The 56,657-nt window shown below is 46.1% G+C and carries 57 protein-coding genes and 2 pseudogenes (1 of these 59 running past the window's edge); 19 read left to right on the forward strand and 40 right to left on the reverse strand.

Going from position 1 to position 56,657, the window contains the following annotated elements; genetic code table 11:
- Positions 1–456 precede the first annotated feature (456 nt).
- Entirely contained in the window at positions 457–936 is a 480-nt protein-coding gene (locus GKZ89_RS15930; protein ID WP_155113405.1) for a hypothetical protein, read from the reverse strand.
- A 129-nt stretch (positions 937–1,065) separates the two neighbouring features.
- Between GKZ89_RS15930 and GKZ89_RS15935 the strand changes: the two genes are divergently transcribed.
- Positions 1,066–1,389 carry a nucleoside triphosphate pyrophosphohydrolase gene (locus GKZ89_RS15935; RefSeq protein ID WP_155113406.1) on the forward strand — a complete coding sequence of 108 codons (324 nt, stop codon included), beginning with the start codon at positions 1,066–1,068 and terminating at the stop codon, positions 1,387–1,389.
- Positions 1,390–3,801, forward strand: coding sequence for a DEAD/DEAH box helicase family protein (locus GKZ89_RS15940; RefSeq protein WP_155113407.1), 2,412 nt, complete (start codon positions 1,390–1,392; stop codon positions 3,799–3,801). It begins immediately after the preceding gene.
- Here GKZ89_RS15940 and GKZ89_RS21630 read toward each other — a convergent pair.
- A pseudogene (locus tag GKZ89_RS21630) lies at positions 3,793–3,930 on the reverse strand (DUF5412 family protein); the annotation flags it as partial. The gene GKZ89_RS15940 and the pseudogene GKZ89_RS21630 overlap by 9 nt on opposite strands.
- Positions 3,931–4,286: 356 nt before the next feature.
- Here GKZ89_RS21630 and GKZ89_RS15945 point away from each other — a divergent pair.
- Genes GKZ89_RS15945 through GKZ89_RS15955 form a run of 3 tightly spaced genes read left to right on the forward strand, consistent with a single transcriptional unit; the run spans position 4,287 to position 6,208 of the window.
- A complete protein-coding gene (locus GKZ89_RS15945; protein WP_155113408.1) occupies positions 4,287–4,871 on the forward strand; it encodes a TetR/AcrR family transcriptional regulator in 585 nt (194 codons plus the stop codon).
- Between the two features lie 58 nt (positions 4,872–4,929).
- Positions 4,930–5,370, forward strand: a complete 441-nt coding sequence (locus GKZ89_RS15950) for a nuclear transport factor 2 family protein (RefSeq protein WP_155113409.1) — start codon at positions 4,930–4,932, stop codon at positions 5,368–5,370.
- 1 nt (position 5,371) lies between these two features.
- Complete coding sequence (locus GKZ89_RS15955) at positions 5,372–6,208, forward strand: NmrA family NAD(P)-binding protein (protein ID WP_155113410.1); 837 nt, start codon at positions 5,372–5,374, stop codon at positions 6,206–6,208.
- 345 nt (positions 6,209–6,553) lie between these two features.
- Here the strand turns inward: GKZ89_RS15955 and GKZ89_RS15960 are convergent, their stop codons facing one another.
- From GKZ89_RS15960 to GKZ89_RS15970, 3 genes are all read right to left on the reverse strand, one after another.
- The gene (locus tag GKZ89_RS15960; protein ID WP_155113411.1) at positions 6,554–7,726 is read right to left on the reverse strand and encodes a sugar ABC transporter permease; all 1,173 of its coding nucleotides are present in this window, start codon (positions 7,724–7,726) and stop codon (positions 6,554–6,556) included.
- A gap of 12 nt (positions 7,727–7,738) precedes the next feature.
- Complete coding sequence (locus GKZ89_RS15965) at positions 7,739–9,259, reverse strand: sugar ABC transporter ATP-binding protein (protein WP_155113412.1); 1,521 nt, start codon at positions 9,257–9,259, stop codon at positions 7,739–7,741.
- Positions 9,260–9,344: 85 nt separating this feature from the next.
- Positions 9,345–10,460 (reverse strand): sugar ABC transporter substrate-binding protein, encoded by a 1,116-nt coding sequence (locus GKZ89_RS15970; protein ID WP_155113413.1) that lies wholly within the window; start codon positions 10,458–10,460, stop codon positions 9,345–9,347.
- 647 nt (positions 10,461–11,107) lie between these two features.
- Here GKZ89_RS15970 and GKZ89_RS15975 point away from each other — a divergent pair.
- Positions 11,108–11,356, forward strand: a complete 249-nt coding sequence (locus tag GKZ89_RS15975) for a hypothetical protein (RefSeq protein ID WP_155113414.1) — start codon at positions 11,108–11,110, stop codon at positions 11,354–11,356.
- A gap of 39 nt (positions 11,357–11,395) precedes the next feature.
- Here the strand turns inward: GKZ89_RS15975 and GKZ89_RS15980 are convergent, their stop codons facing one another.
- Together GKZ89_RS15980 and GKZ89_RS15985 are read right to left on the reverse strand one after the other, a co-directional pair.
- Positions 11,396–12,190 carry a hypothetical protein gene (locus tag GKZ89_RS15980; protein ID WP_155113415.1) on the reverse strand — a complete coding sequence of 265 codons (795 nt, stop codon included), beginning with the start codon at positions 12,188–12,190 and terminating at the stop codon, positions 11,396–11,398.
- A 109-nt stretch (positions 12,191–12,299) separates the two neighbouring features.
- Complete coding sequence (locus GKZ89_RS15985) at positions 12,300–12,863, reverse strand: maltose acetyltransferase domain-containing protein (RefSeq protein WP_162356967.1); 564 nt, start codon at positions 12,861–12,863, stop codon at positions 12,300–12,302.
- Between the two features lie 211 nt (positions 12,864–13,074).
- On the opposite strand from GKZ89_RS15985, the gene GKZ89_RS15990 reads away from it, so the two are divergent.
- The gene (locus tag GKZ89_RS15990) at positions 13,075–13,926 is read left to right on the forward strand and encodes an STAS domain-containing protein (RefSeq protein WP_155113416.1); all 852 of its coding nucleotides are present in this window, start codon (positions 13,075–13,077) and stop codon (positions 13,924–13,926) included.
- A gap of 151 nt (positions 13,927–14,077) precedes the next feature.
- Here the strand turns inward: GKZ89_RS15990 and GKZ89_RS15995 are convergent, their stop codons facing one another.
- Positions 14,078–14,872, reverse strand: coding sequence for an SDR family NAD(P)-dependent oxidoreductase (locus tag GKZ89_RS15995; protein ID WP_155113417.1), 795 nt, complete (start codon positions 14,870–14,872; stop codon positions 14,078–14,080).
- 167 nt (positions 14,873–15,039) lie between these two features.
- Here GKZ89_RS15995 and GKZ89_RS16000 point away from each other — a divergent pair, with 167 nt between their 5' ends.
- Positions 15,040–15,396, forward strand: coding sequence for a winged helix-turn-helix transcriptional regulator (locus GKZ89_RS16000; RefSeq protein ID WP_155113418.1), 357 nt, complete (start codon positions 15,040–15,042; stop codon positions 15,394–15,396).
- A gap of 46 nt (positions 15,397–15,442) precedes the next feature.
- Here GKZ89_RS16000 and GKZ89_RS16005 read toward each other — a convergent pair whose 3' ends face one another.
- The 8 genes from GKZ89_RS16005 to GKZ89_RS16040 form a co-directional block, all read right to left on the reverse strand.
- A complete protein-coding gene (locus GKZ89_RS16005) occupies positions 15,443–15,829 on the reverse strand; it encodes a VOC family protein (protein WP_155113419.1) in 387 nt (128 codons plus the stop codon).
- A 70-nt stretch (positions 15,830–15,899) separates the two neighbouring features.
- Positions 15,900–16,991 carry a D-alanyl-D-alanine carboxypeptidase family protein gene (locus GKZ89_RS16010; protein WP_155113420.1) on the reverse strand — a complete coding sequence of 364 codons (1,092 nt, stop codon included), beginning with the start codon at positions 16,989–16,991 and terminating at the stop codon, positions 15,900–15,902.
- A 722-nt stretch (positions 16,992–17,713) separates the two neighbouring features.
- Positions 17,714–19,405 (reverse strand): methyl-accepting chemotaxis protein, encoded by a 1,692-nt coding sequence (locus tag GKZ89_RS16015; RefSeq protein WP_155113421.1) that lies wholly within the window; start codon positions 19,403–19,405, stop codon positions 17,714–17,716.
- 381 nt (positions 19,406–19,786) lie between these two features.
- Positions 19,787–20,188 carry a hypothetical protein gene (locus tag GKZ89_RS16020; RefSeq protein ID WP_155113422.1) on the reverse strand — a complete coding sequence of 134 codons (402 nt, stop codon included), beginning with the start codon at positions 20,186–20,188 and terminating at the stop codon, positions 19,787–19,789.
- Positions 20,189–20,262: 74 nt separating this feature from the next.
- Positions 20,263–20,820: a PilZ domain-containing protein gene (locus GKZ89_RS16025; protein WP_155113423.1), complete on the reverse strand. Its 558-nt coding sequence runs from the start codon at positions 20,818–20,820 to the stop codon at positions 20,263–20,265.
- On the reverse strand, positions 20,808–22,361 hold the full coding sequence (locus GKZ89_RS16030) for a hypothetical protein (RefSeq protein ID WP_155113424.1): 1,554 nt from the start codon (positions 22,359–22,361) through the stop codon (positions 20,808–20,810). Before GKZ89_RS16030 ends, GKZ89_RS16025 begins: the two co-directional genes overlap by 13 nt.
- An 11-nt stretch (positions 22,362–22,372) precedes the next feature.
- On the reverse strand, positions 22,373–23,944 hold the full coding sequence (locus GKZ89_RS16035; protein WP_155113425.1) for a flagellar assembly protein A: 1,572 nt from the start codon (positions 23,942–23,944) through the stop codon (positions 22,373–22,375).
- A 183-nt stretch (positions 23,945–24,127) separates the two neighbouring features.
- A complete protein-coding gene (locus GKZ89_RS16040) occupies positions 24,128–24,979 on the reverse strand; it encodes an aldo/keto reductase (protein WP_155113426.1) in 852 nt (283 codons plus the stop codon).
- Positions 24,980–25,323: 344 nt separating this feature from the next.
- On the opposite strand from GKZ89_RS16040, the gene GKZ89_RS16045 reads away from it, so the two are divergent.
- Positions 25,324–25,791, forward strand: a complete 468-nt coding sequence (locus GKZ89_RS16045; RefSeq protein ID WP_241680295.1) for a GNAT family N-acetyltransferase — start codon at positions 25,324–25,326, stop codon at positions 25,789–25,791.
- Positions 25,792–26,264: 473 nt separating this feature from the next.
- Here GKZ89_RS16045 and GKZ89_RS16050 read toward each other — a convergent pair whose 3' ends face one another.
- From GKZ89_RS16050 to GKZ89_RS16060, 3 genes are all read right to left on the reverse strand, one after another.
- Positions 26,265–27,716, reverse strand: a complete 1,452-nt coding sequence (locus tag GKZ89_RS16050) for a protein adenylyltransferase SelO (RefSeq protein ID WP_155113427.1) — start codon at positions 27,714–27,716, stop codon at positions 26,265–26,267.
- A 97-nt stretch (positions 27,717–27,813) separates the two neighbouring features.
- Positions 27,814–27,969, reverse strand: a complete 156-nt coding sequence (locus tag GKZ89_RS16055) for a hypothetical protein (protein ID WP_155113428.1) — start codon at positions 27,967–27,969, stop codon at positions 27,814–27,816.
- A 141-nt stretch (positions 27,970–28,110) separates the two neighbouring features.
- A complete protein-coding gene (locus GKZ89_RS16060) occupies positions 28,111–28,830 on the reverse strand; it encodes a Na-translocating system protein MpsC family protein (protein ID WP_241680296.1) in 720 nt (239 codons plus the stop codon).
- Between the two features lie 245 nt (positions 28,831–29,075).
- Here GKZ89_RS16060 and GKZ89_RS16065 point away from each other — a divergent pair, with 245 nt between their 5' ends.
- The 4 genes from GKZ89_RS16065 to GKZ89_RS16080 all read left to right on the forward strand — a co-directional run bounded on the left by GKZ89_RS16065 (position 29,076) and on the right by GKZ89_RS16080 (position 31,488).
- Positions 29,076–29,765 carry a Na-translocating system protein MpsC family protein gene (locus GKZ89_RS16065; protein WP_241680297.1) on the forward strand — a complete coding sequence of 230 codons (690 nt, stop codon included), beginning with the start codon at positions 29,076–29,078 and terminating at the stop codon, positions 29,763–29,765.
- Between the two features lie 116 nt (positions 29,766–29,881).
- Complete coding sequence (locus GKZ89_RS16070; RefSeq protein ID WP_277753244.1) at positions 29,882–30,301, forward strand: anti-sigma regulatory factor; 420 nt, start codon at positions 29,882–29,884, stop codon at positions 30,299–30,301.
- 76 nt (positions 30,302–30,377) lie between these two features.
- A complete protein-coding gene (locus GKZ89_RS16075; protein ID WP_155113429.1) occupies positions 30,378–30,776 on the forward strand; it encodes a DUF3224 domain-containing protein in 399 nt (132 codons plus the stop codon).
- 109 nt (positions 30,777–30,885) lie between these two features.
- Positions 30,886–31,488 carry an esterase/lipase family protein gene (locus GKZ89_RS16080; protein WP_155113430.1) on the forward strand — a complete coding sequence of 201 codons (603 nt, stop codon included), beginning with the start codon at positions 30,886–30,888 and terminating at the stop codon, positions 31,486–31,488.
- Positions 31,489–32,351: 863 nt separating this feature from the next.
- Here GKZ89_RS16080 and GKZ89_RS16085 read toward each other — a convergent pair.
- The 8 genes and pseudogenes from GKZ89_RS16085 to GKZ89_RS16120 form a co-directional block, all read right to left on the reverse strand.
- The gene (locus GKZ89_RS16085; RefSeq protein WP_155113431.1) at positions 32,352–33,308 is read right to left on the reverse strand and encodes a sensor domain-containing diguanylate cyclase; all 957 of its coding nucleotides are present in this window, start codon (positions 33,306–33,308) and stop codon (positions 32,352–32,354) included.
- A gap of 67 nt (positions 33,309–33,375) precedes the next feature.
- Positions 33,376–34,095 (reverse strand): VCBS repeat-containing protein, encoded by a 720-nt coding sequence (locus tag GKZ89_RS16090; RefSeq protein ID WP_155113432.1) that lies wholly within the window; start codon positions 34,093–34,095, stop codon positions 33,376–33,378.
- A gap of 72 nt (positions 34,096–34,167) precedes the next feature.
- Positions 34,168–34,704 carry a Uma2 family endonuclease gene (locus GKZ89_RS16095; RefSeq protein WP_155113433.1) on the reverse strand — a complete coding sequence of 179 codons (537 nt, stop codon included), beginning with the start codon at positions 34,702–34,704 and terminating at the stop codon, positions 34,168–34,170.
- A gap of 14 nt (positions 34,705–34,718) precedes the next feature.
- Positions 34,719–35,267 (reverse strand): annotated as a pseudogene (locus GKZ89_RS16100) (class I SAM-dependent methyltransferase).
- Between the two features lie 434 nt (positions 35,268–35,701).
- Positions 35,702–36,031 (reverse strand): hypothetical protein, encoded by a 330-nt coding sequence (locus GKZ89_RS16105; protein ID WP_162356969.1) that lies wholly within the window; start codon positions 36,029–36,031, stop codon positions 35,702–35,704.
- A gap of 271 nt (positions 36,032–36,302) precedes the next feature.
- The gene (locus GKZ89_RS16110; RefSeq protein WP_155113435.1) at positions 36,303–36,506 is read right to left on the reverse strand and encodes a hypothetical protein; all 204 of its coding nucleotides are present in this window, start codon (positions 36,504–36,506) and stop codon (positions 36,303–36,305) included.
- 191 nt (positions 36,507–36,697) lie between these two features.
- Positions 36,698–37,030: a hypothetical protein gene (locus GKZ89_RS16115; RefSeq protein ID WP_155113436.1), complete on the reverse strand. Its 333-nt coding sequence runs from the start codon at positions 37,028–37,030 to the stop codon at positions 36,698–36,700.
- A gap of 171 nt (positions 37,031–37,201) precedes the next feature.
- Positions 37,202–37,531 carry a hypothetical protein gene (locus GKZ89_RS16120; RefSeq protein WP_155113437.1) on the reverse strand — a complete coding sequence of 110 codons (330 nt, stop codon included), beginning with the start codon at positions 37,529–37,531 and terminating at the stop codon, positions 37,202–37,204.
- 146 nt (positions 37,532–37,677) lie between these two features.
- Between GKZ89_RS16120 and GKZ89_RS16125 the strand changes: the two genes are divergently transcribed.
- On the forward strand, positions 37,678–38,247 hold the full coding sequence (locus GKZ89_RS16125) for a DUF6434 domain-containing protein (protein ID WP_155113438.1): 570 nt from the start codon (positions 37,678–37,680) through the stop codon (positions 38,245–38,247).
- Complete coding sequence (locus tag GKZ89_RS16130) at positions 38,244–38,867, forward strand: hypothetical protein (protein WP_155113439.1); 624 nt, start codon at positions 38,244–38,246, stop codon at positions 38,865–38,867. The genes GKZ89_RS16125 and GKZ89_RS16130 overlap by 4 nt, the downstream gene beginning before the upstream one ends.
- Here the strand turns inward: GKZ89_RS16130 and GKZ89_RS16135 are convergent.
- Both GKZ89_RS16135 and GKZ89_RS16140 read right to left on the reverse strand, forming a co-directional pair.
- Positions 38,812–39,237, reverse strand: coding sequence for a YhfM domain-containing protein (locus GKZ89_RS16135; RefSeq protein ID WP_241680298.1), 426 nt, complete (start codon positions 39,235–39,237; stop codon positions 38,812–38,814). The genes GKZ89_RS16130 and GKZ89_RS16135 overlap by 56 nt on opposite strands.
- Before the next feature lie 12 nt (positions 39,238–39,249).
- Positions 39,250–39,918, reverse strand: coding sequence for a hypothetical protein (locus tag GKZ89_RS16140; RefSeq protein ID WP_155113440.1), 669 nt, complete (start codon positions 39,916–39,918; stop codon positions 39,250–39,252).
- A 38-nt stretch (positions 39,919–39,956) separates the two neighbouring features.
- Between GKZ89_RS16140 and GKZ89_RS16145 the strand changes: the two genes are divergently transcribed.
- The 3 genes from GKZ89_RS16145 to GKZ89_RS16155 all read left to right on the forward strand — a co-directional run bounded on the left by GKZ89_RS16145 (position 39,957) and on the right by GKZ89_RS16155 (position 42,050).
- Entirely contained in the window at positions 39,957–40,598 is a 642-nt protein-coding gene (locus GKZ89_RS16145) for a DUF3885 domain-containing protein (protein ID WP_155113441.1), read from the forward strand.
- 77 nt (positions 40,599–40,675) lie between these two features.
- Positions 40,676–41,497: an alpha/beta fold hydrolase gene (locus GKZ89_RS16150; protein WP_155113442.1), complete on the forward strand. Its 822-nt coding sequence runs from the start codon at positions 40,676–40,678 to the stop codon at positions 41,495–41,497.
- 46 nt (positions 41,498–41,543) lie between these two features.
- Complete coding sequence (locus tag GKZ89_RS16155) at positions 41,544–42,050, forward strand: GrpB family protein (protein WP_338324940.1); 507 nt, start codon at positions 41,544–41,546, stop codon at positions 42,048–42,050.
- A gap of 92 nt (positions 42,051–42,142) precedes the next feature.
- Here GKZ89_RS16155 and GKZ89_RS16160 read toward each other — a convergent pair whose 3' ends face one another.
- The 10 genes from GKZ89_RS16160 to GKZ89_RS16205 form a co-directional block, all read right to left on the reverse strand.
- Positions 42,143–43,210: a tartrate dehydrogenase gene (locus GKZ89_RS16160; protein WP_155113443.1), complete on the reverse strand. Its 1,068-nt coding sequence runs from the start codon at positions 43,208–43,210 to the stop codon at positions 42,143–42,145.
- Positions 43,211–43,228: 18 nt separating this feature from the next.
- On the reverse strand, positions 43,229–44,854 hold the full coding sequence (locus GKZ89_RS16165) for an SLC13 family permease (RefSeq protein ID WP_155113444.1): 1,626 nt from the start codon (positions 44,852–44,854) through the stop codon (positions 43,229–43,231).
- A gap of 231 nt (positions 44,855–45,085) precedes the next feature.
- Positions 45,086–45,691, reverse strand: a complete 606-nt coding sequence (locus GKZ89_RS16170; RefSeq protein ID WP_155113445.1) for a DUF1643 domain-containing protein — start codon at positions 45,689–45,691, stop codon at positions 45,086–45,088.
- 196 nt (positions 45,692–45,887) lie between these two features.
- Complete coding sequence (locus tag GKZ89_RS16175; RefSeq protein ID WP_155113446.1) at positions 45,888–47,351, reverse strand: glycoside hydrolase family 32 protein; 1,464 nt, start codon at positions 47,349–47,351, stop codon at positions 45,888–45,890.
- Between the two features lie 17 nt (positions 47,352–47,368).
- Positions 47,369–48,391, reverse strand: a complete 1,023-nt coding sequence (locus tag GKZ89_RS16180; RefSeq protein ID WP_155113447.1) for a LacI family DNA-binding transcriptional regulator — start codon at positions 48,389–48,391, stop codon at positions 47,369–47,371.
- 21 nt (positions 48,392–48,412) lie between these two features.
- A complete protein-coding gene (locus tag GKZ89_RS16185) occupies positions 48,413–49,021 on the reverse strand; it encodes a YesL family protein (RefSeq protein WP_155113448.1) in 609 nt (202 codons plus the stop codon).
- A 28-nt stretch (positions 49,022–49,049) separates the two neighbouring features.
- Positions 49,050–51,206, reverse strand: coding sequence for a LamG-like jellyroll fold domain-containing protein (locus tag GKZ89_RS16190; RefSeq protein WP_162356971.1), 2,157 nt, complete (start codon positions 51,204–51,206; stop codon positions 49,050–49,052).
- 71 nt (positions 51,207–51,277) lie between these two features.
- Complete coding sequence (locus GKZ89_RS16195; protein ID WP_155113450.1) at positions 51,278–52,870, reverse strand: ABC transporter substrate-binding protein; 1,593 nt, start codon at positions 52,868–52,870, stop codon at positions 51,278–51,280.
- Positions 52,871–52,911: 41 nt separating this feature from the next.
- The gene (locus GKZ89_RS16200; RefSeq protein WP_430697475.1) at positions 52,912–53,829 is read right to left on the reverse strand and encodes a carbohydrate ABC transporter permease; all 918 of its coding nucleotides are present in this window, start codon (positions 53,827–53,829) and stop codon (positions 52,912–52,914) included.
- A gap of 11 nt (positions 53,830–53,840) precedes the next feature.
- Entirely contained in the window at positions 53,841–54,776 is a 936-nt protein-coding gene (locus GKZ89_RS16205; protein WP_430697482.1) for an ABC transporter permease, read from the reverse strand.
- Positions 54,777–55,051: 275 nt separating this feature from the next.
- Between GKZ89_RS16205 and GKZ89_RS16210 the strand changes: the two genes are divergently transcribed.
- A complete protein-coding gene (locus tag GKZ89_RS16210) occupies positions 55,052–56,050 on the forward strand; it encodes a linear amide C-N hydrolase (protein WP_155113451.1) in 999 nt (332 codons plus the stop codon).
- Positions 56,051–56,408: 358 nt separating this feature from the next.
- On the opposite strand, the gene GKZ89_RS16215 is transcribed toward GKZ89_RS16210, so the two are convergent.
- On the reverse strand, positions 56,409–56,657 hold the final stretch of the coding sequence (locus GKZ89_RS16215) for an MFS transporter (RefSeq protein WP_155113452.1). It continues 927 nt past the right edge of the window; the window shows 249 of its 1,176 coding nt (coding positions 928–1,176); the start codon falls outside the window, past its right edge; it ends in the stop codon at positions 56,409–56,411.

Genomic DNA, 56,657 nt, shown 5'->3' on the forward strand with positions numbered 1-56,657 from the left:
AAATTAGGAGGATTTGGGTTAGCGAAAGAAGAAATCGCCCAGATGTTTGATGAACGTTATGGAAAAGAAAGATGACAAGAGTAATGGAATGAGATTTTTCCCCTCCGGAGGCCTCGGCCTCCGGAGGGGAAAGTCCCCATAACCGAGTATATATATCCCGGGAGTACTGCCTTACACATAATTATTGACACTACCTTGGTCGCTGAGTCCTTTTTAATTAGCTGCTGGCTTTTTCTACTTATTGCTGACTTTCTCCGGTTAATTGCTGACTTTTTCTATTATTTGCTGACTTTTTCTATTAATTGCTGACTTTCTCCGGTTAATTGCTGACTTTTTCTATTAATTGCTGACTTTACCCGGTTAATTGCTGACTTTTTCTATTAATTGCTGACTTTCTCCGTTTAATTGCTGACTTCCAAAGATTCCGGTATCACGGCCTTATCGGCAATTCCCGTATTACTTGCCAGGTACTGCGGAAAGATAATAATAGATTGTAGATTCCTCATGAACATGGGGCTTCACACCATAATCGATCTTTGTTTCAACCGTAACATTCTGATTTTCAGCCACACCTGAGTACAATTCAAATTTCAAGCCTGAAGGCGTTTCAAACGTATGACTGGCTCCTACGTTTCCTTCGGGCTGCTGAACCACAACTCCGGGTCCGTTTATTACCCATTTCACTTTGTCTTTGTTCTGCACAAGTGTAGCCGTACCTGTGCCGGTTCCCGTCTCATTTTTGAAAAGGTAAACTAAAACCTTCTCATCCCCTACATACTTGGACTCCCCTATGATTTCTTTAATTTCCGGAGACTCTTTCATGCCATACTCGATTGCTTCACTTTCAAAATTGAACTCTTTTACACTCTCATCATTCGAACACCCGGCAGCAGCTGCAATCACCATACATGCAAGTAAACTTATAAATGGTTTCATCGGATTCTCCATTATTGGTTTTAATCCATTTTATCACTTAAATTCAATTTATATCCATAATTATTCTTTATAAAAAATGAGATCTGATAATGGTAAAATAGAGGAAATCAATCATACGGAGGAATCCACATGCCCATCTATAACAAACTCGTACGGGACAAGATCCCAGCTATCATCGAAGCAACCGGAAAAACTTTTGAAACGCGCATTTTGGATAACGAAGAGTACATAAATGAACTGAAGAAAAAGAGCTTTGAGGAACTGGACGAATACATGACAGCTGAAACCAACGGGGCAGCGATCGAAGAGCTTGCTGATCTGCTGGAAATTGTCAAAGCCTTTGCCGAACTGCACGGGTCGAATCTGGAGGAAATTGAAAACATCCGAAAGGAAAAAGCGGAGAAGCGCGGGGGGTTTGAGGAGAAGATCTTTTTGGTTCAGGTAGAGGATTAAATGAAAGAAATCACGTTAACGACAGACCGCCTGGTGGATACGCTTTTAGACTGTATCCGGAAGTCCAGCACGATTTACATCGTCACGGCATTTGCAATGAAATCGGGGGCGGCTTTGCTGAAGCCTGCCTTGCGGGAGGCGGCTGAACGCGGAGCTGATATCAAATTTCTGGCTGGGGATTATCTGTATGTCACCCAGCCGGAAGCGCTTAGAGAACTGGCATCCATCCATGAAAACATGGAAGTCCGCCTTTGGAGAAGCAGCGGCATCAGCTTTCACCCGAAGGCGTACCTCTTTGAGTATCCAAACGGAAGCCATTCGATCATCGGCTCTTCTAATCTATCAAAATCTGCTCTGACTCATGGGGTGGAGTGGAATGTCGGAGTCAGGGAAGATGAGGAAAAGCAGCTGTTTGATGAAGCAAGCCGGAAGTTCATCGGGCTTTTTTATGCAGACCATTCGATAACCCTCAACCTGGAGACAGTAAAACGGTATGAGAACGATTATATGCAGTTTCATAAAGAGCACCCTAATCTGGCTAAAAAATGGTCCATTCAGGAAGAAGAGGAATTGATGCTCCCCGATGATGGACCGGATGAACCGGGGACGGTTGTTCACGAGGAACAGGAAAGCTATACTCTGCTTGCTCCCCGCTTCGCTCAGATTGAAGCGCTGAAGCAGCTCCACACAACAGTAGAAGAAGGCTACAGAAAAGCGATGGTCGTCATGGCCACCGGGCTCGGTAAAACCTATCTTGCTGGCTTTTTCGCAAAGAATTTTAAACGGGTACTGTTCATTGCCCATCTGGAGGAGATCCTGCATCAGTCTGCCGCCTCCTTTCTAAAGGTTCTTCCCGGGCGGACAGCGGGAATCTATAACGGGCGCGAGAAAAACCCGGATGCGGAGCTGCTGTTTGCTTCCATTCAGACGCTCAGCATGAAACGCCATCTGGAAGTGTTCGACCCAAAACAATTTGATTTGATCGTAGTCGATGAGTTTCATCATGCAGCGGCGGCTTCCTATCAAAAGGTTCTCGACTATTTTACGCCTGCTTTTCTGCTTGGCATTACCGCTACTCCGGACCGGTCCGACAACCGGGATGTTTACGCAATCTGTGAAGGAAATGTTGCGTACCATATCGATTTCCTGGAAGCCATTCAAAAAACATGGCTCTCGCCTTTTCAGTATTACGGCATTTTTGACGAGACGGATTACTCAAAAATCACCTGGCGCGGGACCCAGTATGATCAGGATGAACTCACTGCTGCCCAGCTCAGAACGGAGCAGGCAGAGCATATTTTCAAAGCATGGCAAACGCATCGAAAAACGAGAACTCTTGTATTCTGTTCATCCATCCGCCAAGCGGATTTTCTGTCTGCTTCTTTTAAGGAAAAAGGTTTCCGTACCGTGTCCCTGCACTCCAAACAAAAGCAGGTGAACCGGAAAGCGGCTGCCCGGGATTTGGCTGACGGCAACCTGGATGCTATTTTCATCGTCGACCTTTTTAATGAAGGGGTTGATATACCATCCGTCGACACGCTGCTGTTCGTCCGCCCGACCGAATCACTCACTATCTTCACCCAGCAGATCGGCCGGGGCCTGAGACTTCATCCGGACAAAGAGCATTGCGTCATCATCGACCTGATCGGGAACTACCGGAACGCCGATGTGAAGCTGAGCCTCTTTGATACTACGGTTCCTGCAGGAGCAAAAGAACGCATCATCCAGCCAGTGCTTCCGGAAACATGCTCGATCGATTTGGATATCCAGGTAATCAACCTGTTAAAAGAACTGACGAAAAAGAGACAGCCGCGCAGAGAACGTCTGCTGGCAAACTATGAAATGGTGAAGGAAGAGATTGGACGCAGACCGACTTATCTGGAGCTGCATCTGCATGGCGAGATCACGGCTAATGAGTATCGGGCAGAATCATATTTTAACTTTCTGAATTGGGCCGGGGAACTGACCGAAGAGGAACAACAGGTTTTATTACATCATGAAAACTGGCTTAAAGAATTGGAACGGACTGGGATGAACAAAAGCTATAAAATGATTGTGCTCGCTGCGATGCTGGAAAGAGGACCTGATAATTGGTATAAACCTGTTACTGCAAGAGAGATTGCGCCTTTCTTTCATCGTTACCTAACTTCGCAAGATTACCGGAAGCGGATTGATTTTTCGGATGGGCAGAGTAAAAAGCTGTGGGAGTATAATGAAGGAAAAACAGCTGCTTTGATTGAACGGATGCCGATGAGGAAGTGGAGCGGGAGCAGTACCCATGAGCTTGTTTGCTTTAAGGATGGAAAGTTTTCGTTTCAGGCAGATGGCAGCAATCCTGTTCTTTTTCAATGGACGAAGGAGATTTGTGAGTATAGGCTGCATCAGTATTTTGAAAGGAAAAGTTCAGAATAATACTTTAGAAAATAATACCGCATAACTAACCGAAGTCCAGCCAGTGTCTAGATAAGTTTTAACGGTATATGTTCCATCTGGTAGGGTCTTATCAGAAATAAATTCTTCTGGCTGAAACCGGTCTATATTAAAGAATGCCCAATTAAATTAATAACTGGCTATGAAGTCTAATAACATCATGGAGATAGAATTGGGTGATTTTTAAAGATGAACGAATTTTTAGTAGAAGTATCTGATTTGGTATTTCACCTGCAGAAGACCCAGCAGAACCCCGAGCAACAAGAACACTACTGGATATTTGATCAGCAATGAGAAAAACTCCATTGAATCATCTCCTTTTGATCTTATAATAACTCGTTTTCTAATTAATGGAAATTGATTCTTGAGATTTTAGATGCTTTAAAACCGATTCGTTTAAGTAAAGTTTAAATATTTGACTAATCAGTCCAAAAAAGATAATCTATTTTTGAAAGGGAGGAATGCAATTGGCAAGAAGCAAAGAATTTGATACGGTAGCTGTTTTGCGCAAAGCGGCTGAAGTGTTTGGACAGCTGGGCTATCAAGGTGCCTCGCTTCCAGAGCTGCTCAAGCATTTGGAGATTGGCCGGCAAAGTTTATACGACACGTTTGGCACTAAAAAGGACCTTTTTCTTTCCGCCGTCAAAGCGTATTTGGAGGCAAAGAATCAGCTGGTTGTTCAAAGACTGAGCGAAGCGGGTTCAGTTAAAGAAGCTGTCCAAGATATTTTTGCTGAAGGTATCAGGGCTTTGAAGGACCCGGAAAGTTCTGCTGCATGCTATATTATCAATAGTGCAGTCGAGCAGCTTCCCTTTCAGGAAGAGCTTGCCGAATACTTCAGCAGGCAGTCGCTGCTGCTTGAAGATGCCTTTTATGATGCTCTTTTGCGCGGAAAGCAAGAGGGGGAGTTCACAGATCGGCACGGTGATTTAAGAAACCTTGCCCGCTACCTGAATCAATCAAGACTGTCCCTTACCTTTATCGCGAAAACGAACAAAAGCTTTGATGCACTGGAAAGCTATGCGAAAGTCAGCCTGTCTGTTCTGGATTGAATAGGAGGCTTTTCTTTCACTTGTTTTGGACTAATCAGTCAAAAAAGGAGCTGCAATGATGATGAATGAATACGTAAAGATCATGGATCAATTTTTTCAAGGTATGCTGGAAAATAATATCGAACAGTGGATGACGATCTGGCATAAAGACGCTGTATTTGAAATTCCCTATGCCCCTTCTGGTGTTTTAACAAAACTGGAAGGAATTGATGCCATCTACAATCATGTTAAGGATTTTCCCGAAAAATTGAACTTCACCCGTTTTTCTGAGCCGAACTACTACCCTGTCGAAGGCCAAAATACGGTAATCGCAGAGTTTGAATGTGAAGCAGTGATTCTTGAAACAGGACTGCCTTACAACCAAAAATATATTAGTGTCATTGAGTATGAGGAAGGAAAAATCCTTCGTTACAAAGATTATTGGAATCCGCTTATCTTTATTGGCGCTTACAATGATGAACCTCAGGCATTTCTAAAATTTCTAAAAAGGAGTCAATAGCATGACTATTTTACTTACTGGCGGAACCGGCACAACAGGAAGCCGGATTGCTTCCAAGCTTCTGGAACGGGGCTATTCTATTCGCATTGCCAGCAGATCGGTTCCCAGGCTTGCTGGTGCAGAGCATGTGTCTTTCGACTGGCACAGCGGGCAATTTCCTGCTGAACTATTTAACGGGATCGAAAAATTGTACCTGGTTGCACCGGTCGGTGTGCTTGATCCGCTGCCTGCCGTTCTGCCTTTTTTGGAAAAAGCTTTGAATTCCGGAGTGAAACGGGTGGTCATGCTCGGTGCGGCCATTGTTCCGGATGACGGCCAAGTGTTTGGGAAGCTGCAGCTCGCTGTCAAGCAGCTGGCACCTGAATATGCCATTCTCCGTCCTTCTTATTTTATGGAGAATTTCCTGGCCCCTCACCACCTTCGCACCATTAAATCAGAAAACAAGATTTGGTCGGCAGCCGGTGATGGAAAAATCGGTTTTGTCAGTGCAGATGACATTGCGGAAGTTGGCGTTCGTGCAATGATTGATCAAGAGCCGCATAACACGAGCCACATCATTACCGGTCCGGAGGCTTTGAGCTATTCAGAAGCGGTTTCGATCATCGGCCATGAAGCCGGCACTCCCATTCAATACGGAAACATGCCTCTTAGCCAGTATGAGCAGGCTATGGTTCAAGGAGGCTTAACACCAGAGTATGCCGCTTTTATGGCAGGACTGGAAGAAGAGATTTCAAACGGTGCAGAAGACCGTGTTACCAATACAGTTGAAACGGTCATTGGGAAGAAGCCGGTTAGTTTAAGTGAATTTGCTGGGGCCCATAGAGAGGGCTGGGGGTAATACTGGAGGAGAAGCGGGTTGTACTGCTTCTCTTTTTTTATTTTTCTCTATTAAATCCAAAGTTAAAATATGGTGAATTGTTGTGACCTGTGTGACATTTTGCAGCATGCCTTCTCATAACTGGATTTTCGAAAAGTAAAAAAGCAGAGTGAAACCGCGTCTCACTCTGCTATTCTTATTTAGTTCGCAGGACCGCTGTCGACGCTCACCCAGTTCGGAATATGCTTGCTGTTGTTATAAGAAAGATCATATTGTGACTTTGTCCTTAAGTAGAATTAGAAGTGCTTGCCGTTGCTGGATTTACAATCCCCTTTTTTCTTGTAAAAGGGCTCATTCTCTTGGCATTTACCTCTTCTTCCTCGTCATCACATCAAAAATCACCGCTCCAGCAAGTACTCCCCCGCGAATCATATATTGATAGGAGATTCCCACTCCGAGCAGGTTCATCCCGCTTGTGAGGGAGGCCATAACGATCGCACCGATGATGGCGCCGGTTACTTTTCCAACTCCTCCTGCAGAGGATACGCCGCCGACGTAGGCTGCCGCGATGGCGTCGAGCTCGAATAGTGTTCCGGCTGTAGTAGTTGCGGATTGGAGGCGGGATGTGAAAAGGATTCCGGACAGGGCGGCGAGCATGCCCATGGATCCGAAGACGATGTAGGTGATCTTTTTAACGTTCATTCCGCTTAAGTGTGCCGCTTCCGGGTTGCTTCCGACGGCGTAAATGTGGCGGCCGAGGACGGTTTTGGTCGTCAGGAAATGATACGCGATGACGACGAGAAGCATGATGATGACCGTCCAGGAGAAGCCGTTGTAGCCGGCGAGAATCCAGGTGATGTAGGCGATAATCGCGGCGATGAAGGCGAGCTTCAGGGCGAAGATGCCGATGGACGTGACTTCGAATCCGTATTTTACTTTGTTGCGGCGTGTTTTGATCTCACTGTAAATCAAGTACAGGATACCGGCGAGTCCGACGAGCAGCGACAGCAGGTGCAGGCCGTTGACTTCGACCAGTGACGGGATGAAGCCGTTCCCGATGGCATTGAAGGTGTCGTCCTGGATGATGATCGTTCCGGATTTTTCCGTTACCTGCAGGAGCGCGCCCCTGAAGATGAGCATCCCGGCAAGGGTCGCAACAAAAGATGGAATGCCGATTTGTGCGACGAGCAGCCCGTTGAACAAGCCGACAGCAATCCCGATGATCAGGATGATCGGAATGACGGCTAGCATCGGCATGCCTGCGTTTGTGAGCAGGATGGCGGCAATCGCACCGAGGAACCCGGCGACGAATCCGACGGACAGGTCGATGTGGCGGATGACGATGACGAGTGTCATGCCGACCGCGAGTACGGCGATGTAGCCGGCGGAATCAATCAGGTTGCTGATGTTCCGGGACGACATGAACAGTCCGTCCGTCATGATGGAAAAGATAAGGATGATAACGAATAATGCGATGTACATCCCGTAATCACGGATGTTTTCGCTGATTAAGGTTCTGGCTTCCCGTAAAAAACTCATAACAATTCCCTCCTATTGCGTCGCAAGCTGCATAATGTTTTCCTGGCTCGCTTCCTCGATGGCAAGCTCGCCTTTGATGGAACCTTGGGCCATAACGTAGACCCGGTCGCTCATGCCGAGCACTTCCCCGAGCTCGGATGAAATCATGATGATGCTCATCCCTTCCCTGATCAGCTCGTTCATGACCGTATAGATCTCGAATTTTGCTCCGACATCGATGCCGCGGGTCGGCTCATCGAGAATGAGAAGCTTCGGTCCGACGAACAGCCATTTGCCGATTGAGACCTTTTGCTGGTTCCCTCCGCTCAGGTTCCCGGCAAGCTGCTCGAGCGAAGAGGTTTTAATATGAAGCGATTGCTTATAATGGCCGGCAATTTTAATTTCTTCATTGTTGTTCAGCACCCCGTTGGAGGAAATCCCTTTCAGGTTCGCAGCCGAAATGTTGCTTTTGATATCCTGGAGCAGGAACAGTCCGTCCCCTTTCCGGTCTTCTGTCACATAGGCGATGCCCGCTTTGATGGCGTCACTCGGGTGCTTCAGCTTCGCCCGCTTGCCGTTGATTTTCATTTCTCCCTGCAGCTTGTAGTTCTTCGCGTTGCCGAAGATGCTTAACGCAAGCTCGGTCCGCCCTGAGCCCATCAGCCCGGCGATGCCGACGATTTCTCCTTTTCTCACATGAAAATCAGCACCTTTGATGACCTTCCTGCCAAGCCGCGGATCATAGGCGGACCAGTTGGTCAGCTCGAGGATCGTTTCGCCCGGTGCTTTGTCGGGCCGCTTCGGATAAATGTCATCGATTGCACGGCCGACCATGTTGCGGATGATCGTTGATTCATTGACTTCCCCTGTCTCCCCGTCAAGCGTCGTTATCGTCTGCCCATCACGGAGGACCGTCGCCTGATCAGCGATCGCGATGACTTCCTTCAGTTTGTGGGAAATCATGATGCAGGTGATGCCTTGCTTTTTCAGTTCACCAAGAAGCTGAAGCAGGTTTTCACTGTCGTCTTCATTCAGTGCTGCCGTCGGTTCATCAAGAATGAGCAGCTTCACGTCCTTGCTCAAGGCCTTTGCGATCTCAACAAGCTGTCTTTTCCCGACGCTCAAATCTTTGATGAGGGTATCGGGATTCACCTTCAGGTTTACTTTTTCAAGCAGCTTCGTCGCTTCCGTGATCGTTTCGTTCCAGTCCACGACACCGCCGCGCTTCATCTCGTTCCCGGCAAAGATGTTTTCATAGACCGTCAGATCCGGGAACAGAGCGAGCTCCTGATAGATGATCGCGATGCCCGTGTGGACACTGTCGGTGATTTTGTTGAACTGCTGGACCTTTCCTTCAAAAACGATGTCCCCTTCATAGGTTCCGTAAGGATAGACCCCGCTCAGCACCTTCATCAGCGTCGATTTTCCCGCACCGTTTTCACCGATCAGGCAGTGGATCTCCCCTTTTCTCACCTTGAAGTTGACTTGATCGAGTGCTTTGACACCCGTGAAATGCTTGGAGATGTTTCTCATCTCCAGAATGGTTTCGCTCATCGTGCACTCCTCCTTCGCAAAACAGCTGGTACAATGGCGAAATAGTGATAGACGGCGCTATCACTATTCCGCAGTGCTTGAATTTTTACAGGCCGGAGAATTCTTTTGCTTCGTAGTAGCCGGAATCCACTAGCTCTTTTTTCACGTTCTCTTTGTTCACTACGATAATATCGGTTTGCTTCGCTTTTACTTTCTTCTCACCATTGTCATACTCACCGGATGTTTCTGGCTTTTTGCCATCCAGAATTTCAATCGCCATGCCCATTGCATCCTTTACAAGTGTGCGGACATCCTTGAAGACCGTCATGGACTGCTTTTCATCAATGACATATTGGATAGACGCTTTTTCAGCATCCTGGCCCGTTACAGCGAAGCTTTTCACATCGCCGTCAGAACCGAATACATCTGCGATGGAACGTGCCGTTCCGTCATTCGGAGCAAGAACTGCAACGTCGCCCTTCATGTCAGCAGCAGCCGCAGTCAGGTGAGTCTGTGCTTTGTTTTTCGCTTCATTCGGATCCCAGTTCGTCGTTACCTGACCGAGCACTTTGCTCAGCTCGTCACGGGAAAGCTCTTGCTTATCCTTAAGTGCTTCTGCTTCACTGGAGTTTGCAATTTTGAACGTTCCATCCGCGATTTTCGGCTGAAGGACGCTCCATGCTCCCTGGAAGAAAAGGAATGCGTTATTGTCAGATGCAGCTCCAGCGTAAAGGTACAATGGAGTTCCCTGTCCTTTCGCATTGTCGATCAAATACTGCCCTTGTGCCGCTCCAACCGCAAGGCTGTCGAACGTCACATAATAATCCACTGCGTCTGTGTTCGTGATCAGACGGTCATACGAGATAACCGTTACGTCGTCTTTTTTCGCCGCTTCAACCGCAGCCGCTGCTGCATCGCCATCCTGCGGGCTGATGATCAGCACTTTGATTCCTTTGTTCAGCAATGTTTCAACATTCTCTTTTTCCTTGGCGGAAGAACCCTGGCTGAACAGAATTTCTGTCGTATATTTTGAATCCTTCAGCGCTTCCTTGAAACGCTGCTCATCCTGAACCCATCTCGGCTCATCCTTCGTCGGCAGCACGATTCCTACATCAACGCCACCGCCTCCTCCACCTGTATTGCTGCTGTTGCACGCTGCAAGCATCCCGACAAACAGCATCAGCACAAGCAGGGATGAAAACGCTTTAAAAAGTTTATTCATTATGAAACCCCCTGAACCGTTTTATGATTACAGCCCAATTATATGATGAAAGCACTACCATGAAAGCGGTAACAACTAGCATTCTTTTAGGAACATCTGCACTTTTTTGTGATTGGGGGAAAAAGAACCCGTAACTGGGTTCTTTGCAGTTAATTTTGAAAAAACCGGGCCAGCCCTTTACAGATGAAACCAGAAATACGGATCCCTGTTCCGAAAAAGATCGCATTCGGTCTCCAGGGACGCTATTTGCACTCTAAACCGCATTTTTTCCACGTTTCGGTCTCAGATGCAGCTATTTACCTGTTTCGGGGCAATTTTCGTCTGTTTTTTAGAAAATAACGGCTCCTGAGACCGATAACTCTTAAAATAGCGGTTTTTCTCCAAAATAGCGTCCTCTGAGACCGGTTGGTTTGGGATCGGTCTTCAGGGACGCTATTTTGCTTTGATCGGTCACTTCACGCGGTACCGCATCCTGCCGAGAAATCCTTTAGAACGCGAACAAAACCGGGTTCAGCCTATTCCGGAGGATGAAACTGGTTTCCAGTAATGCGAGAGAGGTATAAGTAAGTAAGAAGCAAACGATGGAAATGTTTTCTTACACCCCCTCTGCACGGAAACCCAGCGGAGATTACTGGAGGTTACCAACCATGCTCACCATTCAGCTAGTAAGCTTTGCCGTTCTGATAGCCGCTGTTGTTCTGATTGCTATTATCGTCTCTAGAAAATCCGGACTGCGCAAAGATATTATCGTTACCGGCTCAATTGTTCCGATTGTCATCTTCACGTTTGTTTTTATCCTTTTACGGGAGCCACCTAAGTTTCTGATTGTCTTAATGATCTTTGCCAGTGTTCTTTCCATCGGATCGCTTGTAAGGGCGATTGCGAGGCCTAGATAGAGAAAAACGAGAGGATGGCCTCCTCTCGTTTTTTTTCTTTTATGCTTTTCGGTAATCCGGGTTGCTCTGCTCCCACCCGCTGTTCTGATTCACACTCGTATCTCCGTCTCCGTCACGCCAGTAGCCTTCTACATAGGTACCGTCCGCTCGGTAATAGCCATCTACCCAGTGTGGGCTTACATGATGGGTGCCGTTATGGTCCACCGCCGCGGCTGCCGTTCCAGGGTTATTCTGCTCCCACCCGCTGTTCTGGTTCACACTCGTATCTCCGTCTCCGTCACGCCAGTAGCCTTCTACATATGTACCGTCCGCTCGGTAGTAACCGTCCACCCAGTGTGCGTCCACAAGGTGGGTGTCATCCGATGCCACAGGAGCACTTTCATTGCCGTTTACGTCTACGACATCCGTCATTTCCAGGACTGATACACCAAGTGCGCTGACGGCAACGGTTTTGCCGACACTTCGCAGGCCCTTTTTCCATCTGTCTTCGTCTCCCTCCAACACCCCTCCGGCCACTTCTCCGACATTTTTGACTGTCTCTGATATACCTCGTCCCAATGCTTTCGCTGTGCTTGAAACACCTTCTCCAATATCGGAAAATCCTTGATCAATTTTGCTTTCATCTTTTCCGATCATTCCGCTTCCCACATTCCAGGCACCTTCAGCCAGATTGCCCAGTTGTTTACCTGCGAACTCCGTCGATGTTTTCACACCGTCCCCTACTTCTTTAACAAACTGTGAACCTGTCAGTTCACCTACTCCCTTAATCAAACCTCCAGTGATTCCCCCAACAGCCTGTCCGGCCCCTTTACCCAGTGACTTCAGAAAACCCATGGTTCACGTTCCTCTCAAATAGTCATATATACCTATATCTATAGTACCATCAATCTGGATATTTTCAATAAAAAAACAGCCGCACTAAAGCCAGCTGTCTTCTATCTATTTATTTTTTGTCAAGCATCCTGATTACTCTCGCCGGATTGCCTCCCACTACCGCATGGTCGGGTACATCTTTGACAACGACGGCACCGGAAGCAATTACGGCGTTATGCCCAATCGTCACACCGGGATTAATGACTGCCCTTCCGCCTATCCACACGTTATCCCCAATGGTCACCGGTTTGGTGTATTCCATCTCTGTGATTCGCTCCTCTGCCTCAATCGGATGGGTATTGGTATAGATGTGAACCCCCGGTGCCATCATGCAGTTTTTTCCGATGGTTACTGGTCCGCCGTCGAGGATTGTACAGTCAAAGTTTGCATAGAAATTTTCCCCAACGTGGATGTTGTAGCCGTAATCACAGCGGAAATCGGATTCAATATAGATCCGCTCCCCCGTTGAACCAAACAAGGCCTTCAGCATCGATGCCCGTTCTTCTTCCTTTTCTTCTTCCGTATGATTAAAGGTCCTGACCAGTTTTCTTGCCCTCGCCCGGTCTTTAACAAGCTCAGCATCCCCCGGATAATAAAGGTTACCATGGATCATTTTCTGCTTTTCTGAACTCACTTGCACTTCCCCCTTCACTTTCTTAAATTGCTGAATTAAGCATCAGTGCAAGTGTATCATGAACAAAAGCTAACCGCTTTCATTGGGTAAGCAATACATGAAATTCCGTAGGGTTTAAGGTTCATGAATCAGGGGTATTGTTTTCATTTAGATTATGCTAAATGATTTGAATAAGGTGCACAACCATCATACTAAAAGAGGGCGGATTCATATGATCCATTCGATTAAAAATTTTGAAGAGGCAGCAGAAAATATTTTAAAGTTTATGAGCAGTGTCGTACCCGTAAACACTCTGTTTATTGCTAAAAATGATCAGCGTTTCAATAAGATCGAGAAGGTTATTAACCGGGATCATGTCCTGCTGAAAAGCGGGGAGACCTTGCCGTTTGAAGATACGTTCTGCAAACTAAGTGTGGATCATGGAAATCGCATTTTAATGATTGAAGACTTAAACCAGAATGCCCAGACGAAAAACATGGAGGTAACCCGAAATTTACAGGGTGGGAGCTTTATCGGCATTCCCATTAATTTCAGTACTGGCGAAAATTATGGAACCATTTGCGGTTTGGACACTGAAAAGGTAACGTTTGAAAATGAGCACATGGAGCTGTTCACGACCATGGCGTCTCTTCTAAGTTACGTCCTCGACCTGGACAGAGTAAACCGTGAAATTGAAGAGCTGTCTGCTCCAATGGTTCCCCTGACAGACGGTCTAGCCGTCCTTCCCATCATCGGTGACATCAGCAGAAAAAGGGCACAGATCATTATTCAGTCCACCTTGAGTCAAAGTTCCGAGCAATGTCTGGAGTATCTCATCCTGGATCTATCAGGGATCCTCCGCATCAACGAAGAGACGATCGAGCTGCTCATTCAATTGGCAGAAATGCTCTCTCTAATTGGAGTAACCCCAATTTTAACCGGCATTCTGCCAGAGCAGGCTCAAACAATGGTTCACAGCAGTTTGATTATAGACCGGATTTTAGTGAAAAAGTCTCTTCCAGACGCTTTGTCGCATATTGGCTTTGCCCTTGTTGAGAAAAAGAAGGTTCAAAAGCGTTTTTAATTCGAATCAACTAAAACTGAACGTTCCCTCTCAACTTAAAAAAGGAAGAGGCTAAAAAATCCCTCTTCCTTTTTTATCTTCCTTCTATAGAAACGGAAATACCTGTGCCGCTCGAAACAAATTCAAGAGATTCAAAAATTCCAGCTGCTATTTACAGGATACTCTGGATGATGCCACCTTCAACGCGCTGGGCGGTTCCATTGATAGCCGATGCTTTGGATGAGGCTAAAAAGACAATTGTATCTGCTACTTCTTCAACTGTTGCATAGCGCTGAATTAGTGAAGTGGGCTGGTCATTTTTGAAGTATTCCTTAATATACGTATCAAGGTCCATGCCACTCTCAGAAGCCATATCACCAATAAAAGTCCCAAATCCTTCTGTCCACGTAGGACCCGGCAAGACGGAGTTTACGGTTACATTCGTTCCTTTTGCCACCTCTGCCAGCCCTCTTGATAACGTAATCAGAGCCGTTTTAGAAACACCATATGGCACAAGCTCCGGATAAGGTTTGATACCCGCTTCACTTGCAAGGTTAATAATACGGCCTTCATTCCGTTCAATCATTTTTGGAAGGAATGCCCGGGAAAGTCTAACTGCGCTCATGACATTGATTTGATAGTAATCCAGCCACTCTTCATCCGTTACTTCTTCAAAAGGCTTGACTGTAAATACACCCGTGTTGTTGACAAGAATATCAAGATCGCCTATCTCATTGATTTGGGCAATCATTTTATCCGTTTCATCTTTTTTGGAAACATCGCCTTGAATTCCATAAACTGTTCCAAGCGGAGAAAGTTCTGCTACTGCCGCCTCCACATTTTCTTTGGACCGGCCATTAATAATGACTTTAGCTCCTTCGTTCAAAAAACTGATAGCTGCCGCCTTGCCAATCCCAGCAGTTGAACCTGTTACAAGTACTAATTTATCTGTTAAATGAAGTTCCATTCTGAACATCTCACTTTCAAAGTTTTATGGTTTGTTATTGCCTTCCATTTGCTAGCCTGTTTAGTATGCAATATAATTTAAACCATGAGAAGTACGCACTTTGCGGTGATTTAGTAACCATCGGGTGCCGGAGTTACCGATTAGTGCCTGTCAATTTGGAGGAAATAATGAAGAAATATACGATGCCTGTCGAGGCTTCTTTAGATGTGATCGGAGGAAAGTGGAAGGTCGTAATCATGTGCCACTTGATCCTGGGTACAAGAAGGAACAGCGAACTGAAACGTGTAATGCCTGGCATTTCCCAAAAAATGCTTTCCCAGCAATTAAAAGAGCTGGAAGGGGATCACCTTATTCGCAGAGAAGTATTCAATGAAGTTCCGCTTCGTGTGGAATACTCACTGACTGACTATGGATGGACACTGAAGGATATTCTGGATGCCTTGTGCGCCTGGGGTGAGGTTCATATTGAACGGAATTACGAGAACAAGTATGATGTTTTGGAAAAAAGCATCTTAAACAAATAAAAGGAGCGGCCCTGCAGTTTTTCTGTCCGGGCTGCTCCTCTTTTTTTCAAGCAGGTGCCACAAGCTCCACTTTAATCCGGTCCGGATCCTCAAAGTAGACCGCATAGTGCTGCTCTCCACCTGCGTAAGGATATTTCTCTGGATAAAGCATCCGGACTCCTCTGCTCTCAAGCTTTTCTTTCATTTCGTCTGCCTGGATTCTGGATTCGGCCCAGAAGGCGAGATGGTTTAAACCCGTCCGGCAGCGGTGATAGGGAACATCGAGAAAACGTTCTTCTGTCTGGACGAAAACAAGATACGTGCTGCCCATTTTATAGCTTTGGCCCTGGTCCCACTTTTGATAGGCGGTATACCCTAGCTCTTCCAGGAACCAGCTCCAGAATTCCATAGAAAGCTTTAGGTCTGAAACATAAATTTCAACGTGGTGCAGCATATCGCGCCCTCCTTTTTTAATCATGATAAACGAAAAACAGACAATCAGCACCGGCCGATTGTCTGTTTTGTTATTTCACAGGCTTCTTTACTTCTTTTCCTGCTACAAGCGGAGAGCTGCCGACTTTGATGTTGTTACGCCAAATGGTTACTTCTCCGTATGCCTGCCCGAGTTTTATAGATGTAATGGTGGTTCTTGGGAAGATGTTTTTAACAGTAATCTTTAGTTTAGAGTTCTTTTTAGCCATAATGGAAATGGATTTCTTAGCAATCATCGGTACCTTTACATTGCTGACCTTTATCGTTGTAACCGTCTGCCCTGCTTTAATCGGCCGGATGTTTTCCATCATATAAAAGGAATAATTGGTCATGGCAGTAAGATCCTTGACTGCATTCCCTTTATTGGACTTCATCACAACGCCAATCAAGGTCACGTTGCCTTTTTTGACAATCTCAACAAGGGAATTACGGGCTGCATTTGTATAACCTGTTTTTCCGCCAATTACATACGGAAGTCCATGGAACGTCGCTCGGCTTGTCATTTTCACCTTTCGGCTGGAGGTCTGGACGACCGCAGATTTTGTCCCCATTGTCTTCAGAACTGCCGGGTAACGCAAATACGCTTCTCTTGCAATCAAGGCCATATCTTCTGCCGTTGTATAATGCTTGCTGTGATGAAGGCCGCTCGGAGTCACAAAATTGCTGTTCCGAACCCCAATTTTCTTCGCCTTCTCGTTCATAAGCTTACTGAACTTCGCTTCGCTTCCGGCTACATGCTCGGCAATCATCGTTGCCACATCATTGCAGCTTAAAATCAGCAGCGCATTCAAAGCATTTTCCCTGCTCATCTTCTCACCCGGCTTGAGACGGAAATACGAATTGCTGGCATCTTTATTAGCAGCATTCCTGCTCGCCGTCATCATGGTCCCCGGCTTAACCCGGTCCATCAGAATCATAGCCGTCAGCACCTTCGTCATACTTGCAGGATACCAGCGTTCATTCTGTTTCTTAGAATAAATAAGCTCCCCCGTCGCAGCATCTATAACAGCCCCGTATTGACTGTAAATCTTCGGAACCGCAACAGGCGCCGCCTTCGCAGGCACAGCTGCACCGGCAAACAATAGGAAAATCAAAATCAATAAAACCGGCTTTCTCGTAAACATGTTCTCCCCCTGTATTCATTTCTATTTTTATTGGAACATGCATCCAGATAAAAACAAATGACTTATGTACCAAAAATGACGCAGGACACATTTCCTACATCATCATACCACCCTTTACATAATTTTCAATTGTTTTTTTATAGGTTCATAGGAAGAAATTTGATTGAGCAGAGTACTGAGGCCGTTCCTTTTAGAAGGACGCATTTTTCAATAGAATCTCTTGTGTTGCTGAGACCGTTACCTCTAAAAATTACGCTTTTTTATTAAAATAGCGTCCTCTGAGACCGCTCCGATGTGTTTCGGTCTCCAGTCGTCCATATCCACTGCATTCCCGCCGTTTCGGTCTCAGATGCAGCTATTCCGCTTTTTCTTGGCATGATTTGCTTGATTCATCGAAAATAGCGGCCGCTGAGACCGTTACCTCTAAAAATTACGCATTTTTATTAAAATAGCGTCCTCTGAGACCGCTTCGATGTGGTTCGGTCTCCAGGGACGCTATTTCGTCCATATCCACTGATTTCCCGCCGTTTCGGTCTCAGACGCAGCTATTCCTCTTTTTCATGTCATGATTTGATTGTTTCATTGAAAATAGCGGCCGCTGAGACCGTTACCTCTCAAGATGATGCATTTTCATAAAAATAGCGTCCTGTGAGACCGCTTCGATGTGGTTCGGTCTCCAGGGACGCTATTTGAGTGAAAGCGGCGAGTGCCTGCCACCCTACTTACATTTTGAATTTCCCTACTGCCTTCTGCAGGTCTTCGGCCATTTTTGCGAGCATGACAGCTGAGGAAGTGATTTCTTCTGTTGAGGCAAGCTGTTCTTCAGAGGCTGCTGCAGTCATTTGGGTGCCTTCGGATGTTTCCTGAGCTACAGCAGAGATTGATCTTACGGCCTGTTCTGCTGCAGAGGTATGATCCGCAAGCTCTTTTACCTGGTTTGACAGTGCTTCCATCTCGGCGGCTGCTTCTTTTGTGGAGGTGCTGATTTCTTTGAAAAGATTCCCGGCAGAGTGGATGGCCGTCATCCCCTCTGCTACTTCATCGGTCGTTTCATTCATCTCGGTTCCTGCCTGGCTGGCAGACTCCTGAATGAGCCGGACGAGCTCCGAGATTTGCTGAGCTGAAGCTGCGGATTGTTCTGCGAGCTTGCGGACTTCATCTGCGACAACAGCAAAGCCTTTTCCCTGTTCCCCCGCTCTAGCGGCTTCAATCGCTGCGTTCAGAGCAAGAAGATTGGTCTGGTCCGCTATACCGGTGATCACATCCACGATTTTGCCGATTTCCCTTGATCTTCCGCCCAAGTCTTTTACCACTCTCGATAAATCTCCTACATTTTCCTCGATGATCTCCATCTGGCGAACCGATGTCAAAATCGACTGATTACCATCTGCCGCCTTCTCAAATGCCATTCTGGCAGATCCGGAAGCAACCTTTGCCAGGTTCAGCATTTCACCGGCATTTTCAGACATCCTATGGAAGGATTGGTTGCTTTCTTCAATCGCAGCAAGCTGTTTCTCCGAACCGGAAGCGAGCTCCTGTGTCACACCGGTAATGCTCTCCGCCGCTTTGCTGCTCTCTTCGGCGCTTGCCGTCAGCTGTTCAGCACTCGAAGCCACATGCTCAGATGCCTGGCCCACCTCTTGAATCAATGTCCGTAAATTATCCACCATCCCATTAATGGACCCGGCAAGCATGCCAACCTCATCCTTTGAATCAGCCTTCACTTTTCCGGCAGAAAGGTCTCCGGCTGCCACACTTCTGGCGATAGCCGTCAGTTCTTTGAGAGGGTTGATTTTTTTTCTGAACAAAAGCAGACTGCTGATCATGACTGCCATGAGCAAAAGCATGCTGACACCAGTCAGAATTAAGTATGTCTGCATTTTGCTGCTGGTCTCATCGGATTGATTCACTGCCCAGTCTGCCAAATTTTTTTCAAACTGATCTAGAGGCACAAGGATGTTTGATTTCCCTTCCTCGTACTCCTTTCCGAAAACATACTCACGCGCAGCATTAAAATCTCCTTCTTTTACGGCACTCATGGAATTCCCTTCAAGCAAAACAAGGGCATCAGACTTCTGCTTCGCCTCTTCTACCAGGGAAAGCAGCGCCTCCGGAGTATCCAGTTCCTTTAGTCTGCTGACCACACGGTCCCGTGTTTTTGTTTCATTTACCTCTCTCCAATAGTTATCAAAATGCTCTTTCTCTCCAAACTGAGCATAATTGCGGACTTCATTCGTTAAGTAATCCGAAGCACCTCTTAAATCGGCTGAAAGGGAAAGATACTCATACTGGCGGTCAAATGCTTCCCCTCTTTGGATCATGGAAGCGACCAGCATGGTAAGACTCCCAGCACCGGCTGCGGATAAAATAATCACTGATAGAATAATGACTCGAAGCATTGATGCAATTTTCATTGTATATCCCCCATCTTTTTCTCTACCTTTCTATTATCGGCAGGAGACTGGGGGATTTAGAGCTCATTTTCCAGCAGTAATTGCTTTGATGGATTGGTTTTTTATGGCTTACTCCTTAATAATGAAGAACGGCTGGCAGGCCTGCATCTTTATTTTGACCCCGATAGAAAGGCAGGAGACTCGAATTTGGAGCCCAACCCAATGTCGAACCTCCCCAAAAAATCGATATACCGTGATTTTCGCCGATATATCACGATTTTCGTCGATATATTTAAATTTGCGATGATATACTGGGATTTTCGCTGATATATTCATATTTTCGCCGATATCCTGTTTCCTGCCTGTTTTCCAGACCGTGTTGGAAGGCTATTTTAGAAGTTTCTACTCCATTTCCCCGCGTTCCCCGCTCAATTCTTCCTGCATCTCTTCAAATGTTAGCAGATAGTGATAGATTTGCTCGGAAAAAATGCCGTCGCTGCCTTCGAGGCGGTAATAGTCCCTGAAATCGAACAGGATTTCGTCGATCAGTTCGATCAGGTCCCCATTTGACAGTCCATCCTCATCTCCTGCCTGCATCCACTCTATGTAGATCCTCCGGATGGCTTCGTAGTCATCGATATAAGGATCGCTGAAGTCATTTGGTGAACCTTCATAATCCTCATAGCAGTCATCCGAGCAAAACAAAATCCCGTCACTGTTCCAGCGCGTCTCGATTCCCGGCTTCCGCCTGCAGGTTTTGCAGCGTTTCCTACTCTTCTTTCCCTCTTTCAGGTTACCCTCCATAATCTTCCTCTCCCTTCTACAATCACCATACATAAGCCGATTTCATTTCTCTACGCAAAAAAGCAGCCAACCCGTTATTCAACCGTGGTCAGCTGCTGGTGGAGCAAATATTTTCTGAGGGCTAACAAGCCGTCTTCGGTAATCGCCTGGATTTGGGATCCATAGCGGCGCAGACTTGCAGGGAGGGACGTTTGGTTCTGGATGGATACGTTCGTTTGGAGGGTTTCCCCGCCTTCCAGCGTTACCGTAAGTGTGTATGCAGCTTCCTGATCGAGCGGTCGGTCTGTAATAAAGCCGAAGCCGTTCAGGCTGATATCGATGATGGTGATTTCGACAAGTTCCTTCCCCCGGTCTGCAAGCTTCCCGGTTAATTGACAGGAATGCCGGAAAAAGCGCCGCCGGTCATTCGGGGCTTTTTCCTCCTGAATCGGTACGTACAGGTACAGATTGTAGTTCTCTATTTTTAATACGTATGCTGAAAATGTCCGGTTTTCGAATTTGCAGATCAGCCTGCCGCCGAGCTCAATGCCATCCAGGTTCTTGACTACGATGTTCATGAGTTCACCTTCTATATAATGAAGGGCGGCAGAGAAGGACTGATGGTCTTTGTTAATAATCGTCATGTATTCCATGTGCTGTCCCCTGCTGTTTCAGAAAAGATCACATGATCTCTTTGATCCATGTGGTAAATCAGCGGTGTAATGTTGCGGGTGAGCGTATCGATGAGCAAAATTTCTTCTTCCTGCAGGCTGGATGCCGTTTCCGTGACGATTAAATATCCATACGGCCGAACCGGATCTTCACTGAAATCATTTGTAATGCAAATCGGGGCGATGATAAGCCCTGAAGATTCTCCAAGCTTGCGGCAGAACCATTCCTCTCTGAAGCATGCAGACAGTTTTCCGGATAGATAATCGTAATAAATGTCTTCTCCAATCTTCTCCTGCATGTCCTCATTCATCGTGAACGTTTCCCCTGCCAGATCAGCATCCGTGCTAGCCGAAATTTGATACGCTTCACCCGTTTGAAAGGCGAAGAACGCTTTTTTCACCCCAAACCCGAGCTCGATTGTGCTGAGAGAGAGCTTCATCAATTCTTCCTTCGTTTTGCAAGAGTTGATGGTTCGGATCAGGCGGTTGTACATTTGCAGGATGCCAAGCTTCGATTCCGCTTCACGCTTTTGCTTTTCTTGTTTTTCAAATGTCTGGGCATTGTTGAGGGCGATGTATGTAGAGGAGGCGAGCGTTTCAATCAGCTCGAATGTTCCGCTGTCATATGGAACCCCCAGTCTTGATTCACTCAGGGTCACCAGTCCGAGCAGCCTCTCCTTTTGAATGAGAATGATGTATTCCGCTTCAAGCTCCTCAAGGGCAGATGCATCCTCAAAGAAACTCGCCACCCATTCTTTTTCCTGCTTCAAATTGATTACCGTCAGGCCCGGACAGCTTCCGGTATCCCGCAGTGAGAGCTCGGCATACAGCCGTTTGAAGGAGTGGACGTTCCGGTAGCCCTTGAGCTGGATTTTATGGGAGAGAGGATCATATGTACCGAAGCCGGTGACGCGGCTGCCTGAGATTTCACTGAACACATCGGTCGCCATATCATACAGCTTGCTGATATCGAGCTCTGACAGGAGTGCTTTAATGCTTTGGTTCAAAACAAAAAGACTGAACACTTTGCGGTCCAGTTCTGCATGGACGGTTTGAAAATCCAGCAGTCGCTGGTTGTTTTCAAGAGAGGCGTTCACCAAGCTCATCAGGATTGCAGAGGTGATTTCCTCCTCCTGGCTGATCGCGGTATCGGTAAGGATCAGGCCGTCCAGCACGGTATCATTAATGAGCGGGATCGCATGAACCGCAGCAAAATCACGGATTTGTCCAGCCGTAAAATATTCGCCAAGCAGCCCATTGGACAACGGCCTTCCGTAAAAAAGCGGCAGCCCCTCAAGCTTCTCAGTCGAAGGAATCGTGTAGTCCCTGAAATCATAGCCTTCTGTATTGATGAGGACGAACTGGTCTTCTTTTCTTTTAAACAAAGCGGATTTTTCCAGCTTCAGCAGCTGGTTTGCAAAGTCAAAGGCAAATTGCAAAAGTACATCTTTATCATATCTCTGAGTAAAGACTTCGATCGCTTGCAGCAGCAGTTCATACCGGTCCGATTTCTCTGGGGTCATCTGAAAGCTCCTCATTCGTATTTCAACTCGCGCCCTACTGCGTAAAAAGTGCCTTTTGTTTCGTTTTCTACCCTTTTCTTCATGTGCTTGATTTCAATGTAAGTCTCCGGGTATGCCTTTTGGAATATGGAGATTTCGCCGTCTCCTTTTACTTCAAGCATTTTCAGCAAGGATTGCCTCTGGTCTTCAAATGCGGAAAGTTCTTTCAGCATCCGGCTATGGGTACTCCGCAGGCTGCTCAGCTGTGTTTCCTGTGCACCGTTCAAGTTGGGGGCAAAGTTTTCATAGATCTCAACGTGGCGCTGTACTTCCTCCATTTTTTGAATTGCCTGCTTGTACTCGTTCAGAAGGTGAGTGTATTGCTCTTTTAGCGCTGCCCGGTCGAAGCCCTCTACCTGGATATGGGTCTTCAGCTCGATTCGGTTGCCAATTTCATTCGCAAACACTTTACCTTGGGCGGTAATCCTGCCTCCGATGATTTTCCCTCTTTGCTGTTCGGTGATGACGTTCTTCGCTGTCAGGTTGCTTCCCATTGAATAAAAGCCGATATGAAGGTCTTCTCCCGCTTCAAGTGAGCACTCATTTGCATGCTTGACGAATATACTTTTCGCTGCCTTAATGCTTCCTTTTCCAAACACTCCGCCTTTAATAAAAAGGTCTCCGTTCAGCGCTTCAATCCGCTCCACCTGCCGGACTCCCATTTCTGACAGGACGGCAAGGTCCATCCCCGCTACAACAGAAAAGCCTTCCTGCACCGTCCCTTTCACCGTTACCGATCCGTCGAACTCAATGTTTCCTGTTCCGATTCCGACATCGCCGTCGATAACAAGGTGGTCTGCCACCGAAATACGCCCGCCTTTTCTGGATACAATCCCCTTTGCAGCGGCGCGGAGCACCATCTTACCAGCTTCCTCTTTTACAAGGACTGACTTCGGATCATACTGAAGCTTCCGGTCTCTGCCCCTTTTCGCCTTCAGCTCTTCACCTAGAACATTGACTCCGTTAGCCCCTTCAGTCGGGGGGATTTTTTCACCGAGCCAATCACCTTCCTCCACCTCATCGACAAAATTCATATTGTAAAAGTCCGCTTTCCCCGTCTCCTCAATGACCGGCTTCCGTTCCGACAGCTCAAAATAGCGGACTGCCGCATCCTCTCCGTGAACAGGCTCCACACCCTTTGCAGCCTCCACCCATTTCATCGGAACAAGACTGTTTTTGATTTGATCCAGCAAAAGCCCCTGCTGGACCCCTTCATTCTTAAGCTTTTCAATCACGAGTTCAGGCAGCTCTGGTAAAAGTTCTTTGAATTCCGGCTCTGCAGCCATTATCTTCACACTTGCGGTCATCTTATCCTGACTTATAGAATGTGCAATGAGCGGAAGATGCTGCCCGATGCTGACCCGCCGGCCGCAAGCTTCCTGAAAAGCATTTTTCAAATTGGGAAAGGATGTAACCGATACACGAGGGTGATCCTTCAGCACCGAATTAAAATCTGATAGAGCGTATTCTTTTTTAGTGATCGTCAAATAAATGGTATCCTGTTCCTCCTCCAGCTGAAAAAACTCACTCTCCGCCAGCATCATAGATGACAACTCCTCCTTATGTATCCACTTCCGGTCATTTTCCTTCAATATACCACAATAAGAGAGCAAAAAGTCCCGGTTTACATATAATAAATAATTGTTTTTTCTTTTAATATTCTAAATTTAGGTAATACGAACTATTAATAAACAAAGAAAAAAGACGACTTTCGCCGTCTTCGTTTTCTAGATTTTAAAATTAAACTCATCCGGATCCGGACCGCTGCGCAGATTTTCATTCAGCGCATCCAGTTCATCCATTTGCTCTTCAGACAGTTTAAAGTCATAAATGCCGATGTTTTCAAGCATTCTTGCTTCGTTCATCGATTTTGGAATGGTAATGACACCATGCTGCAGATCCCAGCGAAGGACAATCTGAGCTGGAGTTTTGCTGTGGAAGTCTGCCATTTTCTGAATGGTATCATTTTTGAGCAAATCTCCGTTCATCAGTGGAGACCAGGCTTCCACTTGAATACCTTGTTTACGGCAGAATTCCCGCAGCTCTGTCTGTGTCAGCTTCGGATGAAACTCCACCTGATTGACCGCCGGAACAATCTCTGCATTCTCAAGCAGGTGTTCCAAATGCGAAATCTGGAAGTTGCTGACCCCGATTGCTTTTACGCGCTTCTCTTTATACAGAGTCTCGAGCGCCTTCCATGGCTCCATGTATTGATTTTTTCCAGGCCAGTGAATCAAATAAAGATCCAAGTAATCGAGTCCCATTTTTTCAAGGCTTTCTTCATAAGCCTGGATGGTCTCCTCATACGTCAAGCCGTCATTCCAGACCTTGGAGGTGATGAACAGATCCTCTCTCGCAGCAAAGCCTTCTTTAATAGCCTGGCGGATGCCGTTCCCGACGCTTTTCTCATTGCCGTAAATGGCAGCCGTATCGATGCTGCGGTACCCCATCTTAATTGCCGAAACAACGGCCTTCTCAAGCTCAGCGCCTTCTTCCACACGGAAAACCCCGTAGCCAAGCTCAGGCATCTTCGTGCCGTTATTTAACTCTAATGCATCTATTTTAATGGACATGATCATGCTCCTTTTTTCGAGATGCATCTAGTATGCTCTGTGAGAAGAACTTTGGAAAGAAGGCACTTTTTTGTGTGATAGATACTTTTTGGTAACAAATGTGCGTCCGCTATGAACCGATTCTGCTGATGAAGCATTTACTATAAAAGATTTTCAAAACAAGGAGGTTGTCCAGCGGGTGTTTAAGAGAAAAGCAAGAATCCGTCTTTTATCCAACGGAGATAAAAATTTCTTGATTGTATGGAGCAAACCAGTCAGCCTGTTCGAAAGAATCAAACGGCGATTCAAATAAAAGAGTAGCAGGAAAACCCCCTCCATGTTATCATCCATTAAAAGGAAGAGGGGTAAAGATGATGCAGATCAGCCAGACAAAGGATTATACAGTCATTTCCAAATTGAACCGGTACGTCCACGAACTCCATACCGCCCTCTACCCGGAATATTTCAAACCCTATCATTTCGAAGAGATCCAAAGCTTTTTCCAAAAAATCATCAATCGTGAAAACTATCTCTTTCTCCTCATTCAGGATGGAGAACAGCCGGCAGGCTACCTTTGGGCCGAATGGCGCCAATATCCCGAAAACGCGTTTAAAAAAGCGTATCAATCTCTGTACATCCACCAGATCAGCATTGCCTCTGAATACCAAAACAAAGGCTGCGGCACGCTCATGCTTGAAGAAGCAGAGCAGCTCGCCAAAGCCGGCAACTGCAGCAAAATTGAACTCGATTACTGGGCAGGAAACGAAAATGCCAAACGCTTCTATGAAAAGAATGGGTTCAGCAAACACCGCGAATTTGTTTTCAAGGATATAAATTGAAGAAGCCGGTCCACTGTGCAAGGGGCCGGCTTTTTGTGTTTTTGGATTTAATAGACTCATAGGATAAGCGGGGTCAGTCCCGCTCTGCTTTAACGCATCAGGGGACAGAGACTCAACACCGCTATCCTTTGCGCCCCAAGGGTTTGCAGACTTGGTGCCGGAGCTTTAGTCCAGCAGAGAATGTGGGGACTGGCACCGGGTCTGTCCCCACTTGCTTCACCGCATCACGGGACAGAGACTCAACACCATTACCCCTTGTGCCCCAACGGTTTGCAGAGCCGGTGCCGGAGCTTTAGTGCTTTATCAGAGTGAGGGACTGACCCCTCCACAAACCCAATCCTATGCAGCGAAGAGGACATACCCTTCACAAATCCAACCATATGTACCCAAGAGGCACTCACCCGTTCATAATCCAATCCCATGCAGCAAAAAAGAGACTGGCCCCTTGCAAAGGCCAATCTCTTCTACTAAAATCATGTCCCGCAATAAGTCTGATAAGGTCCGCATTCAGGTCCAGGAGGTGCAGTGTATGGTTCCTGCTCTGCAGAATGCGCATAAGGATCTGCCAATACGTTCAGCAATTGATCCATTACACTCCGGTCCCCGTTCACTGCGGCATCAAGTGCTTCTTCCACCCGGTGGTTGCGGGGGATGATTGCAGGGTTGCTTGTGCGCATGAGTTCTCTGGATTGTGCAGTGGTTTGTTCCTGGCGGACGAGACGTTCCTGCCAGGCTTCTTCCCATTGGACAAATTCCGGTATTTCATGAAGACTGCTGTCCTTCAGGCGGTCAAAGGTCAGGGCACGGAACGTGTTGGTGTAGTCCGCTTTATGCTTTTGCATAAGAGAGAGCAGATTTTCAATAAGCTTTTCATCTTCTTTTTCTTCATTATAAAGACCAAGCTTGGCTCTCATGCCGCTGATCCAGCTTTCCGAGAACTCCCGGGGATAGGCGGAGATGGCGGCTTCAGCAAGTTTAATGGCCTCATCTTCTTCGTCGTGCAGAACGGGAAGGAGAGCTTCCGCAAATCTCGCCAGGTTCCAGCCGCCGATTCCCGGCTGATTGCCATAAGCGTAGCGGCCCTGAGCATCAATGGAACTGAAAACGGTGCTCATGCTGTATTCATTCATGAATGCGCATGGTCCATAGTCTATGGTTTCACCGCTTATGGTCATGTTGTCGGTATTCATGACGCCGTGGATGAATCCAGCCTGCTGCCATTTGGCAATTAGGGCTGCCTGCCGTTTAATGACACCTTCAAGCAAAGCCAGATATGGGTTTTCTTCATCCGCTCCGCCGGGATAATGGCGCTGGATAGCGTAATCGGCCAGTGCTTTTACATCTTCTGTACTTCCCATGTTCGCAGCATATTGGAAGGTGCCGACCCTCAGATGGCTGGAAGCAGTTCGGGTTAAAACGGCTCCCGGGAGTTTGGTTTCCCTATAGACCCCTTCACCGGTTTCCACCACGGCGAGGCTCCGGGTCGTCGGGATGCCAAGTCCATGCATCGCTTCACTGATAATGTATTCACGGAGCATCGGTCCGAGTGCTGCCCGCCCATCGCCGCCCCTGGAATAAGGAGTCCTCCCTGAACCTTTTAATTGGATGTCGACACGTGTTCCATCCGGTGCCATCTGTTCACCAAGCAGCATTGCCCTTCCATCGCCAAGCATCGTAAAGTGGCCGAATTGGTGGCCGGCATAGGCCTGTGCAATGGGAACAGCCCCCTCTGCAGCCCGGCTTCCGGAGAGCACTTCAATTCCATCTGGTGTTTCCAGCACATCCGCATTCAATCCGAGAGATTCGGCTAATTTTCGATTCACGATCACAAGCTTTGGGGATACGACTGGATTCGGATCCACCTTGCTGTAGAACGTCTCCGGAAGACGGGTATAGCTCATATCCAGATTCCATCCGGTTTTCATCTGATTTCCCCCTCATTTTATCGCCTTTAATGTACCGTCTTTAACCATGTATTATACCTTTTCCACATGAAAGACGCTTTAAAAACGATTGAGGGATTCATGCTTTCTCAGCGTACTGCGCGAGAAAAGCATTCAGCATTTCAATATCCATTTTTACTTGATTTTTTAAATCCAGGCTCTCGCATGTATGATAATCCTGCTGCAGTCTTTCAAGCTCTTTTTTCATTAAAGTTAACTCCAGGTCGTGATTCATCCACCCAAACCCCTTCGCTTGAATTCTTAGTTGAGCGTCATGCCCCTCCGGCTGCAAAAAATAGAAAAAGCCGAAAAGAACAGAAGGATTCCTGTTCTTTTCGGCTTATGTCCGGCACAATTTGTCCAGCTCATTACTGCCTTAAACTTCATTCGGTTTTAATATAAAGGAGATGACGCTGTTATCCAGAACAAAATCCCAATCCACAAATACATCCTGAACAACGGCATTTAATACTTTAGAAAATTGAGTGCTGTTAATCAGCATGTCTCCTTCCAGCTGCCGTTTGGCAATCCGGAGATTCTCATCGAAACCGAGGGAGATCAGCTGTTTTTCAATAGGGACCAGAATCCCTTCACGGATTACAATCAAAGAACGCGGACTAAGAAGATAGGAAAAAACCCCGTCCGGCACTTTTTCGGCCCGTTCGCTGATTTTAATAATTTCCTTGTGTACCTCTTCTTTGCCATCGTACGAGGCAATTGTATCCGTACCACCTGCCGGAAGCTCCGGACAGACACCGACCAGTACCCCGGTCTGATTGGACAGATTCCAGTCATAGTAGAGATGCTGGATATCCATGTCCGTAATCGCTTTAATTTGCCCGCGGAATTCGGGGTCAAGAGACTTCATCAAGTATTCCCGGGCTTTTTTCACTGTCATGTCCTGACCCTGGTCAAGAAGCACCTGTTCCATCGCCGACATGAAGCCGTTTATGTACACCAGTACATAAGGCTGTGCAATCGTTACATGGAGCGCTTCAGGCCCTTTGCCGAACTTATCCCGCAGCAGCTTACCGAAATTGCTTGCCAGCTTTGTCTGCTGCGCCTTAATATCCATCGTTTGAAACTGCCTTTCCATTAGAAAGAAGCATCATATCCTCTCTCCTTTTCCTATTTTATCATCGGTCCCAAAAAAATTAAATAGACAATATGCTAAATACTGCTATACCCTTATTGAAAAAAAAGAAACCAAAATTTAGAAAGTTTTCGCGTTAATATGGATAAATGGGTAGGTAAATACCTGCGTATACGTTATAATAGAAGAAACTGCTGATTATTTCAGAGTTATCGCTGGTTATCATGTTTTGGCAAAGGATGACGAGATTGGCACTTAATACGAAGGAAAAAGAGCTTGGCAGTTACATTGGAAAACTACTGAGGGATCACTTTGGAAAAGGGCCGGGTTCTGTTTTCGCCGCCATATCCCATCCTTATGTGACAGTTTACATCAAGGATTTTCTTACACCAATGGAAAATAAACTGCTCGACAGTGAGCAGGACAAGTACGTCCAGAAAATACGCGATATGCTGATGGAGAAGCTGATTGAAGAAATTAAAGCCTACATCAAGCTGAACATAGACATCGAGATCGAAGAATTTTATTATGACTGGAACCTGTCAACCCATACCGGCATGTTTACAGGGATTGCGGCTGACTCCCTTGAGGACAGCAGTACTTATCCGAACCAGCAGGATGTTCATAACGAAATCATTAAGGTAAGCATCAAAGCCGAAAAAGCACCGGGCAATGTGTATTCCAGCCTGTTGAATCCGAGAACGCTGATCGTGGTCCGGAAGCGCATCCTTACATCGATTGAAAAAGAAATCATCCAGCTTGGATACCCGGAGATCCTGACACTCGCCAAACGGAATCTTGAAAAGGGCCTTATAGATGAACATAAAAACCAGCTTCAGAGCTTTTTGGACGCTGACTTTGAAGACATCTTTGCTTCCTGGGATTTCGACCGGGACAAAAGTGTATTTCTCTTTATTCTCAAACCTAATCATTCATAACGGCAGCAATGAGCTAGGCGATAGAACTAGACATAAGCCAAAAGAAAGCAAGCTTACTTTCTTTTGGCTTTTTTTAATAGATTAAATACGGGGACGTATTCTCAGGGGTGGACTGAATGAATATTCAAGAGATGGATCAGATTCTTGTGATTCCGATCCAGAAAGAAGACGACATCATCATAGCCCGCAAAACGGCAAGAGAATTGACCCAGTTGATGGAGTTTAAACCTGCCAATCAAGCAAGAATTCTGACCGCTGTGTCAGAGCTTGCCCGAAATATATATCGCTATGCGGGAGACGGCCACATTCGATTTGAAACCGTCGAGGAACAAATGAAAAGAGGCATCCGGATCACAGCCATTGATTCCGGACCCGGCATTAAGAATATCCGGCAGGCCATGGAACAAGGCTTCACCACATCAGGCAGCCTTGGCGCAGGCCTCCCCGGCGTAAAAAAAATGATGGACGAATTTTTCATCGAATCTTGTCCGGAAAATGGAACAACGGTCAACGTGGCTAAATGGGAATTGAGATAAACAAGACACCGGGGCTTTTGCTCCAGTGTTTTTTTAATAGCAAACGATAAATATTAATTGGAAAAGGGAGATGAAAATGGAGGCACAATTTACTGTAAGCAAGTGGGATGAAAAACCGGTGGATGACACAAGAGAAGCTTTCCCCGTTCATATTGCACACGTCGAATACGAATTAAATGGGGATTTAACAGGAAAAGCACATGTGGAGTATTTGCTCTATTATTTAAATTCAAGCCAGGCAGACGGTCACCTGGCTACGTCAAAAACCTCAGGCTTTCTCCATTTCGAAGGAACGTACCTGGGTAAATACGGCACCTTCACTGCTGAAGAACATGGAATATTTGACAAAGGCCACCTGGATTCTCCCGGCACAATAATTGAAGCTGCGGGAGAACTGGAAAACCTGAAGGGCACCTATCACTATGAATTTTCAGGACAAAGCTGCAAACTAATTCTGGATTTATCAATCATTTGAAAGCACCCGTAACGGGTGTTTTTTTGTTAGTAAAAATTGCCGCTTGAATCCCCATCCAGAATATATAACGATAGAAGCAAGCAAACTACTTTATTTCTGGGAGGGCACTATGAAAAATCTTGCGGCAATGATTTCATTTGCACTACTTCTATCTTTTTCCATCCTACAGCCGGCTCCATCAAAGGCTGCGGAGCAGGAACGCAACCCGGTCATCTTCATCCATGGCGCAGGCGGCATCGGTGCAAGCTTCAAGCTCGTTGAAAACCAGCTTGTAAAAAAAGGCTGGAACCCTGATGAACTGTACGCAATAGAAATGGCCGATAAAACGGGAAACAACCTGACAAACGGCAAGCAGCTTGAACGCTTTGTCGATAAAGTCAAAAAAGAAACCGGCAAAAGCAAGGTCGACATCATTGGCCACAGTGCCGGCGGCATGAACGCCCTCTACTACACAACCAAACTCGGCGGAGCCGAAAACGTCGAAGACATTGTCACCCTCGGAGCACCCAACCGCTTTGTCGGATCAACTGCTCCCGAAAGCATACGCTATACATCCATCTACAGCACCAGTGACTACATCGTCCGCCCCCAGCTAGCCAAGCTGGACGGTGCGAAAAACATAGAGCTGCGCGGTGTGAACCACTTCGCATACCTCTACAACAGTGATGTGCAGAAATTAATTGAAGAAGGCCTGAACGGCGGAGGCGAATAAACGAAAGACGGGGAGGCTGATCCCCGTCTTTTTTGGTTGAGTTGGTTAGGGCCGTGTTTCGGTCTCCAGAGTCGCTATTTTTTATTGTAAGCGCATTCTATTCCTTTTCCGGTCTCAGATGCAGCTATTTCCCCACTTTGAACTAAATTTCACCACTTTTCCTGCAAATAAGAGCTCCTGAGACCGTTCACCGCGGAAATTGCTTCTTTTCTTAGAAATAACGGCCGCTGAGACCGATTGGGCACGGTTCGGTCTCCAGAGCCGTTATTCCCTTTATGTAAGCGCTACCCTACACTCTTCCGGTCTCAGATGCAGCTATTTCCCCACTTTGAACTAAATTTCACCACTTTTCCTGCAAATAAGAGCTCCTGAGACCGTTCACCGCGGAAATTGCTTCTTTTCTCAGAAATAACGGCCGCTGAGACCGATTGGGCCCTGTTCGGTCTCCAGAGCCGCTATTTTCAGTATGTAAGTGCTGCCCTGCACGCTTCCGGTCTCAGATGCAGCTATTTCTCCTCTCTGCACTAAAATTCGACACTTTTCCCGCAAATAAGAGCTCCTGAGACCGGTCACCGCGGAAATCGCTTTTTTTCACAAAAATAACGGCCGCTGAGACCGATTGGGCCCTGTTCGGTCTCCAGAGCCGCTATTTTTAATATATAAGCGCTTTCCTACACTCTTCCGGTCTCAGATGCAGCTATTCCTCCACTCTGCACTGAAATTCACCACTTTTCCCGCAAATAAGAGCTCCTGAGACCGGTCACCGCGGAAATTGCTCCTTTTCGCGAAAATAACGGCCGCTGAGACCGGTCGGGCCCGGTTAGGTCTCAAGGGCCGTTATCCTGCTGCTATAGCGGGTTTTATCAGCTGCAGTCCTGATGTCCGCTGATCCGGTATGTATTCTTTCCTCCTGCTTTGGCATCGTAAAGCGCACTGTCCGCTTTTTTCAGGAGCTGGTTCAGGTCTCCTTTGTCCGCGGGGGACCAGGGGGCAATTCCGATACTGGCGGAAACCAGAATGTTTTTCAGGAGCGGCTCAGCAAACTGAGCAAGAAGCCCTTCTGCCTGCTCACAGATATGAGCTTCTGTGGCAAGATCCGTAAAACAAAGAATAAATTCATCTCCACCGAGACGGACTGCGTATCCGCTCTGTGTTCCCATAAAGGAGCGAATTCTCTCTGCCACTTCTTTCAGCAGCTGGTCCCCGGTATCATGGCCATAGCTGTCATTGATTTGCTTGAACCCGTCAAGGTCTATAAAAAATAGGGCTCCTCCGCTGGATTCCGTATGGCCAAACGTTTTATCAAGAAATTCCCGGTTGTATAACCCGGTTAATGAGTCTCTTAATGCCTTTCGTTCGAGCTCCAGGTAGTAGGAAAACATTTTGGCCAGGCGCTGAAACATTTTGATGCTCTTCGCGCTGAAGACAGCAGGGGTTTGCTTCACTGCACACAGCGTTCCGAACGTTTCACCATTTCTCAATGTGATTGGGACGCCCATATAAGATTGAATGTTTCGTTCCAAAAGGAGGGTTTTCAATTCACCCAGGTCAGCTTGTGATATATCTTCAAATACGAGCGGCTCATTTTGTTCAAAATCAATCCGGCTGCATGCTGTTTCTGGAAGGTCCGCCTGCATCCCCTCTTTAATCGCAATGTCTGTATGGTGATCCATCACTTTTAAAACGATTTGTTTCGTGTCCGTCAACGTACTTAAAAAAATCAGCTTGTCCGGTATTAATTCATTCGCCATGTTTAACAAATCCGCAGCCAGTTCATCAAAATCCCTATACATCTCTACTTCATCCAAATAAATGTCCATCTAAAGCCCCCTTACAGTCATTATACGGAGATAACAGATAAATGGAAACACTCCTTCAGCCCACGGCTTAAGGAGTATTTCCTGAAATAGCAACGTACTGATTTTCCAAAATGAACCGATTCGCCTGCCATCCCAATGTATTTATCACGTATCCGAGCGCATCTGCATTGTACCGCCCTGCTATTTTCTGATAGGCAAGCAGTTCATACACCCCATTCGAATCAAAATCGACGGGGTACAACCCGCTCAATGGATTGACAAAGCCGCTAATCGGCATTTTCAGCTTGCCGTCCGGTGTGTAAATTTCATTCAGATACTCCCGGTCCCTGCCTGAAATATCAATCAAATACTGAAGGCCGTTATACTGACTCAGCACCTTTACCCTGTAGTTGTCCAGATAGGTGACCTCGTATTGGTACTGCTCATTATATTGATCTGAATCAAACAATTTTCGCGGCTGGTCATTTAGAAAGGAATACATGTAGTCGTACGTGAAAGCCCCGCTGCCGCCGCTATTGATCCGGACTAAAATATCCGCCGTCCTGTTCCCAGTGAAATCACCAAGAAAAAGCGTCGGGTCATATCCGGCATTATTCCGGAATGTCACCCTTCTCACAGCCCCTGTTTTTTCGTTCTGCACAACAAGCGTAATGTTCTGGACAAACGGACTGTCCGCTGTCTTCACCCCGGTCAGATACACATTGTCCGGCACCCGGTCCCCTGTTACATCTCCCCTGGCAAACGCCACAACCTGCGGCTGATTCACAGCCCTCTGATGATCATACATAGGCCGCCCCCCTTTAATTGATACTTAGTTTATGGGCGGGGGAAGAAATGGGTGCAAAATAAAAAGCCCTGCTCATTGGAACAAGGCTTCCGCATTGACAGAGAACGTTCCAAACAAACCGGACTGAATGGTTCCCTTCTCTTTTACCACGTCTTTTAGTGAGTATTGGTTTTGATCTGCCAGGGTGTAAAGCTGGATGGTTTGAAGAAGAGGATTAACGATCCAATATTCCTTCACTCCATACTGCATATACAGATTCAGCTTCGTGACCAGGTCATGGGACTGATTGGACGGGCTGATGATTTCTGTGATTAGCGAAGGAACACCCGTGTATCTCTGCTCGCCCAACCCACTTTTGTCGCAAATGACAGTGATGTCGGGGATGACCACCGCTTCTCCTTTTGCCAGTTCAACATCAAGCGGAGCATAAAACACTTCACAATCTTTGCTTGCTGCCAGTGGCAGCAGCTGGATAAACAACCGTCCGGAAATCCGCTGATGGACGGTAGATGGTGAAGGAAGGAAACAGATTTCTCCTTGTATGTATTCCATTAAATCATCACTTTGATTTCGCTTTTGAAAATATTCCTCAATTGTTAAGCCGCTCATCTAATTCCCTCCCTCTATCGCTTCACCGCATCCACAATCAGCGAAGGAAAAACAAGCTTTTCCCCATGATTTCTCGGGTCAAATTTTTTGGACCGGAAAATGACCCCGTCATCCCCATCCCAGAGATTTTCATAAAACGTTCCGTCCTCGCTGCAGTATTCCAGCAGTTTTACTTCAAAGCCGGCACTCTCAAACATTTGAGTCAATGTGCGATAGGTATGTACGATTTTGTGGCTCGCCGCAGGATGATCCTCTGGTCCGGGTCCCCCTATCTGTACAATTTCCTAATAACCTTCATCCGGAAAATACCCGTCAGGCACCGCACAGCGAATATAGCCGCCTTGCTTCAGATATGCCCTGCACAACTTTGCCGCCTCCACCCCTTCAGCAAAAGTCAGGTGCTCCCAAACATGCTCAGCCAGAATCGCTGAAACAGACTCTTTCTCAAACTGCCTCTTCCAAGTCCCGGAGTCCAGCAGGTTCAAATCTTCTTCCTGCGTATGCAGCCAGCCGGGGTTGTTGTTGTAGGGGCCGGCGCCGATGACGATTTTCAGTTCATCCATTATAAGTTCCTCCTGCATCAGGATGCGAATACAATCGCATTGGGGTATTTTTTTAAAATTCTTGCCTGTTTATCTTAGGATTCACAACATTATTGACTTCATCATCCTCATAAGCTTGTTCTGAATGGAAACTATATAAATAATCAGATAGCACAGATTTCTCCTTTATTATTTGCTATGACTCATACCTCTGGCTTCGCGCGAATTTTTTCTGGGTTATATTCATACTTGCTTCTTTTCCTCTATGTGCTATTATCACTTCACCACCGTTCTCGAACATTGCCACATCTAAAACTGGAAATAGGTATGGATGCTGTCAACCAAGTCACAGCTTTCGAGACCCGCCCCATATACTTCCATCTGAATATTTTTATCGAAAGCAGCTACTGATAGAGAGCTGAATGTTTTATGTGTAATCCATCGGTTTACACTTCTTAATCGATCTTAGACTTCTTCATAGCATCTGCAGTCATTTCCCTATAATTTTCAGGATTATAAGATATTTGTACAGTTCTTTGGTTTGGCTTTTCCCCCTCGAAGTGTCCACGAACAAATAAAACTCCACCCCCACTTTGCGAGGAGAACTCATAGCCGTCAATTTCAAATACTTTTCCATAAAATTCTTTTGCAAAATTAACTGCAATCGGAGTTGCATATTCTTTAATCTTTTCCTGCTCTTCCTTCTCTTTTGCACTCGTACCACAGCCCGCAACTATCATTGCAAACACCACCATCGTAAAAATTAAAAAGAACATCTTTTTCAATGTCAGTACCCCGCGCTTCATAAACCCTTCTGAATAAGAAGGAATATTCAGTTAATAAGAATTATTGCTTCTGTTCCTCTGTATATAATCACTACTTCAATAACATTCTAACTGGTGCATCCAGACTATTGTCTGTGTGGGTAAATGCTGTCTATCATTTCCCAGGACTGCTCTTGCCCGCTTATCAAGCATTCATAACCTTATTGACTTCATCATCCTCATAAGCTTGTTCTGAAAGGAAACTTATCATATTGCATAATTTTCTCCTTTATTATTTGCCATGACTCATACCTCTGGCTTCCATATCACGAATGTTTTCCGGGTTATATACTACTTGTACTGACCTGAAATTAGATTTTTCTCCTTCATAATGCCCGTCTACAAAAACTTTACCGCCTCCAATCTTAGATGAGAATTCACAGCCGTCAATAATAAACTCCTTCCCATCCATCTCCTTAGCAAGCTCAACTGCCAAAGGTCCAGCAAATTCTTTAATCTTTTCCTGCTCTTCCGTCTATTTTGCACTCATACCACAGGCTGCAGCTGTTATTCCAAATACCATCATCGTTAAAATCAGCAAGAACATTTTCTTCACTGCGAGTACCTCCGCACTTCTTGTCGGAATAATTCACACATATAATTAATCAGATAGTATATAGCTCCCCTTTATTCTTTTTCTTTGCCATGGCTCATACCTCTGGCTTCCATATCGCGAATGTTTTCCGGGTTATATACTACTTGTACTGACCTGAAATTAGATTTTTCTCCTTCGTAATGTCCTCTCACAAAAATTGTTCCTCCTCCAATTTTTGAAGAGAACTTATATTCGTCTATGATTAACTCCTTCCCATCCATATCCTTAGCAAGCTCAACTGCCAAAGGGCCAGCCAATTCTTTAATCTTTTCCTGCTCTTCCTTCTCTTTCGCACTCATACCACAGGCCGCAGCTGTCATTACAAATATCACCATCAATATGATTAAAGAGAATATCTTTTTCACTGTCAGTACCTCCCTGTTTCTTTTAAAAAAACTCAATAAATGCTTCTTACCATTGAAAAAGGAGATATATGAAAACTAATTTTATATTTACTATCACATGAACATTATATTTATGTGTATTGGATAAAGCGCTCTACGGTCTATCAGTCACCATGAACATTCATCTCCTGGTTAATTTCCATTAGATAATTTAAGAGCATTCGCAGTCATTTCTCGATAATTATCTGTATTGTAAGAAATTTGAACTGTACGTCTATTAGGTTTTTCTCCTTCATAATGTCCACGAACAAATAGAAGGCCTCCTCCCAACTTTGATGAAAATTCGTAACCATCAATAATAAATTTTCCTCCCTCCATCTCTTCTGCAAATTCAATTGCGATAGGGGCAGCGTACTCTTTAATCTTTTCCTGCTCTTCCTTCTCCTCTGCACTCATACCACAGCTCACAGCTGTCACTGCAAACATCACCATCGTTATAATTAGAAAGAACCGTCTTCTCACAGTCAGCACCTCCGCCCTAATAACTACATACTAAAACTAGTTAGTTTTATGTACTTCTATGCGCAAACTAATTTCCACTTATTTCAACATTTCATTCCACATATAGGAATAAACGTTCTATAATAAAAGAAAACTGAGGTGCAAAGATGAGACCCCATTTAAATGCAGGACTAAACCCGGATACTTTCAAAGACTACTACTGGCTAAAAGAAGAACTCCAATCTTTCTGCAGAGAAAACGGTTTAAGTGCTTCCGGCTCAAAGATTGAGATTTCCAGAAGGATTGAAGCCTTTCTTCGGACAGGTGAAATTTTAAAGCCTTTGAAAAAACATTCGTCCAACGGGGCGATGAATTCAACATCAATATTAAACCTGGATACCGTCATAGCAGAAAATCACCGCTGCAGCCAGCAGGTAAGAGAATTTTTCAAGACGGTCATCCCGGCATTCCATTTTTCTTCCTATATCCAAAACTATTTTAAAACAAATGCCGGCAAAACCTATCGGGATGCGGTAAATGCCTGGCACGGGGAAGAAGCCCGTAAAAAGGATCCTTCCTACGTCAAAAGCATAGCCCCTCAATTTGAGTACAATCAATTCACTCGTGATTATTATGCCGATCCCGAAAATAAAGGGAAAAGCCGCGGGAATGCCATTGCTGCATGGAATGAAGTGAAGAAGCTCCCTGGGAGTAACCGTTATAGAGGTGTCAAATGAGAACAAGAGGGTGGAAACGAAAAATAAGAAAGCTTCAAAACTGGAAGGAAGAATCCAGCCATCCAGCCCTCACCTTCCTGTTCGAATATCATTTCGATTATGTGAAAATGTTTAACGATCACTCCATTCACTCTTTTCCTTTCTGGTATAAGAGAGAAGTTGTCCAGGCACTAGAGGATGTTGCCCAAGCTTGGACACATGTATTAAGCAGGCACCAGGACGAGTTTTATCTAAGATTAAATGTGAATCAAGACGATATCTTTGAATCTCAAATCATTATTGCGATTAGTAATCAGATCGGCCAATACAAAAATAGATTCATAGAGTGTGAGGAGAACAATGAAAAACCGTTATGGCTCTCCAAAAATGAATGGGCTCCTTTCTATTCCTGCTCAACGTGGCTTGAAGAAGAATTGGAAACGTTGGATGCCGATTATAGAAGGCTATTACTGAACAATGTAATCAAAATAAAAGAACCTTCCTCCCCGGATGAAACAGTGGCAAGGGAATACATGATCAGAGAAGGAGTCATATGGTCCTTGGAAATCGAAGGCACTAAAAAGACTATTTTTGATCAGCCATCAGCTCCCGCAGCTTCTCCGTCATTTTTGCCGAAGTAAGGTATACTGCATCATCATCCGTCACATACATAAACGTACTCTGCCTTCCTTGCTCACCAAGCCAAAAATGCAGGGCATGCGGCGGTACATCCGCCTTGTAGTGAACCGCTGCATCGTAATCCGGCATCGGCATTTTGGGAGTGCCGGATTGTTTGACGGCGGAAGTGATGGCTTGTTCAAAAATCCGGATGGATTCCTGGTCTTTAATAGACAGCAGAATTTCTTCATTCATCTCTCCTGTACCATTCGATTTGGAAAGATTGATTTCTGAGATTTTTTCGTCGAGCAGGACCATGGTTTCTTTTTGCGAGCAGGCCGCAGCAGTGAAAAGCAGCCCTGCAATAATACAAAATGACAATAAGATTTTCATCGTATTCTCCTTTTAGCGTAAGTGGTTTTTGTAATGGGTAAAGCTTTTATATGGCTCTGCCTCTTCTCGTGAAAAGTATTTAGGGTTGTGATACGGCATGTCAACCTGCTCCCAGTCGAAGTCTTCATCCACACATTTAATGTACGTATAATACCCCTCGCCATCAGAAGGAAAAGAGACTGTTCTGGATTCCCCATGAAGCAGGGCGGTATCAATGGCATCTTTTAACTCGAGTAATGCAGCGCGGTTCGCAATGAGATAGGCATTCCCATGCCATTCCTGCTGACCGAAAAAGTGAGAAATCGGCATGGATTCATGCTCTTCATAAAAGTGATCCCGGTATACTTGATTCACCTGTTTATAAACCTCTTCCGGTTTGTGCACATCTAAATAAACGTCCATATCGGTTTCAGGCATCATAAAAGGAACCCTAAAAAACTGTTTACAGAAATCCTTATAATACTCGTTGTTTTCCACGAATAGATAGCGTTCTGTTTCCAAGTCATCCACGATGAAATAATAGCTATGGATCGGCATGTTTTCTTTTTGAAAAATAAAATGATAGAGAGAATCTGTCAGTTTTTCTGTTTTCGTTAATTCGAATTTCCTGTACTTTTTCTTTATCAATTTCCCGTCAGAAAATGATAGATGGGAAACACCTATAGCAGTAAAAAGTTTCATACCGTAAACTCCTTTTAAAAACGTAAATTGGAGGTCCTATGATCCATCCATTTCTTAACACTCATTTCCCTCATCTCATATTAAGGCCGGCGCTCTTCTATTCCTGGAAGTACGGCATCCGGTTTGAAATCTCCATGCCGGGGTTGGATACTGAACATCCACAAAATCAGCAGCAAATTGCAGAAAGAAGCACCCGGATTTTTGATGATGTTTTTTTGCCGCATGACGAAGTCCTCCTGGTAACAGACATCCATTGTGCAAAAAACGATGCTTTTCTTAAAAAAAGACCTTTGAATGTCTATCAAAAATACATCAGGGACAAAGAGAAAAGAAAGAAGCTGCAGCATCTTACCCTGCCTGAAGTTTTTAATGAAGAAGACATGGTTACGCACCGGTTTTTTCTGCCTTGTCAAAAGGGGGATATCCGGTATAAGGCGCTTCTCAGGGTAATTTCGTTTGAAGATACCAATCACCCTGCAAAAATAGGAAAGGGGTTCCCTCAAGCAGGAGTGGATCTTTACTTTGTAAATCTTACCCGAAAAATCATCTATCACCTGTACGATGACCGGGGCTGTGATGTTATTGCCTCGCGTAAAGAAGAGTTGAGGTCTCTTTATGAAAAAAGACAGAATTGGATTTTGGATGATGACCGGGAGCAAATAGAGAAACTTTTTCACTGACCGCTATACACTTTCATATTTTACCAGATTATAATAGGGGATATGTTTCTATTCTGTTATTTTGTGAGGGACTCTATATGCCGACCATTCAAGTTCAAGACATTCAACTCCATTATGAAGTCCGGGGTGATGGACCTCCCGTTGTTTTCCTGCATGGCCTTGGTGCCGGATGGAGGATGTGGGAGCCGCAGATTGAGGCCTTTTCCTCCAAGTACCGGATGATTATGCCGGACATGAGAGGACACGGGGAATCCAGCAAGCACTTCCCTGATAACAAGTTTTCCGCAAGAGTGATGGCTGATGACTTGAAAGCCCTTCTGGATCGGATGGGCCTTCAGAAAGTACACCTTGTTGGATTATCCTATGGTTCTGTTACTGCCCAGCTGTTTGCAGCCAAATATCCGCAATATGTCGATAAGCTGGTGCTCTCAAACGGATACAGTGAAATCCCAACCAAAGTGGCGGGCTGGGTATTGAAGCTTTCCAATGCTATCTTCAAAATGCTGTCTTATAATACCATCATCAATCAGATGCTGAAGATTTACGGGAAAGATGAATATACGAAAAAGGTGCTGCGGGACTCATTCACCTTTGACAAAGACATGCTTATTTTCGCCAAAAACTCAGAGTTTCCGGAGCATACAAGTGAATTGAAGAACATCACTGCTGCGACTCTTGTCTTGGGCGGTGAAAAGAAGGTGATGGGTGTGGACGAAAAGAAGGGTTCCCAGACTTTGTTCGACCATATTCCGGATGCAGTTCTCGCATTATTTAAAGATGCCTTTGATCCTCTGAGTACGATGAAAAAAGATCAATTCAACGAGATGTTGCTTGATTTTTTAGCGGGCACGGATTTTAAAGAGTATGACGGGGTGACAGTTTATCGGAAGGAGCGCTAATCCTTAAATCAGGAGGGAACTTATTATCGGAGAAGCTTTCGTCAAAATTGAAAAATACCAGGAAAGATGGCCAAGAGAATTCGAAGCAGAGAAAAAAGCATTATCAGGTGCCTTAAAAGAAGACATCCTTTCCATTGAACATATCGGAAGTACCTCTGTTCCAGGCTTAGCGGCTAAACCAATTTTGGATATTGCTGCAGGAGTAACTGATTTGAGAGCGGCTGAGTTATATATCGGGCCATTGAAGGAGTTCGGATATGAATTTGTGCACCATCCGCACTTCCCCCAAAGGCGATTCTTTCGCAGGGGTGAATGGGGAGCCGGAACCCACCACCTTCATCTCTATGTATATCAAAGTGAAAGCTGGAACAACCAGATTCTTTTCAGGGACTATTTGCGGAATAACAGTGACGCAATGAGAGAATATGAAAGGCTGAAAGTAGAATTGGCACGAAAATATGCTTCTGACAGAACAGCTTATACCGAAGGAAAGGGACCATTTGTTGAGGGGATTTTAGCAAAAGCGAAGAACGTTTGGCGGACGATGCTCTGATGCATCCTTTGTTTGCGGAAAATTTAAAACCGATAACGGGTAGCCGCTATCGGTTTTACTTGTTCTGATTTAAATTGCGGCCTTCTCCCCCGCTAAACCCTCGCTGTCTCAAGAATCTTCTCTTTCACCGCTTCCGTTACAGCTCTCGTATTGGCCGTTCCCCCAATATCAGGCGTTTTTATACCCGCTTCCGTCACCTCTTCCATGCTATCCATCAGGACTTGTCCGAGCTCCTCAAATCCAAAATGGTCGAGCATCATCTTCGCAGTCCAGATTTGGCCGATTGGGTTGGCGATCCCTTTACCTGCAATGTCCGGCGCAGATCCATGAACAGGTTCGAACATGGACGGGTAGCGACCTTCCAGGTTAAGGTTGGCGGATGGAGCAATCCCGATGCTTCCCATGATGGCGGAGCCGATGTCTGTTAAAATGTCTCCAAATAAGTTGCTTGCGACCACGACATCGAACTCAGCCGGTTTACTTACGAAAAAAGCGGCGAGTGCATCGATATGCGTGGATTGGGTATGTACATGAGGATACTCTGCTGCCACGGACTTTGTCACTTCATCCCAGAATGGCATGGAATGCACAATGCCGTTTGATTTCGTCGCGCTCACTAAACGGTTGTTTCGTTTTTCTGCGAGCTGAAATGCATAGCGGATGACCTTTTCTGTCGCCCTTCTGGTGAACACTGCGTTCTGGATGGCCATCTCATGCTCTCCCCGGTGAATGCGCCCCCCGACTTCACTGTATTCGCCTTCGCTGTTTTCCCGAATCACGATCAGATCGAAGTCTTTCGGATTGGCAAGGGGTGAGGTGATACCCTTCACTTTTTTGGCAGGCCGGACATTTACGGAAAGCTCAAATTCTCTCCGGATTTTAATGAGCATCCCCCATAAGGAAATGTGATCCGGCACAATCGCAGGATTTCCCACGGCACCGAGGAAGATTGCTTCAAACTGGCTGAGGGTTGAAATAGCATCCTTCGGCATCATTTCTCCGTGCTTGCTATAGTAATCACAGCTCCAAGGAAAATCTGTGAAGGAAAACTCAACCCCTCCATGAGCTCTTGCAAGAGTATGAAGCACATCCTTCGCGGCTTCTGTGACTTCGACTCCTACTCCATCTCCTGGCAACGCAGCTATTTCAATTTTTCTCATCTTGAACACGCTCCCTACCTATGATTTGAATGCGTCAGGGAATACCTGCAGATCCACGCCCCAGAGCACAGGCAATAGAAGATACACGGCCCCAACAATCAAGATGACGCAGAAAATGTTTACCCAGAATCCGTGTTTCACCATTTCGGTAATCTTCAGCTTGCCCGTCGCAAAGATAATCGCATTAGGCGGAGTTCCCACCGGCAGCATGAAGGCACAGTTTGCTGCCATTGCTGCAGGGACCATGATTGCATACGGATGAACATTTATGGCCACTGCCAATGAGGCGAGCACCGGCAGGATCATGGTAGCAGTCGCTGTGTTGGATGTGATTTCTGTCAGGAACAGTACAAATGTCGTCACGACAATGATCATAATCAGGAAGTGAACCCCATCCAGCACCTTCAGTTGATTCCCCAGCCATTCAGCAAGACCCGTAGAGCTAAATCCGCCGGCAATGGCCAAACCGCCTCCGAACAGCAGCAGAATTCCCCAAGGAATATCCTTCGCTACACTCCAGTCCAAAAGGCGTTCGCCTTTCTTTTTGGCAGGAATCAAGAAAAAGATGACACCCGCTGTGATGGCGACCATCGTATCATCAATGCCGGGAATGATTCCTTTCCAAAGGAACGTTTGAGAAATCCACATGAAAGCGGCAAAGATGAAGATTATACTGACAGCTTTTTCCTCGAAACTCATTCTTCCAAGTGCCGACTTCTCGTTTCTGATGAGTTCTTTCCCACCGGGGATTTCTTTGATTTTCATAGGATGAGCCACTTTGACAAGGTAAAACCATGTAGAAAACAAAAGCAGGATGACGACAGGAACGGCGAACAGCATCCAGCTTCCGAAGGAAATCTGCACTCCGTAAAGCTCAGAGACGATACCGGCAAGGATGATGTTCGGCGGTGTGCCGATCAGCGTCCCAAGACCCCCGATGGTCCCCGCGTACCCGATCGCAAAAATGAGCACCTTTGAGAACTTCTCCTCCTCAGCCGCCAAGTCTTTGCTGCTCCCTTTCAAAGCCTGGGATACTTGATAGGTAATGGCAGTACCGATCGGAATCATCATCATAACGGCCGCTGTATTGGAAACCCACATAGACAGGAATCCTGTCGCGATCATAAAGCCGAGAACGATATTCGACGTGCTTGTCCCGACAACCGAGATGATGTTCAAAGCAATTCGTTTATGCAGATTCCATTTTTCCATGGCAAGGGCAATCATGAAGCCGCCAAGGAACAAGAAGACGATGGGGTTCCCATAGCTCGCAGTCACCTCGTCCATGGGAAGCGCGCTCGTGATGGGTAAAAGAATGATCGGCAATAAAGAGGTGGCGGGAATCGGGATCGCTTCCGTGATCCACCAGGTTGCGACCCACAGTGTGATGGCAAACACCATGCGCCCCTCACTGCTCAGCTCTTCCGGAGAAAAGAAAAGAACAGAAAGCAGGAAAAGGAGCGGACCAAGGATCAGTCCGATTAGCTGCCCTCTTTTATAACTGCGGGGCTCCGGTTCAATAGACTGGTTCGTTTTCCTGCCGGCCGCAGCCTTTTCCGTACTGCCGGGAATGGCGAATAAAAGCAGCTGCTTCGTTTTATCATGTACCCTCCACATTGAATCCCATAATGCGGTTGCGTTCATCGTGCTCCCCCCTCACATCGATTAAAAGCGCTTACAAACAGAAATTTGCCGAAAGCTCCTGTATTTATGGTACAAGTTATGTTGTTTGTGCGTCAATGTTTTTACAATATAACGATTATTTCGACATTTTTAAACTACTAAATGCATAGGGGGGTTATTTTTCTTTTCCCCGAGAATAGAAACATAGCAACAGCAAAACGCTGAAAGCAGGGGATCAGCTCCTTATGTTTGTTACATTGGACTTGCACGGAAGGACTGTTTGTAGTGCCTTACAAAGTCTTCGATTAGAAGGGACCTTTGAGTGGATATGCGTGGACATGGATGGTAATAGTCGTTCCTCTTAGGGTGTGCTTTTCCGAAGTAAGGGATGTTTGATTCTGTTATTTGCTCCATCCATTTCCGCTTACTCTCGTTTAAGTTCTTCCATTTACTTTTGTATTTGACACCCCACCCCAGCAGAATCCATGGGTGTTCCTTTAACTCTTCTGCAGAAGCGAGCGATTCTTCTAAATCGTATTCGCCAGATGATACAAGGTTTTCAAACTTTATAATGGCTTTCTCAGAGCTTGCTTCCTGGAGGTTAAACAAATTATAGATATGCAGTCTTCCCGAACGTTCTTGGGACTCTTCCCGAATTCTGTGAATAAATGAGATTAGCTGATTCATCGTTGGATCAATTGTTATTTTTCCGTCAAGAACACCTTTTGAAGAGCCTGGATTCAGCAGCAAACAGGCCCCTAGAGACTCTGTTGAATCCCCCCACTGAAGATACGCTGAAGTCCGATACGTTTCGTTCCCCTTTTTTACAAAAGTGCCATAAGCAACTGGTTTATCCATATCCGCTCCTCCTTAATAATTACTCAAATTCATCAATAACCGAATTCATCCGTTTTACAGCTCGCATTTCACACCAACTGATTTGCCCGGACTGAAAAACAGCCAATACTATATTTTACATAATTATACAACAACCCAACCAAAATAAGGGAGCTGCAATCACTGCGCTCCCCTTGTTTTATAAAGTCACTTTTATCTATTCCCAGATATCCTCCAGCTCCCAAACGTCTACTGTAGAAATGGCAGCGGTCCCGCCTTCTGCAAACACACTCACCCCAAGGCTCGTTTCTTCCGGATAAATCCGGTTAGAGAGAACAGTCAGCCCGTCTTCGGTAAAGATTTCTACGGAGGAGCGGTCGAGGAACAGGTGGAGAATGAGCTCCTCCTGTCCTTTTGTATTTAATGGGGTCATACGGATTCCGCCGGGACCCTCGCCTGAAGCGGTTGTGTCGACCACAAGCTTTTGTTCATTCTGATCAATATATATTCTCGTTTGCTGACGGAAGTCTTCGCTGCACCGGACGAGAAGTCCTGCTTTCTGCGCAGTGCCATCCAGCTTCAGACTTACCAGAAGCTCCAGGGCCGCCCCGTTTGCTACAGGGAGGATGGACTGAGTTTCATCCAGCAGCAGATTTTCCTTATGCGAATGCCGGCCCCTTAATTTTTTCAGCTCTTCAACAGGCTGCATGGCGAGCCTGCCATCGTGTGTAAGCAGCAGCTCTCTCGGAATGGTCAGAGCGCCGGACCAGCCGTGCTGCTGGGTTGGCATTTGAGAATCCCACATGTCCATCCATCCAAATAAGATATAGCGGCCATGCTTGTCTTTCATGGTTTGTGCAGCATAAAAGTCGAAGCCTTTGTCGAGCTCTTCAAACGTGTCATAGGTGAACCGCCCGGTTGAATAGTCCAAATCCCCGGTAAGGTAGACTGTCTGGAATCTATTCTGATAGCGGTCTCCGACCGGTTCCATGCCTTGAGGTGACATGATCAGGACATGCCGTCCGCCTATTTCAATCAGATCGGGGCATTCCCACATGTAGCCTTGAAGGCCGTTGCTTTCCAGCATAACACCGACATACTCCCAATTATGAAGGTCTTTCGATTTGTAAAGGACAACCTTTCCGATGTCTCCCTTTCTCGTTCCGAGGACCATATACCACGATTCTCCATGCTTCCATACTTTCGGATCCCGGAAGTGGCCGCTTCCTTCAGAAGGCGGCGCGGAGATGACCGGGTTGCCTGGATATTTCGTAAAAACTTTCCCATCCTCGCTCGTCGCAATACACTGAACCTGTTCAACGAGATCTTTTTCCTGATCAATGAAAACGTGCCCCGTATAAATGAGGGTAAGTTTTCCGTTATCATCTACAGCACTTCCCGAAAAGCAGCCGTCTGCATCATAAATTTCACCTGGGGTCAGTGCAATCGGCTCATGCTTCCAATGGACAAGGTCTGTGCTCTTAACATGGCCCCAGTGCATTGGCCCCCAAGTGACCCCATGCGGGTGGTGCTGATAAAAGATATGGTATTCCCCGTTCCAGTGCACCAGCCCGTTCGGATCATTCATCCAGTTCTTTGGAGGCATGATATGGTAGGCAAGCTTAAAGGGATCTCTTGACACAGGTACAGCGTCTAGTACATTCTGTATGTCTTTTGCCATTCCAGCATTCCTCCTTGTTAGTTCGTACTTTCCCTTATTACCAGTTCCGTAGGCAAATAGTAATCCTGAAATGGCTGGGATGGGTCCTCGATCCGGCTGATCAAAGCTTCCGCTGCCTTTACACCGAGTTCAAATGCAGGCTGCTTAACGACTGTCAGCGGCGGAGAAGTAATTTTTGCCCAATCATAGTCGTCGTAGCCGATAATTTTTATTTCTTCAGGAATCTTAATTTTTCTCTCATTAAAAAACGAAATAGCTCCCATTGTCATAATGTTGTTCGCAATCATAACAGAGGAAGGCTTTCCGGTTTCCCACAGCTCTCTGGCAAGCCTGTATCCTTCCTCAAAGGTAGCAGGTCCTATCTTGACCAGCTCTGGACGGAAGGGGAAATGATAGTCTTTCAGTGCCTGTTTATAGCCCTCGAAACGTGCATCGCTTGTTGTCAGCCCAAGTTCACCAGAGATAAATCCAACCTTGGATCCGCTCCGTTCAAGCAAACTCCCTACTGCTTCACGCGATCCGTTCAGGTTATCCGCAAGCACGCAGTCTCCTATTAAGTCGTTTGGTTTCCGGTCAATGAACACGACCGGATACCGTCCGCTTAACGTCTCATGGAGGTGAGCCGAATCAGGGCTTGCCGGCGCCATGATCAAACCGTCAATCAGCTGTGTGTTAAAAGACTTAATCTGCTCATTTTCAATTTCAATTGACTCGTTTGTATTGCTGAGGATCAGATGATAGCCGTGCTCTCTGAATTTACTCTCAATCCCCTGGGCAATTGACATAAAAAAGAAGTTGGACGTATCAGTCCCCAAGATCGGCACAAGCAGGGCAATGGTCTTGGACTTGGAGCTTCTCAGACTGCGCGCGATTGAATTCGGCCGATAATCAAGCTCCTTCATCACCTGCATGACCTTCAATTTTGTTTTCTCAGATACGTAACGGGTCTCGTTTATTACGTGGGAAACGGTAGCTGTAGAGACACCTGCAAGCTCCGCTACATCCTTCATTGAAGAAAATTTGTCATTTGTATTCAGCATTTCATCACCTTATATGTGCATTTATTGTGAAGCATAGTCAGCCTGCTGTGTATATTTTGTAAACAGATCCATGCAGCTGCCAAACACAAGAGCAGTGTATAAGCTCGGCAGCATGAGAATAGCAGCGGGAAATGCCAGGATTAGCATGAAAAACAGATAAAGGGAGAGTCCGAGAAAAATCGCTTTAAGCGGAAAGGCTACCAGAATGATCAGACTGTTGCGGATCACACCTTTCGAATCCGCATCAAAATGGACGGCAGCAGCGAAGATATACAAGCTCACAAGCAGAAATAAAAAAACAAGAACCGAGAGAGCGGTTTCAAAGATCACCTGATTGGCTGCTTTTGCCCAAAAGAGATCAGCAGCAATCAGCATAGCCGCCGCAGTCCAGCCAATAGCTAACTTCCAGTGCTGCCGGAAAGTGCGGTGAAAATGATTCCAGTAGGTCTTCATAAGACCAGCCTCAGATTCTTTTTTCAAATAATGCTGCCTTACCACTGCAAAAAGTGCAGCGGTTGCCGGAAAGATGGTAATGATAGGCAGGCAGCTGATAAACCAAATTACATTCACAAGCATAAAATCCGCTGCCTTTGAAATAAAGCGGGAATTCCTCTTATTTACGATATTCATTCTCTTTCCCCCTTTCTCTGCTGTTCAGTCAGTAATAGATGGATTTCATTCTCCAGATATTCAGCGCATTAATCTTGAGATCGTCCGGTCCATCTAACCGGATTCCCAAAGCATCCAGGCTGTCCGGATACGTTCTGGTCGTCAGCGTCTGGGAGTTATTGAGGTACACTTCAATTAACGATTTATCCAGAAGCAGCCTTACCTTAAGGACCGGGAGCCGTTTTTCAAGCTTACCTCCCTGGATGCCTCCCGTTTTTTCTGCGGGATCGCGTGTTGATCTTGTCCGGTCTGCTGAAAAACGGTTCTCTGCTGCATCATACAGGAAAACCGTTTCCTCTTCCTGATCCGGTGTCATTCTGACCCTTAGGGCAAAGGAACGCTCTGCTTCCACCTCTAACAAGATATCAAGCATATCTCCCTTTACCTCTTTTAGGTAAGGCTGTGCTTCCTTTGCCGTCACTTCAGATAAAGCAAGCAGAGCTTCTTCTCTGAGTGATTCCGCCGCATCTGCCGGTTCCACCAGTAAACCGCCTTCTGCATCAAGGGAAAGCTGAACTGGCATACCTGCTGTGTGCGCCCATCCGGATTCATATTCTTTCTCTACTGTACGCTCCCCTTGAGCGATTGTAAATAATAGGATTTTCCCTGTGTGCGGGTCAATCATTCCGCTTGGACCTGTGAAATGAAACAGACCCAGATCAATCAGCTTCGGTTCTTCAAAATCCGGAAGGAACGCTGCTTCCTCTGCTTTCCATTCTCCAATCCAATAGTACACTTCTACATGCGCCCCTTTTCCAACCGGGCTGATGAGAAGGATGTGCTTTTCCGGACTAATCGGCAGCAGGACTGGCAGCTCCCAGATTTCACCGAGATGCGGGTATTTTTCATGAGGGAAATCCATTAGAAACCCTTTAAAATCCCACTTTGTCAGGTTATCAGATACAAAGACGGGAATCGTCCCGCCCTTCCCTTCAAACCCTGACGCCACAAGCTGAAACCATCGGCCATCTTCCTTCCAAACGAAGGGATCCCGGAATCCATCATGGTGCAGATTCATCCCCTCTGGCTGTGTGACAACCGGAAGCGGATGCTTTTTCCATTCTTTGAGTTCCAGATCTCCTGTTTCTTTAACTGTACTGTAAGCCAGGCCCGTCATCTGGTTTGGAGTAAAGGAACTGTTGCCCGCTGTGAAAAACAAGACCGGATTGCCTTCTTCATCAAACGAAGCACTTCCGGACCAGGTACCGATGGGATCAACTTCAAATTTCCCCGGAGCAAGCGCCACCGGAAGGTCCTTCCAGTGGATCAGATCTTCACTTATCCAGTGACCCCAGTGGATATTTCCCCAAAAGGGCCCCTGAGGGTTGTGCTGATAAAACAAATGATATTTCCCTTTATAAAAGAAAGGAGCATGTGGCTCATTCATCCAGTGGCCGGGCGGGGAAGCGTGAAACTGCGGCCTGTGGCGATCCTGCTTCCACTCATTCCTGTTAAGGCCAATCTGATCCTCTGTGACAGGCGGAGGAGAATGAAAGAGCGCTGATGCACCCTCCTGTGCAACCGCTTCTCCAACGAATTTCACTTCATCCATCAGACCGCTGAACATATTGGGAATGAAGACACCAGCAATCCGTTCTTCTTCATTATGTTTACCGATCATAAGCGGAGCGTCCGATGGTTTACATGCGAAATTGTGAACCTTCCTGTCTGCTGCTTTTTCGCCATTTACGTACAGAGATATACTGCTGTTGGATACAGCGGCAATAAGCTGGCTCCAGCTCCCTCTTTCAAGCGGTTTGTCAGCAGACAGCTCGATCCATTCCGCACCTGAACCCGCTTGAAATACGGCACACCCATCTCCATCAAGTCCAAGCAAGAATCCTGTCTGATCCCTTCTGCTGTGCTGATTGATGATGGCGGAGGGGGCTTGGCTGTACCCGCTGAAATTGCGTGGAGCAATCCATACTTCGATTGTAAAGGCATCAATTTGGTCCAGTTTATATTCAGATTCCAGATAACTGGAGTATCCATCCAGCCATAGTGCGGCAGATGCCCTTCCCTTTCTCCATTGCGGCCTTAGACCACGGTCGTTTTTGTATAAAAGCGGGGGCTTCGGAAGCACTTGATTATGTACGGTATTACCGTCCCCTTCATTAAATATCCAGTGTACGAAATTGCTGCTCAATATGGTTTCCTCCTTCCTGCAGAGAGTTGAAACAGAACTGGAGCCTATCAAGCTCCAGTTCCTCATCACTCTTATTTTTTATTAAAGTCATCCAGTCCTTTTTGATAAATCTGCATCATCTCGGAAAGACCCATATCTTCCAGCTGCTGGACGTAATCATCCCATTCTTCTTCAATGCCGCCTTCCAAAAGCCATTGTGCCTGCTTCTGGTTCACCACTTCTTTGATTTCTGCCTCGATTTGTTCTTTTGTCTGCAAATCCTGTTCAGAGAAGAGAACTTGCGGATAATTTTCTTTTTCCAAATACGGCTCATAAATCGCTTTCAGATCCTTCAGTCTTTCTTTTGCACGAGGTTCCATATCAACAACCGTTCCGAAGTGCTCCTTCAGGATAACAACCGGACCGTTTGGAGCGACTTTCTGACGAAGCTCTCCCATCGCTACATCCTTCGGAATCTCTTTATTTACAAGCATTCCGTTTTCATCTTCTTCAAAAATCGTACCGATCGGCCCCCAGCTGATCTGGGCGGACATTTTCGGCTCATACAGCTGATCAGCCCAGCGCATCGTGATTTCAGGGTTTTTGTTGGCGGATGTGATCACGAATGCTGCCCTGCCGTAATCGGAGTTGTTGGAGCGGCCGATTAGCTGGGTTCCATCCGGACCTTTAAGAGGCGGAAGCAGAACATAATCGCCTTTGCGTTCAGGTCCAACTACTTCTTCTGTTTCCCACCAGATGTAAGACCCCAGGGACGGATCCTCCGTTTTCCCTTTTGCCAGGTATTGAGGGGCTTCCTGTGTAAAGGATTCAGGATCGATCAGGCCTTCTTTTACCCACTCATGATAATACTTGATTGCTTCCTTGTATTCAGGCTGGACCGCCGTATAAATGACTTTGCCGTCACGGACGATGCGGTGCTCCGTGTTATCTGCCATTCCAAATGGAGCGAACAGGTCTCCATTGTTTCCTGTCCAGAAATTGTACATAAAGCTCAGCGGAATCTCATCCTGTTTTCCGTTTCCATTCGGATCCTTTTCTTTAAATGCTTTCAGTACTTTATAGTATTCATCAAGTGTCTCTGGCATTTTCAAACCAAGCTTATCAAGCCATGCTTTATTGATGGAGTGAAAGTTCGGCACCGCTCCAAGACCCATTTCTTCAGCTCGCGGCAGAGAATAAATGTGGCCGTCCGGTGCTGTAACCATTTGTTTTAATTCCGGGCGTTTTTCAAATACCTTCTGAATGTTCGGCGCATATTTCTCGATTAGATCTTCAAGAGGAACGATGGAACCATTCGCTCCAGCTGTAATGATGTCTGTATCAGAAAATTGTGCATCATAGAAAGCATCCGGCAAATCACCGCTTGACAGCATCAGGTTCTTTTTCTCCTGATAGCCTTCAGACGGAATATTGTTCCACTTGATATGAACCCCTGTTGATTTTTCCAGGCTCTTCACAATGTCCATTTCTCCGTAGTTCGGAGCGAGCGGCGCTTTCGGCGACACAAAGTTCAGGGTCACTTTTTCCTCTACAATCGGAAGCCCTGTTTTATTGAACGCTGCCTCACTTTTCTCTTTCTCCCCGGAAGTCTGATTCGAACAGGCCCCCAGCAGGCAAACCGTGCTGATCATAAGTGCACTGACTGCTTTTACCCCTTTTTTCATTTGATTTCCCCCTTATTTTTTTTGCTTGAATCCCCTCTTAATCAGCCTTTAATCCCGCCAATCAGAGCCCCTTTGACAAAATACTTTTGCACAAAAGGATAAACAATGAGCAATGGCAGAGCGGCTACAATGATGACCCCATACTTGATCAGTTCAGCCAGCCTTCTTTGTGCAGCATAAGAAGCAACATCTCCCACCATATTTGCCGCCGCCTCATTCTGGATTAGAATGTTTCTTAATATCAGCTGAAGCGGATAAAGCCCTTCGTCGTTGAGATAAATCAGTGCATCAAAATATGAATTCCAGTGTCCGACCGCGTAAAAGAGGACAAGCACAGCGATGATCGGTTTGGACAGCGGAAGAACGACCTTTAAAAAGAATTTTGTATTGGAGCAGCCGTCAATCTTGGCCGCTTCCAGAAGTTCATCCGGAATATTGCTCTGAAAAAACGTCCTTGCAACAATGAGGTTCCAGACGGCAATGGCTTTTGGCAAAATCATCGCCCAGATGGTGTTAACGAGGCCAAGGTTTTTCACGACAAGATACGTAGGAATCAGCCCGCCGGAGAAAAACATCGTAAAGATGAACAGCAGCATAAAAATGTTCCGCCCTGCTAAATCTTTTCTGGATAGCGCGTACGCCGCCATTAAAGTCAGCACAACGTTGACTGCTGTTCCAAGCACTGTGTAAATGACCGTATTTTTATATCCAAGCCAGATCATCTCATCCTGGAAAATCCGTTTATAGCCTTCAAACGTAATTTCCTTTGGCAGCAGCCAGACATCCCCTGAATAAATACGGTCCGGGTTGCTGATGGAGGCAATGACGACAAAGTAGAGCGGATACAGGACCAGGATGGCGATGATGGTCAAAACGGTTATATTCAGTACATCAAAGATCCGGTCTTCCTTTGATTTGCGGGCCCAGCGCCGCGGTTTGTTCATTGTGATCTGTTCCATTTCTCCGCCTCCTACCACAAGCCGTTTCCGGAAATTCTTTTCGCTGCACGGTTAACCAGCCAAAGCAGCACAAGGTTGATTACGGCATTAAATAGACCAACGGCAGCAGCGAAACTGTATTGTGCTTGCTGCAGCCCTGTTTTGTACACGTATGTAGGAATAATCTCAGCTGTTGGGGCGTTCAAAGGGGTCTGCAGCAGGAAAGCCTTTTCAAAACCAATGTTCATAATGTTTCCTACTGATAATACGAGCAGGATGACCGCAATCGGCAAGATAGCCGGAATATCCACATGGAGAATTCTTTGCCACTTATTTGCTCCATCCATGACTGCTGCTTCATGAATCTCAGGACTGACTCCGGCCAGTGCCGCTAAATAAATAATAGCTGCCCAGCCCGTCTCCTGCCATAAGCCTGAACCGATATAAAGGGGCTGGAACCATTCTGCCTTCGCCATGAAGTTAACGGGATCTCCTCCGAGCAGGACAATGATGGAGTTCGCAAGCCCTTTATTGGAAAAGAAAACGAAAATCATACCCGCCAGCACGACGACTGAAATAAAATGCGGAGCATAAATAACGGTCTGAATGAAGCGTTTATACCGTTCCTGTGCAAGCTGATTCAGCATCAGTGCCAAAATGATCGGCAACGGAAAACCGAACAGCAGCTGCAGAAGGCTAAGAGAAATCGTATTCTCCATCAGCTTCGCAAATTGAAATGAATTGAAGAATCGTTCGAAGTGCTCAAAGCCAACCCAAGGGCTTCCATTGATCCCAAGTGTGGGAACAAAATCTTTAAAAGCGATGATGACTCCTTGCATTGGTACATAATGAAACACAATAAAATAAACAAGTGCGGGAAGAAGGAAAAGATAAAGTTCATAATTCTGGAGGACGCGCTTCCACTTCGCAGATCTCATTTGTTTCTTTGTCTCAAGCTCAATGACCATGACTTCACTGTGCTGTAATTTTTGCTGCAGCTTCATCTCAGACCCCCTTCTCAGGTAATCGATTACGTAATTAATGTTATCGCTTCCATTTTTTATTTAATCGATTACGTAATCGTTTAAATAGATAGTATCCTATATAGAGAGAGATGGTCAATATCGTTTTTTGAAAATTAGAAAATAAAGTTAATTAATAAAGTTATCCTTTTTTCTTGTGTACTCAACCACCTTTACACCGAATAAAGGTATTACATACAACCCAAAGTGAGGTGGCATCCATGTGTACAAATATTGCGATTCCTTTTTCATATAAGCACCAGTCTCTCGTTTCAGCAAGAACGATGGACTGGGTAGAGGTACTGCCAACATCGGTTGATTTTGTCCCCAGGGGGCAGTCCTTTCCTGCAGTCAAAGAACCTGGTGAAATCAAGTGGAGAAATAAGTTTGCGTTTGTTGGTGCAGGCTTTAATGGGCTCAAGCCTGGTTTAGGAACCTGTTTTTATTATGATGGGTTAAATGAGGCGGGGCTTTCTGCTGCATCCTTATTTTTAGGGTGTACGGAATACCCGAAGCGCGGGCCCTCCCAGCTTTCTAGCGTGAACATAGTTGCTTACGCTTTAGGAAACTTCCAAAACGTGGAGGAAGCTGAGGCGGGGCTTTCTAAATTGACCACTATTAAATCAGCTGTTTTTCCGAATGCAACCTTCCACTACATAATCAGTGATGCCTCAGCAAATCATCTCGTCGTTGAATTTGTTGGCGGGAAAATGAAGACGTATCGAACTGAACTCGGCGTACTGACAAACGATCCCCCATACGATTGGCATCTGAACAACCTTGTTCTTTATGAACAGCTGTCACTGACAGACAAATGCAACCAAATTTGCGGAAGTGAGCTTGTCGGCAGCGGACAGCTTGGCATACCAGGTGATCCGACCTCCCAGTCGCGCTTTGTCCGCGCATCCTTTCTGCAGCAGACTCAATTCTCCCCTGCTACTATTCAGCAGGGCATCGGAGCTGCCCGGCAAATCATCCAGACCCTCTCCGTACCGGTCGGAACCGTTTATTTAAGAGAATACGAAGGTGTCTATGATTGGACACAATGGACAGTTATCAGAGATCACAATAATCTCGGATACTACTTTTTTACGGATTTTAACAGCACTTTGTATGGGATCAAGTTTAAAGAGCTCGATCTGGATGGCAGGTTTACAATCGGTGTGGATATTGAGCAGCCGGGCTGGGTTGAGGATCTATCATATAAGTTTCAGAAGTAGGTGGGTGTCTTTTGTGCGGTTGGGCATGGTACGTGATATATACTCCTATTTCACGTTCAGGGGGTCCGCCACGTTTTGTCGAATCTCCCCGAAAAATCGATATATCAGGATTTTCGCCGATATATTTTTATTTTCGTCGATATATCCTGATTTTCGTCTATATATTTAAAATTTCGTCGATTTATTCAAATTTTCGCCGATATCTGATTTCCGTTTAATCGGGAGGGGCTTGAAATCCCAGCTTCACGCCCCAGCTTAGGAAAGCAATTCATCTCACACTGTTTTGAACACCTTTAAGTCCAATAACGGTGTGATTCTTCTCAAATTTATCCGGAAACTGCCGCCTATTTGCCGCCAATCAGCGTCCGATGCCTACATTTTTCTGTCTAACCACTCCATTCAGCCTCTCTGAGCATACATACATCCCAACTGCGCAAACAGCAATGAAGCATGGAAATACAGCAATAGAAGTCTGCGAAGCAACGAAGCCAAGAAGAGGCGGCAGCAAGGTGCTGCCGGTGTAGGCGACAGCCATCTGGTACCCCATGATGGTCTGGGAATGGGTTTTGCCGAACCGGGCCGGAGTTTCGTGGAGCATGCTTGGGAA

The organism is Metabacillus mangrovi, assembly GCF_009711125.1.
In the GTDB taxonomy this organism is placed as follows: Bacteria; Bacillota; Bacilli; order Bacillales; family Bacillaceae; genus Metabacillus_B; species Metabacillus_B mangrovi.

What these genes read in the sequence shown, in the direction of transcription:
- GKZ89_RS15930 (WP_155113405.1), bottom strand. Translation starts at nt 936, where the DNA reads ATGAAACCATTTATAAGTTTACTTGCATGTATGGTGATTGCAGCTGCT.
- GKZ89_RS15935 (WP_155113406.1), top strand. Translation starts at nt 1,066, where the DNA reads ATGCCCATCTATAACAAACTCGTACGGGACAAGATCCCAGCTATCATC.
- GKZ89_RS15940 (WP_155113407.1), top strand. Translation starts at nt 1,390, where the DNA reads ATGAAAGAAATCACGTTAACGACAGACCGCCTGGTGGATACGCTTTTA.
- GKZ89_RS15950 (WP_155113409.1), top strand. Translation starts at nt 4,930, where the DNA reads ATGATGAATGAATACGTAAAGATCATGGATCAATTTTTTCAAGGTATG.
- GKZ89_RS15955 (WP_155113410.1), top strand. Translation starts at nt 5,372, where the DNA reads ATGACTATTTTACTTACTGGCGGAACCGGCACAACAGGAAGCCGGATT.
- GKZ89_RS15960 (WP_155113411.1), bottom strand. Translation starts at nt 7,726, where the DNA reads ATGAGTTTTTTACGGGAAGCCAGAACCTTAATCAGCGAAAACATCCGT.
- GKZ89_RS15965 (WP_155113412.1), bottom strand. Translation starts at nt 9,259, where the DNA reads ATGAGCGAAACCATTCTGGAGATGAGAAACATCTCCAAGCATTTCACG.
- GKZ89_RS15970 (WP_155113413.1), bottom strand. Translation starts at nt 10,460, where the DNA reads ATGAATAAACTTTTTAAAGCGTTTTCATCCCTGCTTGTGCTGATGCTG.
- GKZ89_RS15975 (WP_155113414.1), top strand. Translation starts at nt 11,108, where the DNA reads ATGCTCACCATTCAGCTAGTAAGCTTTGCCGTTCTGATAGCCGCTGTT.
- GKZ89_RS15980 (WP_155113415.1), bottom strand. Translation starts at nt 12,190, where the DNA reads ATGGGTTTTCTGAAGTCACTGGGTAAAGGGGCCGGACAGGCTGTTGGG.
- GKZ89_RS15990 (WP_155113416.1), top strand. Translation starts at nt 13,075, where the DNA reads ATGATCCATTCGATTAAAAATTTTGAAGAGGCAGCAGAAAATATTTTA.
- GKZ89_RS15995 (WP_155113417.1), bottom strand. Translation starts at nt 14,872, where the DNA reads ATGGAACTTCATTTAACAGATAAATTAGTACTTGTAACAGGTTCAACT.
- GKZ89_RS16000 (WP_155113418.1), top strand. Translation starts at nt 15,040, where the DNA reads ATGAAGAAATATACGATGCCTGTCGAGGCTTCTTTAGATGTGATCGGA.
- GKZ89_RS16005 (WP_155113419.1), bottom strand. Translation starts at nt 15,829, where the DNA reads ATGCTGCACCACGTTGAAATTTATGTTTCAGACCTAAAGCTTTCTATG.
- GKZ89_RS16010 (WP_155113420.1), bottom strand. Translation starts at nt 16,991, where the DNA reads ATGTTTACGAGAAAGCCGGTTTTATTGATTTTGATTTTCCTATTGTTT.
- GKZ89_RS16015 (WP_155113421.1), bottom strand. Translation starts at nt 19,405, where the DNA reads ATGAAAATTGCATCAATGCTTCGAGTCATTATTCTATCAGTGATTATT.
- GKZ89_RS16020 (WP_155113422.1), bottom strand. Translation starts at nt 20,188, where the DNA reads ATGGAGGGTAACCTGAAAGAGGGAAAGAAGAGTAGGAAACGCTGCAAA.
- GKZ89_RS16025 (WP_155113423.1), bottom strand. Translation starts at nt 20,820, where the DNA reads ATGGAATACATGACGATTATTAACAAAGACCATCAGTCCTTCTCTGCC.
- GKZ89_RS16030 (WP_155113424.1), bottom strand. Translation starts at nt 22,361, where the DNA reads ATGACCCCAGAGAAATCGGACCGGTATGAACTGCTGCTGCAAGCGATC.
- GKZ89_RS16035 (WP_155113425.1), bottom strand. Translation starts at nt 23,944, where the DNA reads ATGATGCTGGCGGAGAGTGAGTTTTTTCAGCTGGAGGAGGAACAGGAT.
- GKZ89_RS16040 (WP_155113426.1), bottom strand. Translation starts at nt 24,979, where the DNA reads ATGATCATGTCCATTAAAATAGATGCATTAGAGTTAAATAACGGCACG.
- GKZ89_RS16045 (WP_241680295.1), top strand. Translation starts at nt 25,324, where the DNA reads ATGATGCAGATCAGCCAGACAAAGGATTATACAGTCATTTCCAAATTG.
- GKZ89_RS16050 (WP_155113427.1), bottom strand. Translation starts at nt 27,716, where the DNA reads ATGAAAACCGGATGGAATCTGGATATGAGCTATACCCGTCTTCCGGAG.
- GKZ89_RS16055 (WP_155113428.1), bottom strand. Translation starts at nt 27,969, where the DNA reads ATGAATCACGACCTGGAGTTAACTTTAATGAAAAAAGAGCTTGAAAGA.
- GKZ89_RS16060 (WP_241680296.1), bottom strand. Translation starts at nt 28,830, where the DNA reads ATGGAAAGGCAGTTTCAAACGATGGATATTAAGGCGCAGCAGACAAAG.
- GKZ89_RS16070 (WP_277753244.1), top strand. Translation starts at nt 29,882, where the DNA reads ATGAATATTCAAGAGATGGATCAGATTCTTGTGATTCCGATCCAGAAA.
- GKZ89_RS16075 (WP_155113429.1), top strand. Translation starts at nt 30,378, where the DNA reads ATGGAGGCACAATTTACTGTAAGCAAGTGGGATGAAAAACCGGTGGAT.
- GKZ89_RS16080 (WP_155113430.1), top strand. Translation starts at nt 30,886, where the DNA reads ATGAAAAATCTTGCGGCAATGATTTCATTTGCACTACTTCTATCTTTT.
- GKZ89_RS16085 (WP_155113431.1), bottom strand. Translation starts at nt 33,308, where the DNA reads ATGGACATTTATTTGGATGAAGTAGAGATGTATAGGGATTTTGATGAA.
- GKZ89_RS16090 (WP_155113432.1), bottom strand. Translation starts at nt 34,095, where the DNA reads ATGTATGATCATCAGAGGGCTGTGAATCAGCCGCAGGTTGTGGCGTTT.
- GKZ89_RS16095 (WP_155113433.1), bottom strand. Translation starts at nt 34,704, where the DNA reads ATGAGCGGCTTAACAATTGAGGAATATTTTCAAAAGCGAAATCAAAGT.
- GKZ89_RS16125 (WP_155113438.1), top strand. Translation starts at nt 37,678, where the DNA reads ATGAGACCCCATTTAAATGCAGGACTAAACCCGGATACTTTCAAAGAC.
- GKZ89_RS16130 (WP_155113439.1), top strand. Translation starts at nt 38,244, where the DNA reads ATGAGAACAAGAGGGTGGAAACGAAAAATAAGAAAGCTTCAAAACTGG.
- GKZ89_RS16135 (WP_241680298.1), bottom strand. Translation starts at nt 39,237, where the DNA reads ATGAAAATCTTATTGTCATTTTGTATTATTGCAGGGCTGCTTTTCACT.
- GKZ89_RS16140 (WP_155113440.1), bottom strand. Translation starts at nt 39,918, where the DNA reads ATGAAACTTTTTACTGCTATAGGTGTTTCCCATCTATCATTTTCTGAC.
- GKZ89_RS16145 (WP_155113441.1), top strand. Translation starts at nt 39,957, where the DNA reads ATGATCCATCCATTTCTTAACACTCATTTCCCTCATCTCATATTAAGG.
- GKZ89_RS16150 (WP_155113442.1), top strand. Translation starts at nt 40,676, where the DNA reads ATGCCGACCATTCAAGTTCAAGACATTCAACTCCATTATGAAGTCCGG.
- GKZ89_RS16160 (WP_155113443.1), bottom strand. Translation starts at nt 43,210, where the DNA reads ATGAGAAAAATTGAAATAGCTGCGTTGCCAGGAGATGGAGTAGGAGTC.
- GKZ89_RS16165 (WP_155113444.1), bottom strand. Translation starts at nt 44,854, where the DNA reads ATGAACGCAACCGCATTATGGGATTCAATGTGGAGGGTACATGATAAA.
- GKZ89_RS16170 (WP_155113445.1), bottom strand. Translation starts at nt 45,691, where the DNA reads ATGGATAAACCAGTTGCTTATGGCACTTTTGTAAAAAAGGGGAACGAA.
- GKZ89_RS16175 (WP_155113446.1), bottom strand. Translation starts at nt 47,351, where the DNA reads ATGGCAAAAGACATACAGAATGTACTAGACGCTGTACCTGTGTCAAGA.
- GKZ89_RS16180 (WP_155113447.1), bottom strand. Translation starts at nt 48,391, where the DNA reads ATGCTGAATACAAATGACAAATTTTCTTCAATGAAGGATGTAGCGGAG.
- GKZ89_RS16185 (WP_155113448.1), bottom strand. Translation starts at nt 49,021, where the DNA reads ATGAATATCGTAAATAAGAGGAATTCCCGCTTTATTTCAAAGGCAGCG.
- GKZ89_RS16195 (WP_155113450.1), bottom strand. Translation starts at nt 52,870, where the DNA reads ATGAAAAAAGGGGTAAAAGCAGTCAGTGCACTTATGATCAGCACGGTT.
- GKZ89_RS16200 (WP_430697475.1), bottom strand. Translation starts at nt 53,829, where the DNA reads ATGGAACAGATCACAATGAACAAACCGCGGCGCTGGGCCCGCAAATCA.
- GKZ89_RS16205 (WP_430697482.1), bottom strand. Translation starts at nt 54,776, where the DNA reads ATGGTCATTGAGCTTGAGACAAAGAAACAAATGAGATCTGCGAAGTGG.
- GKZ89_RS16210 (WP_155113451.1), top strand. Translation starts at nt 55,052, where the DNA reads ATGTGTACAAATATTGCGATTCCTTTTTCATATAAGCACCAGTCTCTC.